Here is a 56,659-nt window from a genome sequence, read left to right on the forward strand (position 1 = left end):
CTTCAGATTTACAAGCAAAAATGAAACACCCTGAAAGGCTTCTAGTTGCCCATCCATTTAACCCAGTCTACCTTTTGCCATTAGTTGAAATTGTTGGCGGCTCTAAAACATCCAAAAATGTCATCGAGGAAACTAGTAAAAAATTTACCAATATTGGTATGTTCCCACTTCATATCAAAAAAGAAATTCCTGCTTTTATTGCAGATAGACTTCTTGAGTCAGTATGGCGAGAAGCCTTATGGCTAGTAAATGATGACATAGCAACAACTGAAGAAATTGATGATGCAATTCGCTATGGCTTTGGCCTTCGATGGGCACAAATGGGACTATTTGAAACCTATAGATTAGCAGGTGGTGAAGCTGGCATGCGTCACTTCATATCACAGTTTGGGCCTTGCCTTGAATGGCCCTGGACGCACCTAATGGATGTTCCTGAATTTACAGATGAATTAATAGAAAAGGTATCCAGTCAATCTGACCACCAATCGGGGCAATTTAGTATTGACGAGCTAACGGAAAAACGTGATGATAACTTGGTCGATTTCTTAAAAGTTTTAAAAGACAATCAGTGGGGTGCTGGAAACTCTCTCAAAGAATTTGATGAAAGTTTGTCAGGGTCAATTAATAAAATAGAATTTTCAGAGCTAAATTTATCAAGCCCCATACTCACCTATGTTTCCAAAGTACCAAAAGAGTGGGCTGACTATAATGGTCATATGACAGAAGCGCGTTATCTTGAATGCTTTTCAGAAGCAACCACAGAGATGATGTCTATTATCGGCGCAGACGAAGAATACATTTTAAACATAGGATCTTATTTTACAGTTGAAACTCATATTCGCCACTTGGATGAGGTTCAAATTGGAGAAAGTATAAAAGCCAAAACCCAGGTTATCTTTGGAGAAAATAAAAAACTTCACTTATTTCATTGGCTCAATCATGAGGACGGCAGACTATTAGCAACTGCTGAGCATATGCTCATTCATGTCGATCTTAAAACACGGGGTGCAAGCATGCCAAATGATTTGGTCTTGAAGCGAATGGGATTAGTTTATGAAGCACACAAAAAACTACCAAAACCAGAAGGCATAAACCGCGCGGTTGGAGATAAATTTTAATACTGCTTTTCAGGTGAACCTAAAGCGCTCTGGTTAAGCTCATTACTCGGCCAGTAATTGGTGCTGAGATAGTTCGGCGATACGCATGAATAATGCTTTCATTCGAAGTTGGCTCAAAGCCATCAAAAAGCATTCCATAGTGGTCAACTGAGTTTTCAATAATAGATGGTGAGACTACATTTATTCTTAATTTTCCAGCATACTCGGCTGCCAATGTTGAAACGCACATATTAAGGGCGCCATTAGCTGCAGCGGCGCATGAACCGGCAATAATTGGCTCATCGCCAATAATTCCACTTGTTAGGGTGATGGATCCATTTTCACTGAGAAAAGGTATGGCTGCTTTTGCTAAATTTAATTGACTAAAGCATTTAGTAGAAAGGCCAGCTGCAAAGTCATCCATTGTAAGCTCTTCAAAAGTCTTAAAAGGAGTGCCTCCGATACAAGATACCAACCCGTCAAATGGACCAACAGAAGCTAAAACATCACTAACACTTTCAAAATCAAAAGCGTCGATCTTTAAATCTGGTCCAGACCTTCCAGCTCTTATAACTTCATAGTCTTTCCGTAAACCTTCAACTACTACTCTACCAAGTTTTCCAGTTGCGCCAACTACTATAATTTTTTTCATTTAAAGCCTTTTAATATTTAGTTGAAATAATAAATAGAATCTTATCACTAAAAAAGCAACTTGCCAATAGATGACTTTACTGCATTTCTGTTTGTTTCAGAAGTGAGAGGCTTTCCAATATTGACATTGACACTCCTTCGTAGGTTAAATTTCTTTTTATTTTTAATTAATTTTGGAGCTTTTGAAAAGAAACTACCCCACATATTATTTATTGCAAAAGGAACCACAACTACATTATCTTTGCATTCAGCTAATATTTTTTCGAAACCCCTTTTCAAGTCACTCAATTCCCCTGTGGTGGAAATATGACCTTCAGGAAATATTCCAACAACGCAATCATCATTTAGCAAGTTGATAATATTTTGCATTGCATTACGACTATTTTCAGGCCTTATTGATACCGCACCAACACCCCTTAGAATCCAATTAAATATTGGCTTACGATAGTAATCATCGTGAACAACAAATCGAATCGTCCTTGGTGTTGCCCACTGAATTAAAGCAAAATCTATCCAACTAATGTGGTTACCTAAAAGAAGAACAGGTCCAGTTTTAGGTAAATTATCTAAACCAGTTACCTTTAGTCGATATCGCCACCCAAACAATAAGAGGCCTACAATTTGCCTCATGACTAAAGAATAATTTTCAGTTTTTTAAGAACAACACTAAACCCTGCTACCGCAATAAATGCGTTAAAGTAAAGTATAAACTCACTTCCAAAATTTAGGTTTGCAAGAATCATTGTAAAAATCAAAAGGGTAATCATAGCAATATTTTGAAGCCAGTTTTTACCCGCTAGCATGCTTCCAAGACCGTCTTCAGGAGAGTTCGCTTGCATAAGTGCATTGAGAGGGATAATCATCATTCCTGCACCAACACCAAACATAAGAATGACGGCAGTTACTAAAATTAAGGCAGTAGAATCTGGAATAAAACTTAGGCTCGAAATTACAGGGATTAGAATTGAACAAACTGTAATCATTATTGAGCCGGTATAGATATTATTAATACGTATGAAATTGAGACTTTTTCTGCCAGATAAAAAAGCGCCAATCATAATTCCAAATACAGAAGAAGCTAACATCGCATTCACAATAAGGGGACTTTCGACGCCAAAATTAGCTTTTGCATGAGCTGGTATAACTGCCACTAAGTTTTGTGACATGCCCCAAAAGATTGCTGTCCCTAAAATAGAATACCAAACAATTTCATTACTCCTCATAGCTTTAAAGTTAGTCATTAAGTAATGAAAAGAAACAAATTTCTTTATGGAAAATTTAGCCTGGCTTAACTTTGTTGGATAGAGGCGTGTTCCAAGTGTTGCTAAAAACTCAACCAATGAAAGTCCAACAAGAACCCAGCCTACTGGCGCTATTTTCATTAATATTTCTTCAGGGGTAGTTGCTTGCATTGTTCCCAGATAAGCTTCGAATAAGTATGAGAAAAAAACCGTACCCATCAAAATCGCTATTAGTACCACTGAAGAGTGAAAGGCATTACCCCTACTAAGGCCAGCCTTGCTAAGGCACTCTTTAATATAACCCATTTTCGCAGGAGAATATATTGCACTCTGAGTTGCAAGAAGCAAGGTAAAGCCAAATGCAACCTGGTATAAACCGTTGTAATAACAATAGGTAATTGCTAAGGTAATTAAGACAGCAGAAAATGCGCTATAGCGCATGATACTTGTCTTTGCAAATTTATCAGAAAGGTAGCCTGATAATGTAAATAACATGATAAATGGTACTAAAATCATTGCATTTACAACAGCAGTTAAAATAATTTGCTGCTGCTCACCATATATCATAAAGATTGTGTTTTGAATTATGATCTTATGGCCTAGGTCGACAAATGCATTGAGAAAAACTGCAACTAGGTAAACGGAAAATATGACTGAACGCCCTTTATCAATCTGTTGATTTTCTTGCATGACCTACCAAACTATAATTTATATAATCAATAGTATAAGAGATTTTTATAGGATTAGGGCTTAATACTTTAACTCGCTCTTAGAGCTCACGCCCCTCAACCTCAGCAATAGTCTGCATGTCTTTATCACCTCTACCTGAGAGGTTAATAATAATAGTTTTATCACTAGACCATTGTTTGGCAAGTTTAACTGCATACGCTATTGCATGAGATGGCTCAAGCGCTGGAATAATACCTTCAACCTCTGTAAGAAGATGGAATGCTTCTAAAGCTTCTTTGTCTGTTATTGCAACATACTCTGCTCTTCCAATATCTTTCAGATAGGCATGCTCTGGACCAACACCTGGATAATCAAGTCCAGCTGAAATGGAGTGACCCTCTATAATTTGGCCATCTTCATTTTCCATCAAATATGTTCTATTACCATGCAGCACACCTACACTTCCAGCAGTAAGCGGAGCTGCATGAGCATCTGGACCTAGGTCAATTCCACGTCCGCCCGCCTCAACACCAATAATTTTTACTGATGTATCTTCAATAAATGGATAAAAAAGCCCAATTGCATTTGAGCCCCCTCCAACACATGCAATTATTGCATCTGGTAAACCACCCACTTGCTCATTAAATTGCTCTTTCGCCTCTTTACCAATAACACTTTGAAAGTCTCTCACCATCATAGGGTAGGGATGAGGGCCAGCGACTGTTCCAATAATATAATAAGTATTATCAATATTAGTTACCCAATCACGCATTGCTTCATTCAGGGCATCTTTCAGTGTTTTAGAGCCTGAAGAAACTGGCACAACCGTTGCCCCAAGTAACTTCATACGGTAAACATTCTGCGCCTGCCTAACAACATCAACTTCGCCCATATACACAACACATTCAAGGCCAAGTCTTGCAGCAATAGTTGCCGATGCAACGCCATGCTGTCCAGCTCCTGTTTCAGCAATAATTCTTGTTTTGCCCATTCTCTGAGCAAGTAAAGCTTGCCCTATAGTATTGTTGATCTTATGAGCACCAGTGTGATTTAAGTCTTCGCGTTTCAAATAAATTTGAGCACCGCCAAGCTTCTTGGATAGGTTTTTTGCATGATAAAGTGGAGTTTCACGTCCCACATAATGCTTTAGATCATCCTCAAACTCTTTTAAAAAGTCAGGATCGTCTTTATATTTATCATAAGCATCTTTTAGCTCAGTGACAGCAGTCATTAGGGTCTCTGCTACAAAGACTCCTCCATATTGATCAAAATGACCTTTATCATCTGGTAGGTTATAACTCATGAATGAACACTTCGGATAAAAGCTAATATTTTATCAATATCTTTAATCCCTGGTGCACTTTCCACTCCACTTGAGGCATCAACTGCATATGGATTTACTTGACTAATTGCATCTGAGACATTTTCTGAATTAAGACCGCCAGCAAGAATAATTGGTAAATCTATGTTGACTCGCGCCAGCATCCAGTCAAAAACCTCTCCAGTGCCTCCATAACTATTAGGGTTATGTGAATCGAGAAGAAGTGCGCTTGCTTCTGAAAAATTATCAGCTAATTGAACTACATTGGTCTTGGGCGTTACTCTCAAGGACTTTATAAAAGGCATTTGATATTGAGTACAATCTCCCACTACCTCGTCTCCATGAAATTGTAAAGTGTCCAGAGGGACCTCACATAAAACTTCATCAATGAAGCTTGGATTTGCATTAACAAAAAGTCCCACTCGATTTACAAATGGTGGCAGGGCTGAGACTATTTCTCGTGCTCTTTGAATATCAACATTACGTGGTGACTTATTATAAAAGACCAAACCAATTGCATCAACACCAGCTATAGCCGCGTCTCTTGCATTTTCAGCATTAGTGAACCCACAAATCTTAACTTTGGTCATCTGAATTACCATTAGCTTTTTCAAGTGCAAATTTTTTCATAGCGTTACCTAGTATTAAATGCAAATAGCTAAGAAAGCTTGAGATTTAGCTTGAGGCTTTTTTCTTAGCAGTAGTCTTCTTTTTAGCTTTTTTTGCCTTTGCTTTGGCTTTAATTTTTCCATCTATTGCTTTTTTACACTCTTCTAGAGTTAGGTCAATAGGAGCCTTATCACCAAACACTTTTTGAACTGTAACATTTTTTTGACCTTTGCCGCGCTTTTTACCATTCCAAACATACGGCCCAAAGCGTCCATTTAAAACTTGAATATCAGAATCTTCAAAGACCTTAATAATTCGTTCAGCATCAAGCTTTTCCTTAACAATAATTAGCTCAAGAGCTTCTTCTAAGGTTACCTCCTCTGGTGAGATTTCCTTTAAAGAAACATATTTTTTACCATATTGAATGTATGGGCCAAAACGCCCATAATTTGCCTTAATTGTTTCACCATCAATTGTCTCACCCACTGTTCTTGGCATTTTAAAAAGCTCAATGGCTTCAGCAAGTGAAATATTCTCTATATCTTGGCCAGTTCTTAATGACGAGAAAGTTGGTTTTTCTTCATCGTCTTGATGTCCAATCTGAGCAAAAGCGCCATAGCGTCCAAAACGAACACTGACAGGTTTTCCAGAGACAGGGTCCTCACCAAGATCTCTCTTACCATGAGTCTCGTCTCTCGAAATATCTTTAGCAAGCTCAATCTGTGCATGAAAAGGCTCATAAAAATCGCGAATAACGCCTGCCCAAGGCTTTGACTCTTCAGCAATTAAATCAAAATCACTTTCAAGGTTTGCAGTAAATTCATATCCAATAATGTTGCTAAAATTTTTGACTAGAAAATCAACCAAAAGATAGGCAACATTTGTTGGGAACAATTTATTTTTTTCAGCGCCAGTAGTTTCAGCTTGGATAGACTCTGAAATAACGCCATCTTCAATTTCAATCAACTGATAATCACGCTGAACTCCTTCTCTGGTTTCTTTCACAACATAGTTTCTATCTTGAACAGTTGTAATCATTGTTGCGAATGTTGAAGGCCTTCCAATACCCATTTGCTCAATTTCTTTAACCAATGAAGCTTCTGTATATCTTGGCTTTGCTCTTGAAAAAGACTCCTTTGAAGCTAAGTCGACTAGGGTTAGCAAATCACCTTTACTAACTTCAGGAAGAAGCTTATCTTCAGCCGCCATATAGTCATAAACCTCGAGGAATCCAGCAAAAGATAAAACCTCTCCATCAGCAATAAAATGCTCACTACGGTTTGAAATATTAATATTAATTTTAGTTTTTTGAAGTTGTGCATCGCTCATCTGAGAAGCCAAGGTTCTCTTATAAATTAACGAATACAGCTTAGTAGATTGATCATCTAAACCTAATATAGATGGCTTAGTAAGGTCTGTAGGCCTTATGGCTTCATGCGCCTCCTGAGCACCTGAAGAATTTGTCTTATATCTTCTTGTTTGATGAAACTCAGAACCAAACTTTGAAACAATCACATCTTGAGCAGCTGTTATAGCTAGTTCAGATAAATTGAGTGAATCTGTTCTCATGTAAGTAATAGCACCTTCTCGATATAAATTTTGAGCAATCGACATGGTCTGTTTGACAGAAAAACCTAGTTTTTGAGAGGCTTCTTGCTGCAGCGTAGAGGTAATAAATGGAGCTTTAGGTGACCTCTTAGAGGGCTTAGTCTCAACTGAATTAACTTTTAATTCTGCCAATAAAACACTTTCAGCAAAAGAAAGCGCCTCTTCTTTAGATTTAAAGTCTACGCTAAGCTTAACCTCTAGAGACTGATTTGAGCTATTTTCTAAATTAGCTTTAACTTTATGAGAGCTTGTAGGATTATGAGCAGAAATTTCTCGCTCTCTTTCAACAACTATTCTTACAACTGGTGATTGAACCCTACCAGCTGATCGAGCTCCTGAAATCTTACGCCACAATACTGGGGAAATTTCAAAACCTACTAGCCTATCAATAATACGCCTAGCTTGTTGCGCATTTACAAGGTCAGTATCAATTGTTCTTGGGTTATTAATAGCATCCGTTATAGCGCCTTTAGTTATTTCATGAAAGACTATCCTTGGTGTATCTTCTGCAAGCGATAGCGCTTGCTGTAAATGCCAAGCAATGGCTTCACCCTCACGATCTTCATCAGTAGCTAGAAAGATTTTCGTTGCGGTCTTGACTGATTTTTTAAGGTCAGCAACCACTTTCTTTTTATCCGCACTGATAGCGTATGTTGGTTGAAAGTTATTCTCAATGTCAACGCCCATATCTTTCTTGGGCATATCCCTGATGTGGCCTATACTCGACTTTACAACATAATCTGGCCCCAAAAACTTTTCAATAGTTTTTGCTTTCGCCGGAGATTCGACAATAACAAGATTCTTAGACATAAAGGTTCCTACTGCAGGGTAGGGTTATCATCATAAAACACAATAGACTCTATCCATTGCGATGGCACAGATGATTCAGTGCTATTTCCGATGACCATCATAACTACCCATTTCAAGTCATCAATACTCAATTTTGAGTCCTCTAGAGACATAACCTGATCAATTACTATTTCACGTTGACTGGCATTAAGCTGACCCATATTCTCCATAAACATTATGAAGCCTCTGGCCCTAGAATCTAATTTGGTTTTTTCATACTCACTATAAATTCGCATAGAATTATGCAAAGTATCAAAACTAGCTATCTTTCCATCTTGAAGTGCTGCAATATTTTCAAGCCAAACTAAAGCCTTCTCAATCCGGTCAGCATCAAAGCCAGCCTCTGAAAGATGCGTCTTTAAAAGATCATCATCCAACTCTTGAGAAGAGTCTTGCTCAGCAGACTCAAATAGGAAATCAAACATAAAGGTGAGTACATCAAGAATATTATTAGTCATAAAGCCTCATCAAATTAATACATGTATTTCAAGCTAACTATTACGAGATTCTTATAAACATCAAAAGAACCTATATTGCTTATTACTTGTGGGCAAAAAACACTTTTTCAACCATACATTGAGTTATATAGTGATTTGCTCGAAAAGTAAATTCTTAATTTAACCCTTATTATCCACATCTTGATCCAGATTGGGCTTTATTAAAGCAGTATTGTCATATAAACTCTCGTTTAACATGCATACCGAACTAATCCAAGTATGGTAAAATTGCAAACTTTTTTATTGGTAGATACATTATGAAAAGAACTTTTCAACCAAGCGTACTAAAACGTAAACGTAACCATGGCTTTAGAGCTAGAATGAAAACTCGTTCTGGGCGTGCTATATTAAGTGCTCGCAGGAAAAAAGGGCGTAAACGTTTAGCTGCTTAAACTCATGACCAGCTCGCTCGCTCATGGTGCGCGTATTACAGATTCCAAAGATTACGCTCACATTTTCAAAAAAGGCTTTCATACTCAAAGTAGATTCTGGAAGGTCATAGCTAGTGATTCTGGTAAATCATTTTCAAGGCTTGGTCTTGCGATTTCCAAAAAGCAATATAAAAGGGCAGTAGACCGAAACCTTTTTAAGCGCTTAGCACGCGAAACTTTTAGAAACAATCGGGACGATTTTGAGTCTATTGACTTTGTCATAATGGTAAAAAAATCAGCTTGCACTGATAATATTGAAATTACTAAAGACCTCCTTTCACTTATGAAAAATGTAAAGAGCCAAGTGCAGTCAAAATGAAATTTCTACTTCTACCTCTAATTAAATTATACCAATGGATTGTTAGTCCTCTGTTAGGAAGCAACTGCCGTCACATTCCAACCTGCTCAGAGTATACATTCGATGCTATCAAATATCACGGAGCTGTCAAAGGAGTTACTCTCGGGGCAAAAAGAATTAGTAAGTGCCACCCATGGTCAGAGGCAAGTTATGATCCTGTACCAAAAAAAATTCACTCAATTAATAATTAAAAATTTATGAACACTCAAAAATTATTTCTTTTCATTGCAATCTTTTTGACAATTTTCCTTCTTTGGGATAAATGGGAACTGACACAATCAATCGATGAAAATGGAAATATAGTAACGCAAACTGCGATAGTAGGAATTGATTCACCATCTGCAGAGAACGACGTCCCATTAGCTGCTGAGGTTCCAGTGGCAGAAAACACATTTACAGAAGTTTCAACCCCCGTTATGGAGGACTCAAACATAAGTGGCGCATACACAACGGTTGTAACAGATCTTTTAACAGTACAAATTTCAAATAAGGGTGGAACAATAATTAGTGCATTTCTGAATGACTACCCAACAGAATTATACTCAGATCAAACATTTGAACTACTTAGCAATTCTCCAGAGAGTATTTTCCACGCTCAAAGTGGTCTCATCCCTGCAGATCAAATGCCAACGCATCAATCTGAATTTACTTCGGAAAGACAAGAATACTTTCTACAAAACAATAATGAGCTAATTGTGCCACTTTCTTGGAAGGGAGATAATGGCATTGAAGTTACTAAATACTTCTACTTTAAGCCTGATAGTTATATCATCGAAGTAGATTATCAAATTCGAAATAACAGCTTGACTGATCAAAATGTTAGCAGTTATACGCAGTTAGCCCATGGTGCAATAATTGAATCTAGCGGCATGGCAATGGGTATGCAAAACTTTAGTGGCGGCGCAACCTATAATGATGAAGAAGTTTTTGAGAAAATTGATTTTGAAGATTTTGACTCTACACCAAAAACTTCATCTATTGGTGGCTGGGCCGCAATGATTCAGCACTACTTTTTTACTGCGTGGATACCAAATGATAGTCAAAAGCATACTTACTCAACTAAAACTAGTAGAGGCAACTACCTATTAACCACAGTGAATCCAACAGTAAGAGTTGCTGCTGGAACAACAGCTAGTCTCGAAAAAAACCAGCTATATGTTGGCCCTAAAGAGCATGTGCGCCTTGAAGAACTTGCCCCTGGCCTAGACAAAACTGTAGACTATGGCTTCCTTTTTATTGTTGCCAAACCATTGTCAATATTTCTTCATTGGATTTATAGTTTTGTTGGTGACTGGGCAATATCTATTGTTCTTTTAACTCTATCAATTAAGCTGGCTTTTTATAAGCTTTCTGAAAAATCATTCCGCTCAATGGCTGGAATGAAAAAATTAGCACCAAGGCTTCAGAAAATTAAAGAAACCTATGAGGGTGATAAGCAAAAAATTGGTAAGAAAACGATGGAGCTTTATAGGACTGAAAAAATAAATCCTGCTGCAGGCTGTCTTCCTATCTTAGTTCAGATTCCAGTATTTATTTCTGTTTATTGGGTTCTTATAGAAATGGTTGAACTAAGAATGACCCCATTTTTGTACTTACCTGACCTTGCGATGAAAGATCCTTATTTCATTCTGCCATTAATTATGGGTGCATCTATGTGGTTTCAGCAGCGACTTAATCCGCCTCCAGCGGACCCAATACAAGCAAAAATAATGATGATGCTGCCAGTTGTATTTACAGTTTTCTTCCTCTGGTTCCCTTCAGGCTTAGTGTTGTACTGGGTAACCAATAACGTACTTTCAATTGCTCAACAAGTGTACATCAATAAAAAAATTAATGGTTAAATAAGCCCATGCACTCAAATGAAAAAGTAAGTGAGATAGCTAAAAAAATTAAACTCTTAATTGTAGATGTTGATGGTGTTCTCACTGACGGTGGGATATATTTTGACGATAACGGCGTTGAACAGAAAAAATTTGATTCGCAAGATGGTCTTGGTATTAAATTATTGCAATTATCAGGAATTGAAGTTGCAGTAATCACAGCAAGAAGCACAAAATCTGTTGCTCATAGACTTAAAGGACTTGGAGTTGAACATTATTATCATGGCATACTTGATAAAAGTATTGCTCTGGAAAAACTAATAAAGAAACTTTCAATCGATCCTAGTGAGTCAGCTTATGTTGGTGATGACGTCATTGACTTACCTGTCATGACCAGGGTTGCTCTTCCAATTGCAGTAGCAAATGCTCAAGAATCTGTAAAAGATCACGCACTTATGGTTACTGAGAAGAGTGGTGGTAATGGAGCAGTTCGTGAGGTATGTAATTTCTTGTTAAAGTCACAAGATAAATATGATGCTTTAGTAAAATCTTTTCTAAAATGACATCCTTTCAATCAGAATGTTATGAGGCTTTAAAAAAAATTCCTGCGGGTAATGTAATTTCATATGGAGGCCTTGCGGAAATGATTGGAAGGCCCAATGCACATCGCGCAGTTGGCAGTGCAATGAATAAAAACCCATTTGCACCAACCGTGCCATGCCATCGAGTTGTTAAATCAAACGGCGAATTAGGTGGCTTTGCCGATGACATCAGCGTCAAAATAAAACGCCTTCAAAAAGAAGGCGTTCGTGTGTCAAACAATAAGATTGTTAATTTTCAGTCTGTACTCTTTAAATCAAACTAGCGCTTCTTCCCTCTCATCTTAGAGATCATTTGAAGCTGCATCATTGACTCAGCAAGTGCTGCTTGAGTAGTAGAAATATCCTGTTCTGTCTGCGAACTAGACATAGCTTCTTCAGCGCGCTTTTTCGCTTCGAGGGCTTTTGACTCATCTAAATCACCAGCACGAATAGCTGTATCAGAAAATATTGTAACTGTGTCAGGCTGCACCTCAATGATGCCACCAGAGACAAAAATAGATTCAACACCATTTTCAGTTTCAACTCTGACTTCACCAGGTTTAAGTGTACTTATTAAAGGAACATGCATAGGGTAGACACCAATCTCGCCGTTTGTAGCTGGCGCAAATACACACTTTGCCTCACCTGAGTATATCTCCTCAGTTGCGCAAACTACATCAACGTGTATTACTGCCATTTATGATGCCTCCGATGCCTTTATTTTAACTTCTTCAATAGAGCCAGTCATGTAGAAAGCTTGCTCAGGTATAGCATCATGCTCACCATCAAGAATAGCTTTAAATCCAGAAATAGTGTCCTTCAAAGATACATACTTACCAGGAGATCCGGTAAATACTTCTGCAACAAAGAAAGGCTGTGATAAGAATTTTTGAATCTTACGAGCTCGAGATACAGTCTGCTTATCTTCTTCGGATAGTTCATCCATTCCTAGAATCGCAATAATGTCTTTTAATTCTTTATAGCGCTGAAGTACGCCTTGAACTCCACGAGCCACATCATAATGCTCTTGACCAACAACTAGCGGGTCGAGCTGACGTGAAGTTGAGTCTAATGGATCTACAGCAGGATAAATACCAAGCTCTGCAACTTGACGCGAAAGTACTACTGTCGCATCTAGGTGAGCAAATGTTGTCGCTGGAGATGGATCAGTTAAGTCATCTGCAGGAACATATACCGCTTGAATTGAAGTGATAGAACCAGTTTTAGTTGACGTAATTCTTTCTTGAAGCGCTCCCATTTCAGCTGCAAGTGTTGGCTGGTAACCAACCGCTGATGGCATACGTCCCAATAAAGCAGAAACCTCAGTTCCAGCAAGCGTATATCGGTAAATATTATCAATAAATAAAAGCACATCACGTCCTTCATCACGGAAATATTCAGCCATAGTAAGTCCAGTTAAAGCAACACGAAGCCTATTTCCTGGAGGCTCATTCATCTGTCCATATACTAGTGATACTTTATCGAGTACATTTGAGTCTTTCATTTCATGATAGAAGTCATTACCTTCTCGAGTTCGCTCACCAACACCTGCAAACACTGAGTAACCTGAGTGCTCAATGGCAATGTTACGAATAAGTTCCATCATGTTTACAGTCTTTCCAACACCAGCACCGCCAAACAATCCGACCTTACCACCTTTTGCAAACGGGCAAACTAAGTCAATTACCTTAATGCCTGTTTCAAGCAACTCTGTAGCAGGTGCTAATTCTTCATATGCAGGAGCAGAGCGATGAATTTCCCATTCAGCCTCTGAACCAATTTCGCCAGCGTTATCAATAGGCTCCCCAAGTACATTCATGATTCGTCCAAGAGTTTTTGTTCCAACTGGCACAGTGATTGCCTTGCCTTTATCGGTAACTTCTAATCCTCGCTGAAGCCCTTCAGATCCACCCATAGCAATTGTTCTAACAACATTGTCTCCAAGTTGTTGCTGAACCTCTAAAGTAAGGTTTGCTTTAGTAACATGAAGTGCGTTATATATTTTAGGTATTGAGTCAGATGGAAACTCGACATCAATAACCGCACCAATAATTTGTGTAATTTTGCCTATACTCATTTGCTTTTCCTTTTTTTAAATCTTTAAACAGCAGCAGCGCCTGCTACAATCTCAGATATTTCCTGAGTAATAGCTGCCTGCCTTGCCTTGTTATAAATTAATTGTAGCTCATCAATCATATCACCTGCATTTTCTGTTGCGCTATGCATGGCTATCATTCTAGAAGATTGCTCACAAGCAATGTTTTCTACAATTCCTTGATAAACTAATGCTTCGATATACCTAACTAATAGTGCGCTTAGTGCACTCTCTGCATCTGGTTCATATAAATAGTCCCAGTGGTGATCCTTACTGGTTTCATCAGTAACCTCCATTGGCACAATTTGCTTGACAGTTGGGACTTGTGTCATTGCACTTGCAAACTTATTATAAGCAATCATGATTTGATCAATCTCACCTGAGTCATAGCGATCAAGCATTACTTTGATAGTACCTAAAAGATCATCAAATTGAGGCTTATCACCAATATCAGTAAGAACAGAGTTAATTTTAAGTCCAGTATTTTTAAAAAATGAAGTTGCTTTTTTACCAATCGTACAAAGCTCAACCTCAACTTTATCTGATTGCAAAGCAGCTATATCTTTTAAAAGGCTTCTAAATAAATTGGTGTTTAAACCACCACAAAGCCCTCTATCACTTGAAATAACTATAATTCCTACACGCTTTTTCTCTTCTGAAGAGGTCATATATGGATGTTTAAACTCAGAGTTAGCATGAGTCAGATGTCCAATAACATTAAGAATTTTTTCAGCATACGGACGTGAAGCGAGCATTCTATCTTGCGCTTTCTTCATCTTAGAAGCAGCAACCATTTCCATGGCTGAAGTAATCTTTTGAGTATTTTTAATACTCGAAATTTGTGTTCTAATTTCCTTGCCTACTGCCATATCTTTCTACCAGGTATTGTTAGCTTTAAAGTCATCAATAGCAGCTTGAAGTTTTGCTGATATATCATCATTGTAGTCACCAGACTCATTAATAGATGCCATCAATTCAGCCTGATTAGCATTCATATAAGCTAAAAGTGCGCCTTCAAATGCAACAACTTTATTCGCCTCAACATCATCTAGTGCGCCAGAATTAGCAGCAAAAAGTGACGTCGCAGTTTCAGCAACATTTAGAGGGGAGTATTGTGCTTGCTTCATTAGTTCGGTTACGCGTATTCCTCGATCAATTTGAGCTTTAGTTTCAGCATCCAAATCAGATGCAAACTGAGCAAACGCCGCTAATTCACGATACTGTGCTAAGTCAAGACGAATACTACCACCAAGCTTCTTAACAATTTTAGTTTGTGCTGCACCGCCAACTCTAGAAACTGAAAGGCCCGCATTAATTGCCGGTCGAATACCGGAGTTAAATAGGTCTGTTTCTAAGAAGATTTGACCGTCTGTAATGGAAATTACATTTGTTGGAACAAACGCCGAGACGTCTCCAGCCTGAGTTTCAATTATAGGAAGAGCTGTCAAAGAACCTGTCTTACCTTTCACCTCTCCATTTGTTACTTTTTCTACATACTCCGCATTAACTCTTGATGCTCTTTCTAATAAACGAGAGTGAAGATAGAATACATCACCTGGATATGCTTCACGTCCTGGTGGGCGCTTTAAAAGAAGCGATACTTGGCGGTATGCCCACGCTTGCTTTGTCAAATCATCATAAACAATTAGTGCATCTTCGCCACGATCTCTGAAATATTCGCCCATTGCACATCCAGCGTAAGGAGCAATATATTGAAGAGCTGCAGAGTCAGAAGCGGCTGCAGCAACAATAATAGTATGCTCTAATGCTCCATGCTCTTCTAGCTTGCGAACTACAGTAGCAATTGAAGACGCCTTTTGTCCAATTGCAACATAGATACATTTAACACCTGTACCTTTTTGATTAATAATAGCATCAATTGCAACGGCAGTTTTTCCAGTTTGGCGATCACCAATAATAAGTTCACGCTGACCACGTCCAATCGGCACCATTGCATCAATTGCCTTAATACCAGTTTGAATTGGTTGATCAACTGATTGTCTTTCAATAACGCCAGGAGCAACAACCTCAATTGGGCGAGTGATAGATGTTTTTATTTCTCCCTTACCTTCTAGGTCTACTCCAAGAGGATTAACAACGCGTCCAAGCAGCTCGTTACCAACTGGCACTTCCATAATTCGATTTGTACACTTAACAGTGTCACCTTCTGAAATGTGAAGATAATCACCTAATACAACTGCACCAACAGAATCCTGTTCGAGGTTAAGCGCTAAACCAAAAGTATTTCCTGGAAATTCTAGCATCTCACCAAACTGAGCATCTGCTAGACCATGAATACGAACGATTCCATCACTTACACTAATTACTGTGCCTTCTGTGCGAGCTTCAGCTGAAAAGTCAAATCCCTCTATTTCTTTTTTAATTAAATCACTGATTTCAGAAGCATTTAATTGCATAACTAACCTCTCTTTATAAAATTAATTTACAGACAAGGAGACGCCTAGAGCATCTACTTTTGCCTTAATTGATGTATCAATTACCTTATCACCTTCTTTAATAATGACACCGCCTTTAAGGGTCACATCAATTTCAGTTTCAACAGATACAGTTGTTTTATGTTTACTTGTTAAATCTTTAACGATTGCTTGTTGTTCGTCTTCACTAAGCTCATAAGCGCTAATAACTTTAAAGTTCTTGCTCTTGTTAGCATTAGAAACTGTCGATTCAAACGCATTAGCTATACTGCTAATTGCACTCGAACGATCGTTGTTTAAAACAAGATTAATAAAAGCCGACTCTTGTTTACTTAAATCTTTTGAAGTCATTCTTGCAATTAAAGCAGAAATTAAATCAAATTTTTGATTTTTACTTTTGCTTGGAGATGCAATAAAAGTCTTTGTATTTTTATCAGCCATAATTACAGTAGCAGCGGCTAAAAAGTCACTCCATCCTAAAACAGAGTTACTTTGTTCAGCAATTTCAAAAATCGCTTGAGCGTATGGCTTGGCAATTGTTGATAATTCCATCCTACCGTCCTAGAGTGATTTAGACAACTTAGAAAGCATATCTTTATGTGCCTTAGCATCAACTTCTTTCTCTAAAACTGAGTTGACTCCCTGCATAACCAAAGTTGAGACTTGATTTTTAAGCTCATTACGTGCCTTCACAACCTCTTGGTCTAGTTCAGACTTAGCGTGTGCTTTAATCTTATCAGCCTCTTCAGAAGCTGTGCCTTTAGCTTTATCAATCATTCCATTAGCTTGTTTATCAGCATTTGCAATAATTTCAGCCGCTTGGGTTTTAGTACTTTCTATGAGATCTTCAGCATTTTTCTGGGCTAAAGCATGCTCTTCTTTTCCAAGTTCTGCTGCTTTTAATCCATCTTCGATTGCCTTTTTGCGAGCAGCCATTGCCTCAACGAGTGGAGGCCAAACAAACTTCATGCAGAACAAGACAAACATCGCAAACATGATTGTTTGCCCAATGAGTGTAAGGTTAATGTTCATAACTTAATACCCTTAATTATTAAAAGAATACAATTTATCCAGCAACCGCAAACAATATATACATTGATATACCAACTGCAATCATAGGTACCGCATCAACAAGTCCCATTACAATAAACATTTGTGTTCTTAGCATTGGAATAAGTTCCGGCTGACGCGCAGCACCTTCAATGAATTTAGCGCCAAGAATACCGATACCTACAGCAGCGCCTAATGCACCTAAACCCATTAAGATAGATCCTGCTAAAAATAATATACTTTGTTCCATTTTTTACTCCTACTTATAAAAACTGTTTAAAAAAAATTAATGCTCTTTTTGGTGTGCCATATCCATATATACAATCACTAAAGTCATAAAGATAAATGCCTGAAGTAATACAATTAAGATATGAAAAATAGCCCACGGTAAAGACAGGCTCCACTGAATCCAGAATGGCAACAGTGCGATTAGAATGAAGATCATTTCACCTGCATACATGTTTCCAAATAAACGTAATGCAAGAGAAACTGGCTTTGCCAGTAAGTTCACCCCTTCTAAAAAGAAGTTAAAAGGCAACATCCATTTACCAAAAGGATGGAGCGTTAGTTCGCCTACAAATCCACCAAGGCCTTTTTCTTTAATACTGTAATAAAGAATTAATATGAAAATACCGATAGACATGCCGAATGTAGCATTAGGGTCGGTTGTTGGAACCACCTTAAGAAAATCAATACCTAGAACAACAGCTAGAGATGGAAGCCAATCAACAGGCACTAAATCCATCGTATTCATTAAGATTATCCAAATAAATGTCGTTAAAGCAAGAGGGGCAACCATAGGGTTTTTACCACTGAAAGAACCACGTACATTTTCATCAATAAATTCAATAATGCTTTCTACAAAATTTTGAAACCCACTTGGAGCGTCAATAGAAGCACGTTTTGCTGCTCTAGCAAAAAAGAATAAAAATAGCGCGCCTAAAACAAAAGAAAATCCAAGTGTATCAACATGGAAAGCCATGAAACCCATTTCTTTTGCTTCTAAAGCACTTTCAGCAAACCCCCAATGACCATCTGGAAATTTTCCGTAAGTTAAATTTTGTAAATGGTGCTTAATATAAGCGCCAGATGTTAGTTCACCACTTGCCATTATTTTTGCCTTAACCTATCTAATATAAATCCTACCTGACCAACAACTAAACTCAAACAGAGAGCTGCGGGCTCAAGTTCTAAAAAACCAAGTCCAATTAAAGCTAGTAGGATTAGAGAGAGCATCCTACTGATACTGCTGCTGATCGCCATCCTAAAGCTTTTTTGTGCATCAGCGTCAACCAATGCTTTTTGTTTTTTTGTATACCAATTAAATATCCAGGTATTGCTTAAACTTACTAAGGCACCATAAAAGGCAGCAACTGCAAAACCATCAGTGGCATAAAAAAAAACAATTAAAGCTAGGAGAAAGTATTGAATAAGTGAGCTTATTGATTTCACTTTTTCGATATTCACCCTGACTATGCACAAACGAAATATTATACAATTTAATGTTTAATAGTCAAGTCCTACAAAGACAATTTATTTACTGTGAAGCAAAATAAATTTACGCAATTTATTAAGGCTTATTTTCAAAAAAAATTTAGTTGATTAAGAGCTAGAATTTATCATCTCTTCAGCAGCTATTCGAGTTTTATCACTGATTGTAATCCCACCTAAGATTCTTGCCACTTCGTCCGTCCTTTCTTTCGGACTTAGGCTTGCAACTTGGGTAAAAGTTGAGCCATTTTTTTGCGTTTTTACAACCTTCATATGATCTTGTCCCTGCGCTGCAACCTGAGCAAGGTGCGTTACACAAATAATTTGATATCGATTTGATAATTTTTTTAACATTTGGCCAATAATTTCAGCAACTGATCCACTGATACCTACGTCGACTTCATCAAATACAACTGATGGGGTGAGCTCAGTTTTACTTGTGACAACTGAAAGTGCTAGAGATATTCTTGATAACTCTCCACCCGAGGCTACTTTACCTAGTGGCTTAAAATCTTGCCCAGCGTTAGTTTTTGTAAGAATGATAATTTCCTCCATACCATTAAGCCTTACAGATCCTTCAGAAGAGTTAATGCTAAAAGTAATTTCACTCCCAGGCATTCCAAGTTTTTGCATTAAGCTTGTAACCTCTTTTGAAAGAGACTTGCCAGCAATTACTCTTTCAGCACTCAACAACTTTGACTTAGCATAATATTCTTTCTCAAATTTACTTTGCGCGAGTAATAACTCATCTATCTTATCGCTCGATGAGCCCAACATATTAAGATTTTCTTGCAAAGCTGATTGTGCCTCAAGTAGTCCTTGAATTTGACAATTATGTTTACGACCAAGGCCATGAAGCTCATTAATTCTAGAGCTAAGTTGTACTGAATTATCTTCTTGGCTGCTAATCTTACCAAGGTAATCTGTCAAGTCATAAATTCCTTCTTGGACCTGAAGCTGGGCACTAGCCAGCAATGAATGTATTGTGTCTAACCGCGAATCAAGCTCTTTCGACTGATTAATAATATTTTCACTTTCAATTAACACATTATTAACGCCTGATTCGTTGTCAAGAGAGTCTATTATCTTAGAAATTTTTTCAACAAGCTCGCTTGCATTTGTTGAGACTTTATAGTCATCCTCAATATTATCAAGCTCATCCTGGGTCATTTCAGCTTGAATAAGCTCATTCAGTTGATGGGTTATTAACTCTTTTTGGGCTGCAAGGAGAGAGTTATTATTTTGTAAGTCTTCAACCTCATTCTTGACCGCTTGATAATTGTTGACAATATTATTTACTTCTTCACACTGCTTTTGAGTGCCGGCATAATCATCAAGTAGCAAGCGATGATGGTTCGCTCGAAGTAACAGCTGATGCTCATTTTGGCCATGCATATCAATCAAAAAACTGCCAATATCCTTTAGTGTTGATAAAGGTACATTAGAACCATTGACATATGAACGTGACTTACCATCTGAAGCAATAACCCTTCTCAAGATGCACTCACTCTTATTTTCTAAATCCAGGCCTTCCAAAAAAGTTTGAAGCTCAGTTCCTAAATTCAAACTAAATGTAGCCACAATTTCAGCCTTACTTGCACCTTTCCTAACGAGAGACGAATCAGAACGACCTCCAGCAACTAAACTTAATGCCTGAATTAAGATTGATTTACCTGCACCCGTCTCCCCAGTCACAACAGTCATACCAGACTTAAACTCAATACTTAAGTCTTCGACAACAACTAAATTTTTTACATGTAAGTGCTCAAGCATATCTTTAATTTATTAAACTTTTTGGCCCCAATGAAGCTTTGATCTTATAATCTCAAAGTAGTCATAACCTTTTGGATGAATTAGATGGACAAAATTTTCATGTTGCTTCACTCTAAGAGCAACACCTTCTGATGCATGAACTGAGGACTGAGCATCAAAGCTAATTGTTGCCCTATCTTCGCAATCTAAAAGAGTAATCAATACCTCACTATCGCCATCAAGAATGAACGGTCTATGACTCATTGTATGAGGGCTGATTGATACTAGGCAAATCGCATTTGTACTCGGGTGCATAATTGGGCCTCCGCTAGAAAGTGCATAAGCAGTAGAACCAGTAGGCGTGGTAACTATAATTCCATCTGCCCTCTGATTATTCACAAAGTCTCCATCAACATTCAGCTCAAACTCTATCATTTTTGGAGTTTCATTCCTATGAATTACCACCTCATTAAATGCTAGATGTTTTGACAATACTTTGCCATTTTGTTCAATTTGACAGCTTAAAAGAGATCTTTTCTCTTTAATAAACTCACCATTTAGAACAGCGCTAACTACTGGCGTCATCGAGTCAACTGAAACGTCAGCTAGAAAACCAAGGCGTCCTAAATTAACTCCAAGTATAGGAATATTGAAGTCAACATAAGTTCTTGCGGTATTCAATATAGTACCGTCTCCACCGACAACAATAATTAGATCAGCATTTTTCTCAAAGTCTTTTTGATCCTCCAACAAAATAACACCAAGATCCTTAAGGAGAACACCAAGCTCCAGGGCAGTTTTTTGACTGGTAAAATCGTTTGGTTTACAGATAACGCCAATAGAATTAAACATAGGCCTTGAAATATACTAAAAAGTAACTACATAACATGTTAAATATACATTAGTTTGGTTAAAAAATGACAAAAAAGAAAGAACAAAAAACTCAAGATGATACCTCTAATGAGGTTCAAGAAGATGTACTTGATGATAACAAAAATGAAGATTTAGCGACTCAGCTTTTAGAGGCACAACAGTCTGCAAAAGATAATTGGGACAAGCTTTTACGCTCCCAAGCCGAGATGGAAAACCTTAAGAGGCGTACATCAAAAGATCTTGAGAATGCCCATAAATATGCCCTTGATGGTTTCGTTAAAGCCCTATTAGAGGTCAACGACTCTCTTTCAATGGGACTTAAGCTAGCAATGGATGAAAATGCAACTCTAGAAAACACAATTGAAGGAATTGAGCTTACAAATAGAGTTTTTATGTCAACTCTTGAAAAGTTTGGAGTTGAGGCCATAAACCCTGTTGATGAAAAATTTAACCCAGAACTGCATGAGGCGGTAACTATGGCGCCGATGCCAGATAAAATATCAAACACTGTTTTAGAGGTTATCCAAGTTGGATTTACTTTAAATGGTCGATTAGTCCGCCCAGCACTCGTAATAGTCGTACAGTAGTTGGACCCTCTACAACCCCTACTCTGACAACACTTTTTTTGAGTGTCTAACAAGTGTCTAACAAAAACGCACTATCTATATGTCTTGGTCGGGTGTCTAACAAGTGTGAAAATAATGCTATAACAAAACCTTAATTGCATTTTTCATTTTGTTCAGTCATTTCACTCTTTCTTATTGTCATTGTATCAATAATATTGTGAATTTCTTTTAGTAATGAGGCGTCATTTGAATATGATTTATCGCCACCATCATAACCAATTAACCAAAGTCCATATTTATTCTTATATCTATCTGGAACAATGTATTTATTAATATCATCTCCAACAATTCTAATGTACTTCAAATTTCTTTCTTCATTTTCACAACTATTTGTTTTAAAAAAATCGTCAGTTTCATTAATGAAATGAATATCTTTTGTGATAAAGAGGACTATTCTTTTATCCCATGAAAATGAATTAATATATTCTTCTAAATTTATTTTTACACTTGAATTACTCATCATTGGAAACATTAACAAAGTTAACAATAGGCAGAATACTTTTATCCTGTTCTTCATTACTTATTGTATCTAAATGTAAATTTACTTTGAATTAAAGATTTAAATAATCTTTAAATTCATCCTTAACATCACTACCAATGTCATTAGTTAGGTACTCATAAACATTGAAGATACAAACATAATAAATATCAGATAAGAATTCATCAATCTTTTCATAATCCTCATGATCATGATCCACCCACCATCTTGAATGTGGATCTTCTTCAACTTCACTCATCATTTCAGAATCTAAAAACCTCAGATAGTGTTTTTCTACGTACATAATTCTGTGAATCAACATATGTAATGATCCTTCAAACATTCCGTCAACTCTAGTAATATTAAAGGAATCATCTGAAAAGTTTGTTCTGACCTTAGAAAAGTTATAGGTTGATGATTTAGTGTCATCAATAATCGTTGTCAGTTCTTTTGTAACAAATCTAATTATTGAGTGTTTAACAAAGTTATTCATCATAATTTTTATTTTATTATAAATATGACTTTGTAAGGTCTCTCCAACTTACAAAATCAGTCAGTCAAAAATACAACTGGATTTAACTCTTCTTACTTTGATGAACGACTACTGGATTTGTTATATTCTTCTTTATTAACTTATTAATAAATGTTTGTTTATCTTTAAGAAGTAGTTCAAGATACTCATCATTGTTGCAAAACGCCACATTACCATCTGTATCTTCAATATAAAAATAACCCCAATCAGTAATATCATCAAGACTAGTCGTTTGATCAGGTGCTAAGTGTTGAGTGTAGAAATGTTTCCACCATCTTTGAGAAATCCCTTCACTTTGTTGAAGTTGAAGTTGAAGTGACTCTAAATTTTCTGCATCAAAATCATATGTAACAAAATCCACCTCTTCATGATTTTCTACATAGTAAGTAACTGTAAAGTTTTTCATTTGCAAAATGTTACAGGACACAAAAAATATGTGGCAAAAAATCCATATACAAAAATGGCTTTATTAGTGGTGAAAAAACCCTTGATTTCACAACACAGTTTTAGACTGCCAGAATGTCCTACTTTAAGAGGGATTCAATTCAGTTATTTCTGAGATACTTTTGTTCACTCTGTGTTTATATTGAAATATAATTTAGTGATGATTTCAAATGAATAAATATAAATGGCAACAAAAATAAATATTAAGCATACTCAAAGTGGAATGGTGAAGACAGGTTTTTATGGTTATAGTTGGACATATCTCATCTTTGGCTGGTTTGTTCCATTGTTTAGAGGTGAATTAGGTGTTGGGGCGCTTCATCTTCTTTTCACGATAGTAACTGGTGGTATTTGGCAAATTATTGTAAGTTTCCTATATAACAAACAATACATGACAAGAATGCTAACAAATGGCTGGGTTCTTGATGGGTCCGATTCAGACAAAGTTCTTGCTGGAACTTCACTAGGCATATCGACACATACTAACAACTAAAAATCGTAATAGAATTAAGTGCATAATTTAAGAATTCCAATAGAGCCCTATGAGGGTGATTTATCAGGTGTTGCTGATTACCTCGATGGAATGAATTTTCAACTGTTAACTCAAATAGCGCCTTATAAAAACAATAATATTTGGACAGCATTATCTCTTCACGGGTTTGGCTCAAATGCATCAGATATATTTAAACCAGGTTTTGTAGATACAAAGGTAGAAGTTGACACTCAATTGCAGTGGACTTCGCTATTCAATGAACCTACTATGAAGCCAATAAGTGAAATGATCTCTAAGCTACCTTGTAATTTTGAGAGAATTCGATTTACAAAATTAGTTGCAGGCAAATCTCTTAAAAAGCATACAGACAATGTAGATGATGATATTAAAAATAAAAAGATTGCCAGGCTTCATATTCCAATTAGGACCAATAATGATGTTATTTTTACTTTTTATGAAAATGAAAATGATCTAAAAGGCAAGTTATTTAATCTCAAAACAGGGCACTATTACTACCTTGACGTTACGAAACATCATTCCGTAAGCAATAATAGTAATATTGATAGGTATCACCTAGTTATAGATTGCTTCGTAAATGATGAGTTAAAAACACTATTTAAGGGTATTTTTTGATATAAATATATTAATTTTAATAAAAATGAGCTATTTTTAGCTATTTTTTAACTAATAACAATGTTTTTATATACAAAAATAGTCAAATTACCATTTTTTAATCATTTTTTTAGATATTAAGTAAGTTTTTTTAGATAATAAGCCATATTCTTAAAAAAATTGCATATTTTTGTCCCTTGACACATAACATTTAATACTCTATATTTCTTATTACTCAAGTCGGCAGGCAGTGAGAGAAAAAGGTGTGTGCCCTGTAAGTATATTTTACAAACATTTATAAATGGACTGGCTTGTGAAAGACCTTGAATTAAGCAATTATTCAGATACCCCCTCTCTTTTTGATAAAGATGGTACAGCCTACAAAATCTTTGGAGACGAACCTGCTACATTGATCTTTATACATGGTGTTGGAATGTGTGGAGAAATATGGCAGCCTCAAGTTGAACATTTTTCAAAAGATTATCGCGTAATAACTTATGACTTTTTAGGTCATGGAAAAAGCGTGCTCAAAAAGGACAAACTCACCCTAGAAGACTATGTAACTCAACTATACAATCTTGTTAATGAGATTGGAGTTACAAACTTTTCATTAATTGGACACTCAATGGGGGCAATTATTGCGGTTGCATTCGCATTAAAATATCCTAGAAAAGTTGACACACTCATTCCCATAAATATTGTCTTTAAGAGAACTAAAAAAGCCCAAGATGATGTAATTATGAGGGCTAAAGATGTCTTTAAATCTCAACAAATAACTAATATTAGTCAAACACTTGAAAGGTGGTTTAAAAACAAAACCAGCCCTGATGATTTACTGAAGATTAATAATGTTCGAAGCTGGCTTAACAATACCTCGCCAAAAGCTTACGCAGAAGCTTACTATTTATTTGCTACATCTGATCGAGTTTTTGTAAATAATCTTTCAAACTTACAACCACCTGTTTTATACTTAACCGGGAGTGAAGACCCTAACTCTACTTCGCTAATGTCTGAACAAATGGCTCAAGAAACTCCAAATAGCTGGAGTGAGTCCATTGAAAGTGAGGCGCATATGATGGCATATATATCGGCAAAAAAAGTTAACTCAATAATAGAACATTTTCTTAATAACACTACCAATACTACTACATGAAAACAGAAGAAACACGGGATCTAAGACAAGCACTTGGCTCTTTTCCAACAGGGGTAACTGTGGTTACAGCCAAAGATAAAGATGGAAGTCCAGTAGGATTTACTGCGAACTCTTTCACTTCAGTGTCGTTAGAGCCTCAATTAATATTGATATGTATTGACAAGGAGTCTTTCAACATAGAGTCGTTTTCTAAAGGTGGAAGTTTTGCAGTTAGTGTTCTCTCTGAAAGTCAGCAACATATATCAACCACTTTTGCAAGCCCTGAAACTGATCGCTTTAAAAATATTTCTTGGAAATCAAAAACTACAGGAAGCCCTATCATATCTGACTCAGTTGCCTGGTTTGATTGTGATACGGATAATATTATAGAGGGTGGTGATCACCTTATTCTTATTGGTAAGGTAAGGGAGTTTGGATACAATCCACAAACCCCACTGGTTTATTTACGAGGAAATTATGTTAATCTCGGACTTGAACAAAAAATGCTCCTTGCAATGGAAAATAAAAACACAAAAATAATTGTTGGGGCGTTAATTGAATGGCGAAAAAAAATATTTCTTCTTACAGACCAAACAACTGGAATGCTTTATTTCCCAAATGCTTCAAGACTGGGTTCAACTTCTGACGAAGAAAGTCTTCTTGGAAGTCTCCAAAAGCAAAAAATACATATCAATGAACACTATCTATTTTCAGTATTTGAAAATAATGATGATAAAACTAGTCTTATATATTACCGCACAAAAGTCGAAGATGGCTCATCTATAACTACTGGACAATTCTATGAATTTGATTCAATACCGTTTGAACTTCTAGCTGATGATGCAAGTAGAATAATGCTTAAACGCTATATTGCAGAAAGAGATTTAAATGCTTTTGGAGTATTTGTGGGTAAGGAAAGTGAAGGCAATGTAGAGGCTATAAGTAAAACTAATCAAAATGTGTAGGAGCTATTAATATGAATTTTTCTTTATTTGCTCAAATGGAAAGGATAGATGAAGAGCAGTCACAAAAACGCTTGTATGAGGAGTATGTCGAGCTATATCAAATAGCTGATAGGTCAGGTTTTAAAACAATATGGACTGGTGAACATCACGGCATGAACTTTACTATTGCTCCAAACCCATTTATTAATCTAGCTGATTTAGCCAACAAAACAAAGAATGTTAGGCTCGGAACTGGAACAATTATTGCCCCCTTTTGGCACCCAATTAAGCTTGCTGAAGAAGCAGCAATGACCGATATTATTTCAGGAGGTCGACTTGAAATTGGTATAGCTCGAGGAGCTTACTCTTTTGAGTATGACCGCCTTGCAGATGGTATAGTATCTTTTTCAGCTGGAAGCGCTATGAGAGAAATTGTCCCAGCAATTAAGGGCTTGTGGAGAGGTGACTACACAGGTGAAGGAGAACACTGGTCCTTCCCAAAAACTACTAGCTCACCAAAACCCCTTCAATCCCCTCACCCGCCCATTTGGATTGCTGCTAGAGATCAAAACTCTCATGACTTTGCAGTTCAGCAGGGCTGCAATGTTCAAGTAACCCCTCTATGGCTTGGAGATGATGAGGTTGTCTCATTGATGGAAAAATTCAATAATTCCTGTGAGAAATTTAAAGATATAGAGCGTCCAAAAATAATGGTATTACGCCATACATTTGTGGGTGAGAGTGAAGAAGAAGTTGTTCAAGGCTCTAAAGATATATCTAGATTCTACTGTTATTTTGGTGCATGGTTTAAAAATGAAAGGCCTATTAGTCAAGGGCTTATTGAGAAACTTACGGATGAAGAAATGTCTAAGATTGAAATGTACTCACCTGAAAAAATGCGTCAAAATAGTATTATAGGAACTCCTGATGAAGTTATTGAGCGTATTAAGTTTTGCGAGAATCTTGGTTTTGACGAATATAGTTACTGGATTGATAGTAGCATGAGCTTTGAAAAGAAAAAGAAATCTTTAGAGCTTTTTATTGACAAAGTGATGCCTGAATTTACTTAAAGAGGAAGGGACATGGAGCACTTTAAACACTACATTAATGGTAAGTTTAGTTCTGGATCAGAGCGCTTTGAGACTCTTAATCCTGCAAATGGTATGCCATGGGCAACCTTTCCATCTGCAACAGAAGATGAGTCTAACTTTGCTATAGAGTCTGCACATAAAGCACTCTATGATAATGCCTGGTCAAATCTTACCCCCACTCAAAGAGGGAAGTTAATTCATAGGCTTGGTGATTTAATCTCTGAACATGCTAGCGAATTAGGTGATCTCGAGACTAGGGATAGTGGAAAATTAGCGGTTGAAACTCGCGCTCAATCCAGCTATGTTTCTGACTATTACTATTACTATGCGGGCCTAGCAGACAAAATACAGGGAGAAGTTCTTCCTATTGACAAACCTGATATGCGTGTTTTTACAACCCGTGAACCTATTGGGGTTGTTGTTGCTATTGTTCCTTGGAATGCTCAACTTTTCCTTTCAGCAACGAAAATAGCTCCTGCTTTAGCTGCTGGAAATACACTAGTAGTAAAAGCGTCGGAGCAGGCCCCAGCTGCATTATTTAAATTTGCTGAATTGGTTGAAAAAAGTGGCTTTCCTCCTGGAGTTATAAATATCATAACTGGCTTTGCAGAGCCCTGTGGGCGTGTATTAACTACGCATCCAAAAGTTGCGAGAATTGCTTTTACTGGAGGCACTGAAGTTGCGAGACATATTGTTAGGAATAGTGCTGAAAACTTTGCTCATGTAAGTCTTGAACTTGGTGGTAAATCACCCATGCTAATATTTGAAGACTGCAATATTGATGGGGCAGTAAATGGCATTATTGCAGGAAACTTTGGAGCTTCTGGGCAAAGCTGTGTTGCTGGCTCGCGCGTTTTTATTCAAAGATCAATACACTCTAAAATAGTTGACAAGATTAAAGAGCGCGCAAAAAATATTATAGTTGGTGACCCCTTAGATAGTGATACACAGGTTGGTCCTCTTGCCACAAAACATCAGGTCGAAAGAGCGCTAAGCGTTGTTAAACAGTCTATTAAGCAAGGAGCTAGCCTTATTTTTGGAGGGAACAAGCCAAGTCATAAAAAAGAAGGATGGTACTTTGAGCCTACTCTACTTGATTGTCCTAATCAGGAATTTGATTGCGTTAAAACAGAACTATTTGCACCAGTAATAAGTGTCATTGCATTTGACACTGAGGAAGAAGCCATAAGGATGGCAAATGACTCTGCTTATGGTCTTGGTGCAGGAGTATTTACTGAAAACCTAGCAAGAGCTCATCGCGTTAGTGAAAAAATACAGTCTGGGATTGTTTGGATTAATACTTATCGAGCAATATCACCTATTGCTCCTTTTGGTGGAGTGAAGCAAAGTGGTGGTAGCAGAGAGGCTGGTATAGATGCTATTCATGAATACACTAGAACTAAAACAACCTGGATTAATACCTCTTCTGAACCAATGAGCAATCCTTTTATAATGAGATAAATAATCTTTAAAAAATTAACGGAGTAAATAATGGACAAAGAATTATTCGAACTAGGCTTATCAAAGAGAAAAGCAACCCTTGGAAGTGACTATGTAGAAAAAAACCTAGAGGCCGCTGATGATTTTAACGAAGACTTTCAAAAACAAATGACTGAGTGGTGCTGGGGCTTTGGATGGGGTGATGACACCATTAATGAAAAAACTAGGTCTATGATGAATCTAACAATGATTGCTGCCCTTGGAAAAATGGATGAATGGGAAATCCACCTCAAAGGAGCTTTAACGAATGGAGTAAGTAAGGATGAGATTAAATCAATACTCCATGTTATTGCAATCTATTGCGGAGTTCCTCAAGGAGTTGAGTGTTTTAAAATTGCAAGAAAAGTTTTAGAGGATGCTGGTGAGCTTTAAATAAACTTATTAATGTATTACTTTAGAATCTTTATTTTTTTGAGCTAGCTATTGCGACTGCAAATACTATTAATAAAAACCCAATTATTGAGATAAAGTTCATAGTTTCATCAAATAAATACCAAGCTTGGATAGCAACAAGAGCTGGAACTAGATAAAAATAACTACCAACTCTTGCTAAAGCATCTTGCTTTATCATTGTCATTAATAATAGAACTGCACCGATTGATAGGCCAAAGACCTGCCAAGCTAGGGTAATCATGAATGCATTAGTCCAATGAATATCACCAGTCTCAAAACAAAGGGACATAATAATGCATAGTATAAAAGCTCCAAGGTATTGAATCAAAGTTCCACTAATTAAATCCATATCACTACAAAATCGCTTTTGATAAATAGTCCCTAGAGAGATGCCAACTAGCGACCCAAAGACAGCTAAAACTGCCAGAAAAGAAAAACCAGTAAAAAATCCCTCAATAGCTAAATCAAACTTTTCAAATAAAACCAAATATAGCCCTAAAAACCCTATTATTAAACCTATCCATTGTTTTCTTATAATCCTCTCATGGAGAATTATTCCTGCAATAAAGGCCATTCCTAGTGGCTGAAGTCCAATAATCATAGCCGTAAGTCCAATAGGTATTTCCCACTTAATAGCTTGAAAAACACCACCAAGATAAACTCCATGAATTAATAAACCTGTTACCATCAAGTGAATAAATGCCATGCCAGAACTTGGCCAAATGCTTTTCTTAACTTGCATAATTATAAATAGCACTATTAATGTAAGGCCATTACGGTAAGACAACAAAGTAAAAGGTTCTGCATATGGAAGGCCATATTTTGCAGCCACAAAGCCTGTACTCCATATCAAAACAAATAGCCATGGAATCAAACGGGGACTTAAAGTAAGATTTTTCATAAAAAACACCAAAAATTCATTTACTTAATAAATCACTAATTAAAATAACTTAAATAATTAATCAAGAATCGATTTTAAACAAAATAGCTCTATGGCAAACAAGAAACGTCACTCGAGCAAAACTTTGATTAGACTATAATATATACTGTAATTCTTTCAGAAACCCGTCAGATTTTGACTATTTCTTTTGAATAAAGTTACCCAATTTTAAATAATTTTATGAAGCAATTTTTTTCTATCATTCTGCTTTTGATCCTTGTCCCTCTCTCAACAAGCTGGGCTGAAATCCTTTCAGTTGATAAAGAACCTACTCTAAGTGAAAGCAATCAATCATCAATTTTATTGCAGTCTGAAAATAATCTCGGTTTTGAAAAAAGCCCAGTAAAAGTTAACGAGGCTTTCAAGTTAAGCGCTATTTCGGTTGATGAAAATACAATCGCTGTGAGATGGATTGTTAAAGAAAACTATTATCTCTATAAAGATAAAATTTCTTTTTCAGTCAAAGGGGCAACAATTGAAGATGCCCTGTTTCCAAAGGCAAAGTTAAAAGTTGATGAGTTTTTTGGTGAGGTCAATATTTACAATTCATCCGTGGAGGTTATTCTTTCACTTACCGACATTGTTAGCAACAAAGTTATATTAACAGTAGAACACCAAGGCTGCTGGGAGGGTGGAGTTTGTTATCCCCCTCAGAGCGATACCATTCAAGTTGATTTTAATGGAACTCAAGCATTTTCTTCTCAAGATAATAGTCAAATAACAAAGTCAGAAAAAAGTGCCAATGAAAAGTTTCAACAAGGCGGTTTAACTTTATTAATTGCAGCGTTTTTGGCTGGGTTGGCTCTTTCTTGGACGCCTTGTGTATACCCAATGGTCCCAATACTGTCTGGAATTATTATTGGACAAAAGAAAGCTCCAAGCACTCCAAGAGCTATCTTGATGTCGGTTGTCTTCGTTTTTTCAATGTCTCTCGCTTATGCTTTGATTGGAGCGACAGCAGGCTACTTTGGAGCTGGCATAAATATTCAGGCGATAATGCAAACTCCCTGGGTCTTAATTGTTTTCAGTTTAATCTTTCTATTCTTAGCATTTTCAATGTTTGGATACTATGACATTCAACTACCCTCTAAATTGCAGGTCAAGATTACAAACCTAAGTAACAGGCAAACGAGTGGGGATTTCATTGGTGTTAGCATCATGGGGTTCCTTTCTGCCCTAATTGTTGGTCCATGTGTTACGCCATTCCTTGCAACTGCTTTAAGTTATGTTATTGCTGGAGGAAGTGCTGCTAAAGGCGCTGCTAGTCTTTTTGCAATGGGACTGGGAATGGGCATCCCTTTAATAATAATTTGTGGCTGGGGTGTCAATGCACTGCCAAAAGCTGGACTATGGATGGAAAACGTCAAGAAAATTTTTGGTCTTTCAATGATTGCTGTTTCTCTGTATTTACTGGATCGAATTCTGAGTCCACTTTTATCTCTAATTCTATGGTCACTCCTATTCACTCTAGGGCCAATTATGCTTGGTGTTTTTAACAAAATCACTAAACCTATTAGCTTCTGGAGTTTACTATTTAAAGCAACATGTTTGATTTTCTTAGCTTATGGCGTCTTGCTATGGCTATTGGTGGCAAAAGGTGGTGGTGATATTCAGCAACCTCTTGACTCAATCATTTATGGGGACAGCATAGATTCATCAAATAGTGTCGACTTTCAGGTAATTACAGATGAAGATGAATTTAATAAATTATTAGCTATAACTACAAAGAATAACAGCCTACTGGTCATTAAGTTTTATGCAGAATGGTGTATTTCTTGCAACAAGCTAGAGAGGGTTGTATTCTCAAACAGACAAGTCAATGAGGCTCTTGCAGATTCTCTTAAACACACATTAGACGTTACTGAGAATAATCGCTTTAACCAGTCGATACTTGCAAGATTCTCACTTGTTGGACCACCCGCCATATTATTTTTTAAAAATGGCATCGAGCTTAGAGACCAAAGAATTATTGGTGAATTTAGCGCTAAAGAGTTTGTAGCCCACATAAATAATCTGCAATAAATATTTATTAATTTCCTCTAAAAGCTTCGAATTGTAGCTATATTTGATTAAATAGATGTTAAAATACTTCTTAGTTACTTACAGTTAAAATCTAGTCTTAAAGGCTTATTTATTATTATTTTTAAGCCAAAACATGAACTTGCAATCATTGCCTGCCTTAATGGCCGCAATGTGAATTTGTATTTAGATTCAAAAAACTAGTTGCAAAGAATAATAAAGGGGAACGTAAATGGATATTCGAAAAGTTAAAAAGCTAATGGAGCTTCTAGAGGAATCTGGAATGTCAGAAATTGAAATTAAAGAAGGTGAAGAGTCAGTAAAAATTTCTAGATATGGAAATTCGCCTGCACCAAGTCACTCTTTTGTTCAACAACAAGCGCCTACTTCATTGCCTCCAGTGGTTGCGGCTCCAGCAATTGCAGATGAGCCCTCAACTGTTGGTCAGTCTTTAACATCTCCCATGGTAGGAACTTACTATTCAGCCCCATCTCCAACTGCAAAGCCTTTTGTTACAATTGGTCAGCACGTAAAACAGGGCGACACCATTGGTATTGTTGAGGCCATGAAGATAATGAACCAAATTGAAGCTGAGAAGTCTGGAACAGTCCTTCAAATTCTTGTTAAAGATGGTGAAGCTGTAGAATTTGGACAACCGCTAATCATAGTCGAATGAGCTCAATAAAAAAAGTTTTAATTGCTAACCGGGGTGAAATTGCACTTCGAATTCTTAGGGCTTGCAAAGAACTTGGAATCCAAACTGTAGCAGTATATTCAACAGCAGATAAAGACTTAAAGCACGTTCGTTTAGCTGATGAAGCCGTTTGTATTGGGCCACATCCATCTATCAAAAGCTATTTAAATATTCCAGCTATTATAAGTGCGGCTGAGGTCACACACTCTGATGCAATACATCCAGGATATGGATTTCTTTCTGAAAGCGCCGATTTTGCCGATCAAGTTGAGCAAAGTGGCTTTATCTTTATTGGTCCACACGCAGAAAATATAAGGGTTATGGGGGACAAGGTAGCTGCCATTGAGGCAATGCAAAGCTCTGGCGTACCTTGTGTTCCAGGATCAAATGGAGCATTAGATGACAACGAACAAAGAAGCATTAAAATTGCCAGAGAAATTGGCTTACCAATAATTATTAAAGCTTCTGGTGGTGGTGGTGGCCGAGGAATGCGAGTTGTTGACTCTGAAGATGACTTAGCTGACTCAATAAGGCTCACTCAATCTGAGGCGTTAAGCTTTTTTGGTAATGGTGAAGTTTATATGGAAAAATTCTTAACGACCCCTCGCCATGTTGAGATTCAAATTCTAGCGGACCAGCATGGAAACGCAGTACATCTTGGTGAAAGAGACTGCTCAATGCAAAGGCGTCATCAAAAAGTTGTAGAAGAGGCTCCTGCACCAGGAATCTCTCCAAAATTACGAAATAAAATTGGCAATATTTGTGCTGAAGCTTGTAAAAAAATTAACTATCGTGGAGCTGGGACCTTTGAATTTCTTTTCGATAATGATGAGTTTTACTTTATTGAAATGAACACTAGAGTTCAGGTTGAGCATCCAGTAACTGAAATGATCACTGGTGTTGATATTGTCCGTGAACAAATCTTAATTGCGGGTGGTGATAAGTTATCAATAACTCAAGATCAAGTTGAAATTAAAGGTCATGCTATTGAATGTAGAATTAATGCTGAAGATCCTGAAACTTTTATGCCTTCACCAGGAAAAATTACACAGTACCATGCTGCTGGCGGTCTTGGAGTTAGAATAGACTCTCACATTTATAATGGCTATAATGTCCCGCCATACTATGACTCTATGATTGGAAAAGTGATTACTTTTGGCGACAATCGAAATAATGCAATTATTAAGATGCAAAATGCTCTTGATGAAATGGTTATTGATGGAATAAAAACAAATATTCCACTTCAAAGAAAAATTATGACCGATAAAGTGTTTAGGAAAGGTGGTATGAATATTCACTATCTAGAAAAGATGCTTGGGGATGAAGAATAATGAAAATTAAAGTTGGAATAATTGGTGGTTCAGGATATACCGGTATTGAACTATTGCGTATCATCCATCAACATCCACTTGCAGAAGTTACCTCGATTACATCAAGGGCTCTTCAAGGTAAAAAAATATCAGACGTTTTCCCCAACATGCATGGTCTCTCAGAGTTGGTATATTCACTTCCCGATGATAAAGCTTTATTTGAATGTGATATTGTTTTCTTTGCAACGCCTCATGGGGTTGCCATGGATAATGCTGAATCTTTTCTTGAAAAAGGCGTCAAAGTTGTTGATTTGGGTGCTGACTTTAGGATTAATGATGCTGACTTATGGTCAGATTGGTACAAAATGGAACACTCACAGCCTTCACTTCTTGAGGAGGCAGTATATGGTCAGCCTGAAATTAGACGAGATGCTATAAAAAATGCACGACTAGTTGCAAATCCTGGATGTTACCCAACAGCCGTTCTTCTGGCCTTAAAGCCTCTTCTTGAGAGTGGCTTAATTGATATCTCAAACATAATTGCAGACTGCAAATCTGGAGCTAGCGGAGCAGGAAGAATTGCCAACCAAGCAACTCTTCTTTGTGAGATAACTGAAAGCTTTAAGCCATATGCAGTAGGTGGCCACAGACACTTTCCTGAAATAAAGCAAGAGCTAGAACTTATTGCTGGGAAACCAATTGGATTAACTTTTGTTCCCCACTTGCTTCCTATGATTCGAGGCATTGAGGCTACGATTTATGTTGACCTTGTTGATTCATCTGTCAATGTTAGGCCTTATTTCGAAAATGCCTACAAAAACGAAGAATTTGTTAAAATACTCCCTGAAGGTACTTATCCTGAAACGCGTTCAGTTAAATCATCGAACTATTGCCAGATTTCAATTCAGTATATTGAACACAGCAATAAACTAGTAATTATGTCGGTTATTGACAACTTAGTTAAGGGTGCTGCGGGACAAGCAATCCAAAATATGAACTTAATGTTTGGGCTTGCAGAAAAGGAAGGCCTTACACAGATTGGTTTACTACCTTAAAAGTAGTCTATATATAATAATTTGGAGATGCCCTATGGTTGCCGCTGAAATTCAAGATGAAGCTGATATAGTTTTTAGCGATAGTGCTGCAAGCAGGGTGGCGCAACTCATCAAGGAAGAAAAAAACCCAGCTTTAAGGCTTAGAGTTTATATTACTGGTGGAGGATGTTCAGGCTTCTCCTACGGCTTTGCTTTTGATGAAAACCTTAAAGAAGGTGATAGTGGTGTTAATAAGCAGGGCGTTGAGTTAGTTATCGACCCAATGAGTTATCAGTATCTAATGGGTTCAACAGTAGACTATCTTGAGGATCTCCAAGGAGCAAGATTTATTGTAAGTAACCCTAATGCCAAAACCACGTGTGGTTGTGGCTCTTCTTTTTCAATTTAATAACAATATTATGACCGAATATATTCCAGGCCTAGCAGGCGTTCCAGCAACTAAATCAGCAATTTCTTCAATCGATGGAGAAAAAGGAATACTCGCTTATAGAGGCTACTCCATTCAAGATCTCGTCGAGCACTCCTCATTTGAAGAAACTGCTTTGTTGTTAATGAATGGTGAATTGCCTTCACCTAAAGAGCTGTCAACCTTTAAAAATATTTTACAAAAAAGAAATGAAGTAAAACGAAAAATCCGCCATTTACTTTGGTCGCTTCCACCAACTGGCCACTCAATGGATGTGCTTCAAACTGCAATGGCTGCAATGGCTACTTTTTACCCAGATGCTGGCGCATCAGAGCCAGACTCGGCCTATACGCAAAATGCGCTTATTAAAATAATCTCAAACATGAGCACTCTGGTCGCAATGTGGACTCGCATTAGTAGAGGATATGATCCAATTCCTCCAAGCAACAAGATGTCTTATGCTGAAAATTTTATGTACATGTGTTTTGGAGAGGAATCTGACCCAGAAATTGTTAACCTTTTAGATGCCTCCTTAATTTTACATGCCGAGCATACAATCAACGCCTCCACTTTTTCTACCATGGTGACAGCATCTACTCTTGCTAATCCTTTTTCTTCAATTGCATCAGGAGTTGGAACACTTGCAGGACCTTTGCATGGCAACGCAAATGAAAATGTGCTTCTTATGCTTGATGAAATTGGTTCTGCAAAAAATGCCCGCCCTTGGATTGAAAATAGACTCAAAAACAAACAAGTTATCTGGGGAATGGGTCATCGTGAGTATAAAACCAAAGATCCTAGAGCCACAATTCTTGAAAAAATGATTAAAACTTATATTAAGAAAAATGGCCTCAACTTATCTAACCGATTCGAAACAGCGCTTGAAGTTGAAAGCATCTGTGAGGAGTTATTGTCTCAAAAAGGTGTCTATCCCAACGTTGACTTTTATTCTGGCATCCTTTACTCAGAAATATTTAGCTTTACCAAAGAACACTTTACTCCTATTTTTGCCATGGCTCGTTCAGCTGGATGGGTAGCTCATTGGCACGAGCAGGTTAGTCACAATAGAATCTTTAGGCCAACACAGATATATACTGGTGCTGACTTTAGGGACTATCCCTCTAGTTAATAATGGACAAGACTACACACTTTGGCTTTAAACAGGTCGACGTTGAAAAAAAACAAGGCCTAGTTAAGGGTGTATTTGACTCAGTTGCAGGCAAATATGACCTCATGAATGATGTCATGTCAATGGGGACCCACCGTCTGTGGAAAAACTACACAATCTCTAGTAGCAATGTATCAGAAGGAGATCATGTTCTTGATATTGCTGGAGGAACAGGTGATCTGGCTATAAAATTTAGAAAAAAAGTTGGCGAATCTGGAAAGGTTATCTTATCTGACATCAATGGCTCAATGCTGAATGAGGGCAGAAAAAATCTTTTGAATCATGGCATTATTGATGTGGACTTTGTTCAGGCCAATGCTGAATCTCTCCCATTTGAAGACAACACATTTGATTGTGTAAGTATTGCGTTTGGCTTAAGGAATGTAACAAATAAAGATGTTGCCCTTCAGCAAATGTATCGTATTTTAAAAAAAGGTGGCACATTACTGATTTTGGAGTTTTCTAAAGTTGAAAATGAGATGCTTAAAAAAATATACGATTTATACTCTTTCAACGTTATACCAAAATTTGGTGAATTTTTTGCAAATGATGAAGATAGTTATCAATACCTTGCGGAATCAATTCGCAAACATCCTGATCAAGAAACCTTGAAGTCTATGGCGCTTGATGCTGGGTTTGGTTTTTGTGAGTATCACAATCTTACGGGTGGCATAGTCGCACTTCATAAAGCAATCAAAACTTAATTACTATGTTTCGCCTCGCTATTGAAAAAGCTCTTAACCACATGGTAAATGTTAATGACATTAACATAACGCGCCTCGATAATAGTCTAGTTAGCGTGTATGTTGATGATATTGATTTAAGGCTTTTTTTTCTGTGTCTAAATTCTCGCATTTTCGTCATAGAAAATAGTGAGCAAAAAAATACTAATGTTGATATCACTCTCAATAAAAAAGCCTTTTTAGCTTTATTTAAAGGTATATCTTTTGAAGATTTAATTGAAAGCGAAGATATTGAAATTAATGGAAGCATTAAAACAGCACAGCAGTTGGCTGACTTACTTGCATTATCCTCTATTGACATTGAAGAGCTTATTTCTCAATATACTGGGGACATTATTGCGCATCAGCTTGGACAAACATTAGATAGGATTAAAGGCTCGTCATCTCAGGAAAAGGATTCATTTGTTGAAAACTTAAAAAATGAATTTACCACTCTTTTGATTGCCCCTAGTCGGTCTAAATTTTTTAAAAAAGCGCGTTCTAGATGAAAAGCTTTTTTCGCTTCCTTGGCATATCAAGGACTCTAATTCGGTATCGATTAGATCATCTTATATTATCTACTTCGCTCTTAAAAAGCCTCAAGCCACTAATTTATTTGACACCATGGCATTACTTTCCGAGCAAAAAATTTACTCGAGGTGAAAGAATTCGCCTTGCACTCGAAGAACTAGGCCCAATATTTATTAAATTTGGTCAAACGCTCTCAACTCGAAGGGACCTTCTTCCAGAAGATATAGGCAATGAATTAGCAAAACTCCAAGATACATGCCCTCCCTTTCCTGCTAAAGAATCTAAGTTGATTATTGAAAAAGCCCTTGATGAAAGCGTCTCAACCCTATTTGCATCTTTTGATGATGAACCCTTAGCCTCGGCATCTATTGCACAGGTTCATAGTGCGATTACTCATAATGAGGAAGAAATTATTATTAAGGTTGTTCGCCCAGGAATAGAAAAACAGATTAAAAAAGATATTCGCCTACTTTATGCATTTGCAGGCTTAGCTGAAAAGCATCCTGACGGCAAAAGACTGAGGCCAAGAGAAGCGGTTGCTGAATTTGAAACTATCATTTATAACGAACTTAATATGATGGTTGAAGCAGCTAATGCATCTCTACTTAGAAAGAACTTTAGTGACTCTAGCCTTCTTTATGTTCCAAAAGTACACTGGGATTATTGCCGCTCTAACATACTAGTAACTGAGCGCATTTATGGAACTCCAGTAACTAATATTGAGGCCTTAAAGAGCACTGATACAAACCTTCGAACTCTTGCTGAAAATGGTGTGGTGATTTTCTTCACCCAAGTGTTTGATCATAATTTTTTCCATGCTGATATGCATCCAGGAAACATTTTTGTTGGTGAAAATGATCAATATATTGGTGTTGATTTTGGCATTATGGGTACCCTAACAGAGGCCGATCAATACTATCTTGCTCAAAACTTTTTAGCGTTTTTCAATCAGGATTATAAAAAAGTAGCTCAAGTCCATCTTGAGTCAGGGTGGATACCAGAAGGAACAAACGTCTTAGAGTTTGAAAACGCCATTCGAAGCGTTTGTGAACCGATATTCGAAAAACCTTTAAGTGAAATTTCTTTTGGTCAAGTTTTATTAAGCTTACTAAAAGAGGCTAAACGTTTTGATATGGAAGTTCAGCCTCAACTTCTATTACTCTATAAAACGTTACTAAACATTGAAGGGTTAGGTCGAACTCTATACCCTGAACTTGACCTTTGGGCAACTGCAAAGCCTTACCTTGAAAAGCTTGCCAAAGACAAATACAGCTTAAAAAACACTGTTAAAAAAATCTCTGCTCAACTCCCTGAACTTATTTTAGAATTACCCGAAATCCCTATGTTGGTTATTAACGCTTTAAAACAAATTGAAAAAGGCTCGCTTAAACAAGAAAATTCAAAAAAACAAACAGAAGCGATTCTCTCTCAACTTCGAGAAAATTCTCTAAAGGAGCGTGCAACTATTATTGCAATATCGCTTCTTGCACTCACAGGGTTCCTTGTTACTCAATCAATCTGGACTTATGCAGCAGTAAGTGCATTTTCCAGCCTTATATTCTGGTTTAAATCTCGCTAAAGAAACTCAACAAGACGTAAAAATTGGAAGTTTTACGGGTTTAGTCATCTAGTAAAAAAGTTGGCATCTTGTAGTACATATCAACTGAGTTATCTATTATTTTTACTTTTTTTTCAGGGCCTTGTTCCCAACATTTAACTGATGTAATCATTGCGTTTTGAGATAAAACCAAAACCTTACTAAGCGGAGGAGTGGCTATGCCGTCTGAAGCCTTTATTGGCTTATCATTTTTATCATAAATGGCACACTTAATACTTGTAACTTCATTAGTACTGATGAAAATTGAAGTGCTATCAGCTAGCTCTTTTCTCTCAAAAGAAAAGCTCTCAACTATAATTCCATCGGGATCTCCATCAATTGTAGCCATTTTATTAATTTCATCAGCAGAAATTGAATGGGACGTTAAAAAAAGTACAATTAGGAATAATTTTGTCATAATAAGTGAGTCTAAGTCTTAGGAAAAAAGTTAAACATTGATTAGGAGCCTTTATACTAAGACTATATTAAGCTGATCAGCCGTTAGTATTTCCTGATATCTCTCCATTTTCCAAAATGTACTCTGCCGCTCTTACACCATCTTCATAGAAAATAGATTTACCATTAAGAATACCATTTTTATATTCTTGCTCGGACTCTAAAAGACCATCTTCATTCCAAGCAGTTAGAACTCCTTCAAGTTTATTATCTTCATAAAAACCTGCTGAAGCTTTTTTCCCATTCTCATACCAATAAGTCAGCGTTCCTGCAAGCTCATTATTTTCATAGAATCCCTCTGAAGCTTTTTTGCCACTTTCATACCAGTAAGTTTCCCTTCCATATTTAATGCCATCTTTATAAGTTGTCTCTAGCCTCATGCCATTATCTAAATTCTCAGTATGTAGTCCATTTGTATTTTTATTCATAGTAAGATTATATTTGATTTTGCCTTAAAGTCCAAATTTCGTTTGATGCCTTAGTGCACCCCAATGATGACTATAGCAAAAGAAATTCGGGTAAAATAATGCTCCAGCCTATCTGGTCGCAAGACGGGCAATATTGGTTACACCACTAAACGTGGTTTTTTTATTTATTGGAGAACTCAAAATGAGTATTACTGTAAACGCATTAGAGCGTAAAGATCAAGGGAAAGGTGCGAGCCGCCGCTTGAGAAAAGAAGAAAGAGTACCAGGTATCGTTTATGGCGGAACTAAAGCGCCACAGATGGTAACACTAAACATTCATGAAATCACCCACTTACTAGAAAATGAAAATACATTCACTTCTGTATTAGATTTGATGGTTGATAAATCAAAAGAATCTGTTGTTTTAAAAGACATTCAGCGTCATCCTGCAAAAAATACTGTTCAACATATGGATTTTTTACGAGTAGACGCAAAACACGCTCTTGTTACAATGACTCCATTACACTTTATTGGAATGGATGAAAATGAGGCATTAAGGCTAGGAAATATGCTGAATCAATTCGTTGTTTCGGTTGAAATCTCATGCTTACCGCAAGACCTTCCAAATGGTATTGATGTAGATGTTACCAATCTAGAGATTGGTGATCATCTAACACTAACTAATCTTGTCTTGCCTAAAGGCGTTGTAATTACTTCACTTCAGCATGAAGATGTTGAGGCGCATGATCAAACTGTATGTTCTGTCACGGAACCTAAAGTTATCGTAGAGGAAGAGGAAGAAATAATAGAATCTACTGATTCTGAAACAGAAGGCGAAGAGGGTGAATCTAATGAGGGCTCTGAAGGTTCAAAAGATGGTGACGAAAAAGAATAAAACGTTGCCAGCCCTTATTGGCTCAATAAATACTTAAACGAAGCGTTGTAATGATTAAATTAATTGTTGGACTGGGGAACCCGGGAAAAGAATATCAAGGACATCGTCACAACGCCGGCTTTTGGTTTGTTGATTCATTAGCTAGCGTTTTAGGCTCCAAATTTAATGGTCAGTCTAAGTTTCTAGGAGAAACTTCAACCATTAGCTTTGGCTCTAAAAAAGTTCACCTTCTCAAGCCTCAGACCTTTATGAATAATTCTGGCGGCTCTATCAAAAGCTTATTGAGTTATTACAACATCAAACCTGAAGAGACTCTTGTAATTCATGATGAGTTAGATTTGCCTGTTGGCTTAATCAAGCTAAAACTAGGTGGTGGACATGGTGGTCATAACGGCTTAAGAGACGCAATTAAAGCACTTGATACGAATAATTTTTATCGTCTAAGAATGGGAATAGGCCATCCAGGAACAAAAAATGATGTTGTAGATTTTGTTTTAAGCTCCCCAACTAGCTCTGAATTAAAACTAATTGAACAAGGAATGATAGAAGCATCAGGCGTTATTGAAATGCTAGTTGATGGAGATTTTGAAGCCGCTATGAAGGCCCTTCATTCCTTATAATGGAGCAAAAATATGGGATTTAAATGTGGCATAGTTGGACTTCCAAATGTAGGTAAATCAACACTATTCAATGCGCTAACAATGGCGGGCATAGATTCAGAAAACTACCCCTTTTGTACGATTGAGCCAAACGTTGGCATCGTGCCTGTTAATGATCCTCGATTACAAGGATTAGCAAACATCGTTACTCCAGAAAAAATTTTACCAACCACAATGGAGTTTGTAGATATTGCTGGATTGGTTGAGGGCGCTTCAAAAGGTGAAGGACTAGGAAATCAATTTCTTTCAAATATTCGTGAAACAGATGCAATCCTGCACGTTGTTCGATGCTTTGAAAATGATGACATCATTCATGTTTCAAACAAAGTTGATCCACTTGATGACATAGATACAATTAATACGGAGCTTGCCTTATCCGATCTTTTTAGCGCAGAAAAGGCCTACCAAAAAGCTATAAAAAACTCCAAATCAGGGCAAAAAGAAGGTCTGCCTTTAAAAAACTTGCTTGAAAAAATCCTACCAACTCTTGAAGAAGGCCATGCAGTTAGATCTCTTGTCTTTACTGAAGAAGAGGAAAAGCTAGTTAAGGGTCTGCAATTGCTTACTTCAAAGCCAGTTCTTTATGTTGCCAATGTAAGTGAAAATGGCTTTACAAACAATCCTCACTTATCTGCATTAACGAACTATGCAGATAATGAAAATAGTCAAGTTGTTGCTGTATGTGCTGATATTGAGTCTGAAATTGCTGAGCTTGATGACGAAGACAAGCAAGGTTTTTTAGATGAGATGGGGCAATCTGAATCTGGCCTTGATCGCCTAATTAAAGCGGGATATAGCTTGCTAGGGCTTCAAACATATTTTACCGCAGGTGTTAAAGAGGTTAGAGCCTGGACAATAAACATTGGAGATTCAGCTCCAATGGCCGCGGGTAAAATACATGGTGACTTTGAAAAAGGCTTTATTAGAGCTGAAACGATTTCATATGAAGACTTTATTCAATATAAAGGCGAAAAAGGGTCAAAAGACGCCGGCAAGTTGCGCTCTGAAGGAAAGGAATATGTTGTTAAAGATGGTGATGTAGTTCACTTTTTATTTAATGTATAACTGTTAATTTTTCAATGAAAAATACAAAACTACTTTTAATTTTAGATGGCTGGGGCTATTCTCAAAACACTGAGAATAACGCAATAGCAATGGCCAATACCCCTAACTGGAATCATCTTATTGATACCTACCCTAATACGTTAATTGGTACCTCTGGAAAAAGTGTTGGACTGCCGGAAGGCCAAATGGGCAATTCAGAAGTAGGCCACTTAACAATTGGTGCGGGAAGAATTGTTGAGCAAGATTTCACCAGAATAGGTAATGACATTAAAAGTGGTGCTTTCTTCAGCAATAAAAATTTGTGCAAAGCACTTGACTCTGCTAAGGCTAATAATAAAGCAGTGCATATTCTTGGACTCTTATCTGATGGAGGAGTTCACTCTCACCAAGACCACATTTATGCGGCTCTTGAGCTGGCAAAACAAAAAGGCTGCAAAGAGGTTTATTTTCATGTCTTTACAGATGGGCGTGATACGCCGCCAAACAGTGCCTCAAAATTTATTGAACTGCTGGAGTTAAAAATCTCTGAGCTAAATTTAGGTAAAATTGTTTCAGTAGTAGGAAGGTTCTATGCAATGGATCGAGACAATCGCTGGGAGAGGGTTTCAAAAGCTTATGAATTAATATCTTCTGGAAAAGGAGATCGTAAAGCAGATTCTGCAAAAAATGCAATCCAAATGGCCTATGAAGAAGGCGAAAATGATGAGTTTATTGCTCCTACAATTATTGGTGAACCTGTAAAAATTAATAATGGTGATACAGTAATCTTTATGAATTATCGTGCAGATCGTGCAAGAGAAATAACTCAAGCTCTAACTTCAGAAATATTTGATGGATTTGATAGGCATGCGTTCAAAAAATGCAATTTTATTTGCCTCACAGAGTTCAAGAAAGACTTTAATCTTGAGTGCGCTTATCCTCCAATATCTGTCTTTAACACTCTGGGTTACTATATTTCAAGCCTTGGTTTTAGTCAGCTTAGAATTGCTGAAACTGAAAAATACGCACACGTTACCTTTTTCTTTAATGGGGGCGTTGAGACAATACTTGCTGGAGAAGAAAGAAAGCTTATTCAATCGCCTAATGTAAAAACTTATGATTTAAAGCCGGAAATGAGTGCATACGAATTAACTGAAAATCTTATTTCAGAACTTAAATCTCGAAAACATAAACTGGTTGTTTGTAATTTTGCCAACACAGACATGGTTGGGCACACTGGAAACCTTGAGGCGGCCATTAAAGCCGTTGAAGCAGTCGATAGCTGCTTAGGAAAAATTCACCAGGCATGTCTAGAGTCTGAAACCGAAGTTCTCATTACTGCAGACCATGGAAATGTAGAACAAATGTTAGACCCTGAAACGCAAAAAAACCATACTGCACATACAACTAATCCAGTCCCTTTAATATATGTTGGGAAAAGGAAAAGCTCACTATTGGGCCCACATATTGGTACACTTGCAGACCTAGCGCCTTCGCTTTTGGAGCTTATGGAAATTGATCAGCCAAAAGAAATGACAGGCCAAAGCCTTTTTATAGAATAAACGGAGACTAAAATGAAGCAACCAAACTTTATCGCCCCCTCAATACTTTCAGCAGATTTTGCTAAGCTTGGAGAAGAGGTTGATAATGTTTTAGTTGCTGGTGCCGACATTGTTCATTTTGATGTCATGGATAATCACTATGTGCCAAACCTTACAATTGGGCCTTTAGTTTGCGAAGCACTGAGAAATCATGGTGTTACTGCACCAATCGATGTTCACTTAATGGTCAAGCCAGTCGATAGAATTATTCCTGACTTTGCAAAAGCGGGGGCTTCTTACATCACATTTCACCCCGAAGCCTCTGATCATATAGACCGCACAATAGGGCTTATAAAAGAAAATGGCTGCAAAGCAGGTTTAGTTTTTAACCCAGCAACCTCACTTCACTATTTAGAGCATGTAATCGATCAACTTGACATGATACTGCTGATGTCAGTAAATCCAGGATTTGGAGGTCAGTCTTTCATAGCCTCGTCTTTAGAAAAATTGAAAATTGTAAGAAAATTAATTGATGAAAAAGGCCTTAGCACAAGACTTGAGGTTGATGGTGGCGTTAAAGTTGACAATATTCAAGAAATTGCGGCAGCTGGTGCTGATACATTTGTCGCCGGGTCAGCAATTTTTAATACTGAAAATTACAAGTTAACGATTGACAAAATGCGCAAAGAGCTGGCTTTAGCTAAATAACCTTTAAGACAAAATTTAAACCACCTCAATAGCCAGTTGTGAGAAAATATTCTCTTTGTTTTTTAAACTGAGCATTTATGGGAAAGTCATCCTTTTTTGGTCCTGAAACAATATCTTTGCATTCTGGTTATCAGCCAGAATCGTCTTTTGGAAGCAGAGCAGTTCCTATATACCAAACCACCTCTTATGTTTTCGAAACAGTTGACGATGCTGCAGCTCTTTTTAATATTGAAAAAGGTGGTCACATATATAGCCGAATGACCAATCCAACAGTTGCGGTTTTAGAGCAGCGAATTGCTGCACTTGAAGGTGGTGTTGGAGCTATTTGTACTGCTTCAGGCATGAGCGCACTTTTTGTTACTTTTATTAGCCTGTGTTCTGCAGGAGATCATATTGTAAGTGCGTCACAAATTTATGGTTCGACAGCAACACTTCTAAAACACACTCTTAAAAGGTTTAATATAGAATGTACCTTTGTTTCTATAAATGATGAAAAAGCCCTAAAAGACGCAATACAAGAAAATACTAAGCTTGTGTTTTGTGAGTCAATAGGAAATCCAGGGCTCGAGGTTTCTGACCTTCCTAAAATTGCTGAAATCGCCCATCAAAATAACTTGCCGCTTGTTGTGGATGCTACTTTTGCTACGCCTGTATTATGCAAGCCTTTAGAGCACGGCGTTGATGTAGTTGTTCACTCAGTCACAAAATGGATTGGTGGGCATGGAGTTGCTGTTGGAGGGGTAATTGTTGATGGCGGTTCTTTTGACTGGGGTTCTAGCAACAAACACCCAACCCTAACAACACCTTATGAGCCATTTCATGGTATAAATTTTTGGGAAGAATTTGGTCCCTCTGCCCTATCAATGAAAATTAGAGCAGAATCAATGCGTGATTTTGGTCCAGCAATGAGCCCTCATAGTGCATTTTTGATTCTTCAAGGAATAGAAACTCTCACCCTTAGAATGAATCAACATGTAAAAAATGCGGTTAAACTTGCAAAGTGGCTCCTAGAACAATCCGCTGTTATGTGGGTTAACCATCCAGATTTACCCGAAAACCCAACTTATGAAATTGCTCAAAAGCTATTTCCAAATGGTGCTGGCTCTATGCTTTGCTTTGGGGTCAAAGGGGGCAGAGAAGGTGGTGCGGCATTTATCAATGCACTAAAATTATCATCTAATTTAGCAAATGTTGGTGACTCAAGAACCTTAGTTCTTCATCCAGCTAGTACTACTCACTCGCGCCTTGATGAAGAAGCAATGAAAGCAGCTGGAAGTAGTGTTGACTTAATACGCGTATCTGTTGGAATAGAATCTGTAACAGATATTATTAGTGACTTCAAATCTGGGCTTAAAGCAGTAGAAAAGGCAATTTCATAATGAATATTGTTGTTGATGGAGAAAATATTTTTGTAGCCACCGGTGGCTGTGCATTTGATCCCAAAAAACCTACTGTGGTGTTTATTCATGGAAGTGGTCTAGACCATAGGTCTTGGGCCCTTCAGGCTAGATGGTTTGCTTTTCATGGTTTTTCAGTATTTGCACCTGACCTGCCAGGTCATAGCCTTTCAGAAGGTAAGCCTTTAAAAACAATTGAAGAGATGGGCAAATGGCTTGGAAAAACTCTTAAACTAGCAGGCTGTGAATCAATACATCTTGTTGGCCACTCTCAAGGATTTCTTGTTGCTTTGGAGACAGCCAGCTCTTTAGGGGCAAAACTAAAAACACTAACTGCTGTTGCAACTGCTGCCTCAATACCTGTTAACGAAGCTCTGGTTGACGCAGCCAAAAAGACACCTATTGATGCAGCTGATATGTTGCTCAAGTGGGGGTTTGGCTCTCAGTCACAATCAGGTAGTAGTGCTGTTCCAGGAATGCAGCCTATAGGAATTGGTCGACAAATAATGGCTAATAATCCCCTAGCAGAAGATCTTATTGCTTGCACTGAATATAAAAATGGCATAAATTGTGCTAAAAATATCAACATTCCATCTAATGTTATTCTCGCAACAGAAGACAAAAATACGCCTCTTCGATTCGGCTTAGAATTAGCTGAGCTGCTGAATGCTGAGACTACGACTATTTCTAATGCAGGCCATATGCTTCCAATAGAGTCTCCAAAAGATACTCTTGACGCTATTAAATCATTCATTCTAAAAAACTCTTCATGACAAATCAAATTAAAAAAGTTGGCGTTATTGGCGCCGGAACAATGGGGGCTGGAATTGCTGGTCAAGTTGCAAATGCTGGGGTAGAAGTCTGGCTTCTTGACCTTCCTAGTGAGGGTGAGAACGTAAACAGCCTAGCGGCTAAAGGCCTTGAAAGGCTTAAAGACCCAGACATGCCTGGCCTTATGAGTAAAGAGGCGGAAAGCCTTATAAGAATTGGAAACACGCGTGATCACTTCCATGAGCTTGAGGATTGCGATTGGATTGCTGAAGCTGTTGTAGAGAGGCTTGATATTAAGCAAGCCCTTTATCAAAAGTTAAATGAAGGTTGTAAAGAGTCAACCATTATTACCTCTAATACCTCAACGATTCCCATTAGTCTTCTGACAAAAGGAATGCCAAAAAAGTTTTGTGAGCGCTTTGCAATAACTCATTTTTTCAACCCAGTTAGATTCATGAGATTACTTGAATTGGTGCGTGGTGAATTTACTAGAGATGAAGTAATTGATACTCTTGATTTATTTAGTGAGAAAATACTTGGAAAAGGTGTTGTCTCATGCTCAGATACGCCTGGCTTTCTTGCTAATAGAGTAGGTGTTTTTGCTATCCAGTGTGCCCTTCATAAAGCCTTTGAATATAAGCTATCACCAACAGAAGCGGATGCTTTTTTTGGCAGACCTCTAGGTCTTCCAAAGACAGGGGTTTTTGGACTATATGATTTAATAGGCATTGATCTTATGGCTGATGTTGTCAAAAGCCTCGTAAGTATACTTCCAGAAAATGATGCTTTTCATAAGTACTCGTCTCAAATTAAGTTTATGAGCAAAATGATTGCAAATGGCCAAACTGGAAATAAAAATGAAAAAGGTTTTTATAAACAAATTGGTGATGAAAGACAAGTAATTGATTTATCGAATGGAAGTTATGGTCCTCATGAGCGCTTAAAGACCCCTCTTCTTAAAGAGGCAGAAAAAATTGGGGTCTCTTTTATTATTAAAGACACAAGCCCGTATGGTCTTTATATATGGGATGTTATTTCAGAAACGCTCTGCTATGCTGCTTCTCTGGTACCAGAGGTCACTGATGATTTAACGCAGATAGATGATGCTATGAAGCTTGGCTATAACTGGGTTCAGGGGCCATTTGAGCTGTTAGATGAAATTGGAATTGAGTACTTTGTTGACAGACTACAAGCTGATGGTAGAGACGTTCCAGAGTTTCTTCTTAAGGCTATTAACAATAAATTTTATATCAATTCAAAATCTGGATTAAGCTCCCTTTCACCTAGTGGAAATCTAAAACCAATTATCAGGCCAGATGGTGTGCTTAGATTTTCTGAAGTGCGACAAACCCTCAAAGCAATCAATTCAAATGAGTCTGCTAGCTGGTTTGAATACGAAGGCGCGGCAATTGTTGAGTTTCACTCAAAAGCTAATGCTCTTGATAGTGGGTCTTTAGATATGATTTCTGATGCAATATCTGAGTCTGAAAAAAAGGGCTTACGAGGCGTGGTAATTCACAATGACTTCCAGCATTTCTCATGTGGGGTTAGTCTTTGGAGTGTTAGAAATTGCTTTGAAAAAAATGACTTTGATGCTCTTGATGCATTTCTTATTTACTTTCAAAACACAATGCTACAAATGAGAAATTCAAAACTACCTGTAATTGCTGCCCCTGTTGGCATGTCAATTGGTGGTGGCTTTGAAGTTGTCCTTCATGCGGATCATGTTGTTGGTCATGCTAACTCTGTCATGGGCCTTGTTGAGTCATTTATGGGGGTTGTTCCAGCTGGTGGTGGATGTAAAGAAACACTATATAGGTGGTCTGAAAGTTTAGGAGACGGTCGGAAAGGTGCCTGGAAATCATTTATGAATATTGGACTTGGTAGAAAAGCCAACTCTCCACAAGAAGCTGATGCTCTATCAATGAGAAGAGCTAATGATGTCTTTCATATGAATAGAGACCGCATACTGACTGATGCGCTTTCATCGATTGAGACAACCTCAAAAGCAAAAGCCCGAAATCCCCTCGCACTTTCTGGCGTAGACCACTTTGAAGAAATGCTGCAATGGCTTACAACAAATCATAAAAATGGCATGCTTACGCCACATGATGTGACTGTTGGAACTGAGATTGGAAGAATTATGACTGGTGGAAATTGTGCTTCTGGTACTATTTTTACTGAACAAGATATTTTAGATGCTGAGCGCTCTTCATTCCTCACTCTTGCTCAAACGCAAGAAACGCAAGCAAGAATTGTATCTATGTTAGATAATGGAATTACGCTTAGAAATTAACCGTTAATGCTATGAAAAAAAATCCTGCAAATTTTATACCTCTTTCACCGCTTTCGTTCTTCCATAGAACAGCGGATGTTTATGGTCAGCACACTTCTGTAATTTATGAAAATAGAGCTTACACTTGGAGTGAGTCAAGAGAAAGATGCGTTCGAATTGCCTCAAGTCTAAAAAGTTATGGCATAAAGCCAGGTGATACTGTCTCGGTACTGGCATTTAACACCCCAGAAATGTTTGAATCACATTTTTCAATTCCAATGGCTGGCGCAATCCTAAACACTATAAATATTAGACTTGATGCCGCAACAATTGCATACATTTTTGACGACAGTAATGCAAAGATGCTCTTTGTTGACAGAGAGCTTTTTGCAGTTGCATCTGAGGCCCTCTCTATGACTTCAGTTAGTCCAAAAATAGTAGTAATAAACGATTCTTTTGCTGAATCACAGCCTGATATTTCTTCAGATATAACTGATTATGAATCACTAGTTGTAAATGGAGATCCTCTATATAACTGGCAAATGCCTGATGATGAGTGGAGCCCACTTTCACTCAGCTACACCTCTGGAACAACTGGAAAACCTAAAGGTGTCGTCTATCATCATCGTGGCTCTTATTTAATGAGTATGGGTACTGTGATTGGCTGGAGCCTTCCCAACCACCCGGTTTATCTGTACTCAGTTCCATTATTTCACTGCAATGGCTGGGGCCATGCTTGGACAATGGCTGCGATCGCTGGAACTATAGTTTGCCTTAGGACTTTTGCCCCTGAAAAAGTATTTAACCTCCTTGAACAGCATAATGTAACTCACTTTGGTGGAGCTCCTATAATGCTCAATATGCTTGCCAACGCGCCTAAAGAAACGCAAAAATATTTTGAGAGAGAAATTAAAGTAATGACTGCTGGCGCACCTCCTCCTGCAAAAGTTTTAGAGAGCATGATGAAACTAGGATTTAATGTTATGCATGTATATGGATTGACTGAAACGTATGGACATATCCTTCAAGCCGCACCTCAAGCATCTTGGCTTAATGAGAGTCCAGCCGAGCTTGCTAAATTAAGCTCAAGGCAGGGAGTAAGATTCCCAATGACCGAGGATGTTAGCGTCATTGATCAAGAGACTGGGCAGCGAGTTCCGCATGACGGAGAGGCGATTGGTGAAATTGTAATTCGCTGTAACACTTGTATGATGGGCTATTGGAACAGCCCCAAGGCAACAGAAGAGGCATTTGCAGGTGGCTGGTTTCATAGTGGCGACCTAGCAGTAATTCATAGTGATGGCTATATTCAAATTAAAGACAGATCAAAAGACATCATCATATCGGGTGGTGAGAATATTTCTTCCGTGGAGGTTGAAAATGTACTTTATCAACATCCTGCAGTCGGAGAAGCAGCAGTTGTAGCAATGCCAAATGAGACTTGGGGAGAAGTGCCGTGTGCATTTGTAGAACTCAAGTCTAACCAAGAGGCTTCTGAAGATGAGCTTATAGCCTTTTGCAAAAACAATATGGCTAAATTTAAAAGGCCAAAAAAAGTTGTCTTTGGGCCGCTGCCAAAAACCGCAACTGGGAAAATACAAAAACACGAGCTTAGAGCGTCAGTTAAAAACCTAGGAGAAGAATAATGTCATACTATACTGCGCCTGTAGAAGATATGAGTTTTGTATTAAAAGAAGTTGTTGAAATTGAAAAACTTTGTAATGAGATAGGCCTTGATGCTTCAACAGTTGACATAATTGATACTGTTTTAGATGCTGCAGGAAAGCTTGCAAAAGAAGAGATAGAACCAATTAACAAAACTGGTGACTCAGAGGGTTTAAAAATTGACAGCTCTGGCAAAATCACTACTGCAACTGGTTTTAAAGAGGCGTACCAGCACTTTGTTGAAGGAGGATGGGGCTCGTTACAATTCTCGCCTAATTATGGAGGACAAGGCGTCCCTTTTGTCGTTGCTGCAAGCGTTCAAGAAATGTGGCATTCGGCAAACATGTCATGGGGTCTGTGCCCTCTCCTTACCCAGGGAGCAGTGGAAGCAATAACTTTAAATGCAAATGAGGAACTCAAACAGCGCTACCTTCCAAAGCTTATATCTGGTGAGTGGAGCGGCACGATGAATCTTACTGAAGGTGATGCAGGGACAGATGTTGGTTCGCTTAAAACGCGAGCAACTCCAAACGGTGATCATTATTTAATCCGTGGTCAAAAAATTTATATTACTTGGGGCGAGCACGATATGTCTGAGAATATCATTCATTTAGTGTTGGCCCGACTGCCAAACTCTCCTCAGGGTGTTAAAGGCATATCTTTGTTTTTAGTGCCAAAGATTCTTGTCAATGATGATGGCTCCCTTGGAGAGTCAAATGACTTAAAAGCATTATCAATTGAGCACAAAATTGGAATTCATGCTTGCCCAACGTGCGTCATGAGCTATGGGGAAGAAGATGGGGCAATTGGCTACTTAGTTGGCGAGGAAAATAGAGGTATTCAGTGTATGTTTACAATGATGAATAATGCAAGACTCACAGTTGGACTCCAGGGAGTATCAGTTTCAGAACGTGCGTACCAACAAGCGCTTAGTTTTTGTAATGAACGTGTTCAAGGAATTGCTCCAGGATTTCAAGAGCCTGGTCCAATCGCTAGGCATCCTGATGTGCAAAGAATGTTAGCAAACATGAAGTCCATTACCGAAGCATCGAGAGCTTTAGCCTATTCCGCTTGTGCAGAAGTTGACTATTCTGGAAGCGACTTGCCAACAGAATTATTAGAAAAACATAAAAGGAAACTTGGAGTCTTAACACCAGTTGTAAAGGGCTGGTGCACTGAAACCGCACAAGAGGTTGCCTCTGTCAGCCTTCAGTGTCACGGAGGAATGGGCTATGTTGAAGAGACTGGAATTGCTCAGATTTTAAGGGATGCACGCATACTTCCAATCTATGAAGGGACCAATGGAATTCAAGCAATGGACCTCGTTGGTAGAAAAATCATTAGCGATGATGGGCTTGGAGTTAGGGAGCTTATTCTAGAAATGCAAGAATGTGTCGAAGCCCCATCATTAACAAAGCTGATTTCCACGTCACAGATTGATCGGTTTAAAAAGTCTCTTGATGATCTTGAAGAAACTGTTTCGATTATTACTAAAAATTCTGATGACAAAGAATTTACTGGAAAAATTGCCTTTGATACACTCATGATGATAGGAACTATTTCAGCAGCTTGGCAAATGCTTTTAAGTGTTGAGAGGGCATCAGTTGCTTTTAAAAACAACACATCATCTTCTGAATTTTTAAAAGAAAAAATTGAAACTGCAAAACACTATCTAGACTTTATCATGCCAAGATATCTATCAAATTTTTCAACAATATCTGCGTGTACGAATTAATTACATTTACCCTATTGCAATAATATTGCATTTAGGATATATTATCCTGTTTTAATTAAACAGGACTCAAAAATGTTAAAACTTAGCTTTCTTTCGTTGCTATTAATTTCTTCTTTTGCAAGCGCAGAGGAAGAAAGGCGTGCAGATGCACATGCCCACGGACTAAACAATTTTTCAATGGTAATCAGTCAAAATCAAGTTGCTATTACTTATGAAATGCCAATAGTTCAACTACTTGATGAACATGACGAGCATGATGAGCATGATGAACATGATGAGCATGATGAACATGATGAGAATGATGAACATGATGAACATGACGAGCATGATGAACATGATGAGAATGATGAACATGACGAGCATGATGAGAATGATGAACATGACGAGCATGATGAACATGACGAGCATGATGAACATGACGAGCATGATGAACATGACGAGCATGATGAACATGACGAGCATGATGAACATGATGAGAATGATGAACATGACGAGCATGATGAGAATGATGAACATGACGAGCATGATGAACATGACGAGCATGATGAACATGACGAGCATGATGAACATGACGAGCATGATAAGTTAACCGTATCAGATGAATCATTAGCTGAATTTCAAAATTATTCACAATTATTTGCATTTCCTAAAGGTGCTAATTGTGACTTAGTTTCATTTAAATCTGAACTTCACAGTGTCTCAACAGAAGGAGATCACAAAGATGTCGAATTATCATATGAGTTTTCTTGCAATGAGCCAAGCCAATTAAAGAGCATTACCATTAATGCATTCAATCACTTCAGTGAACTAGAAAATTTATACTTCGAGGCAGTAATAAATAATAAAGCGCTAACAAAAAGCCTAAAATCTGACGTCGATAAAGTAATATTTTAAATGAGAATCTGATGTTAGAAACACTAGGACTGGAATACCATTATCAGCACGGTAAAAAAATTGTGTTTCCAGAAATAGAGGTTAAAAGGGGGCAGCGATTATTGATTAGTGGCTTTTCAGGCTGTGGTAAAACTACTCTACTCAGCCTGATTGCTGGCGCCTTAAAACTTCAGGCTGGTGATATTAAGTTTGATGGCATTAATTACTCTTCAATGTCCTCCCTGCTTTTGGATAAATTTAGAGCAGATCACATCGGCTATATTTTTCAAACACTTAACCTTATTCCATTTTTAAGTGTTTCAGAAAATATAGCATTGGGTATTAGATTCTCTCAATCTAGAAAATCTAAAGTCAATGATCTAAATCAAGAAATCACTAGACTGGTCAAATCACTAGGGCTAGGAAAAGAGGTTTTAACAACTCCAGTAAACCGCCTAAGTGTTGGTCAGCAACAAAGAGTTGCAGTTGCTAGAGCTCTGCTTGGTAAGCCAGATTTAATTTTAGCTGATGAGCCAACCTCTGCTCTTGATGCTGAAACGACTAAAAAATTTTTAAATGAGGTGATGGACGCCTTTGACTCAACCAAACAGGCAATAATTATGGTGAGTCATGACGCCTCTATTACACATTACTTTGACACTGTCATAGATTTGAATAAACAGCATGCTTAGTCTTTTGCTTAAATCAATGCGCTCAAGGATTATTCCGACATCGCTTGTGACGATATCTTTGATGGCTTCAATGGTTCTGCTATTAAGTATAGAGAGAATTCAACAAGGCACAGAGGAAGGCTTTAATCAAAGTATTTCAGGTGTTGATGCAATTATTGGACCAAGGTCGAGCTCTCTTGAATTGGTTTTATACACAGTTTTTCATCTTGGTAGGCCCACAAACAACATCACAACGAAGACTGTCAATGATATTAAGCAGAGAAGTGATATAAGTTGGCTGGTTCCAATTGCACTAGGTGATAGTCATAGAGGGTTTAGGGTTGTAGCGACTCAATCAAATTACTTTGAGCACATTAAATACGGCAACAATCAATCATTGATTTTTTTGAATGGAGTAGCATTTTCTGAACTATCGGAGGCAGTCTTGGGGTCTGATGTTGCTGAAAGACTTAATTACAATGTTGGTTCAGAAATTCAAATCACCCATGGCTCAGTTGAGTCAATAGGTAGCAAGCATGATGACTTTTCATTTAAGGTTACAGGAATTCTTAAGAAAACAGGAACCCCAATTGATCAAGCTATTTTTTTGGACCTAAAGGGCTATGAGCTGCTTCACCTTGGATGGATGAGTGGGAAAAAAGTATTCAGCCTTGATGATATTGACTTGTCGTCTCTGCCAGCTGGAGCTTTAGACCCAAAAACAGTTACAGCTGCTTTTGTGGGCCTTAAATCAAAGATAACTTTATTTAAATTTACCAAGAGTATTAGAGAATACTCGAAGGAGGCTATATCTGCTGTAATACCGGGCATAGCATTGTCAGAGCTTTGGTCAATTGTTGGGTTAGTTGATAAAGGATTTCAGCTTCTAAGCTGGATTATTATTGCAATCAGCCTCATAGCAATGGTAACTTTAATTATTGCCAGTTTGGATAACCGTAAACAGGAAATGACAATTTACAGAGCCAATGGGGCCTCGCCAAAATTTTTAGCCATAATGGTAATATGTGAGTCTCTTGTAATTGGATTGGTTGCAATTATTGGTGCAATTATTCTGGTGACAATTGTGACTTACTTTGCAACCAATCAGTTAAACTTGGCTTTAGGCATTTCACCTTCGTTTAAGTGGATCAGCTTGGAGGAAATTAAGGTTTTTGGCTTGATCTTATTTGCTGGAGTATTAAGTAGTTTGGTTCCAGCAGTCATGGTTTTTAGAAAAAATTTACATCAAACATTAAGCTAGTCTGCATGTTAAAAAAAATATCCCTCTCCATTTTAATTTTTTTCACGTTAAGCTCTTTTGCCATTGTAGTTACTGATGAGTATTTATCCACAATAGAAGAAAACTGGCTAAGCCTTGAGCCAGCTGATGCATATGATTTTATTCCAGAAGATCTGACCTATGAAATCTATAATAGCCCAGAGTTTC

The 56,659-nt window shown here is 37.5% G+C and carries 62 protein-coding genes (2 of these 62 only partly in view); 38 read left to right on the forward strand and 24 right to left on the reverse strand.

All coding sequences use genetic code 11. From position 1 onward, the window contains the following. Window positions 1-1,118 carry the 3' portion of a carnitine 3-dehydrogenase gene (locus ABXT44_RS08495; RefSeq protein WP_416686921.1) on the forward strand. 361 nt of this gene lie to the left of the window's left edge, so 1,118 of the gene's 1,479 nt are visible here — the last part of the coding sequence; the start codon falls outside the window, past its left edge; it ends in the stop codon at window positions 1,116-1,118. Window positions 1,119-1,137: 19 nt separating this feature from the next. On the opposite strand, the gene ABXT44_RS08500 is transcribed toward ABXT44_RS08495, so the two are convergent. The 7 genes from ABXT44_RS08500 to ABXT44_RS08530 all read right to left on the reverse strand — a co-directional run bounded on the left by ABXT44_RS08500 (window position 1,138) and on the right by ABXT44_RS08530 (window position 8,503). Next, a complete protein-coding gene (locus tag ABXT44_RS08500) occupies window positions 1,138-1,749 on the reverse strand; it encodes a short chain dehydrogenase (protein ID WP_416677954.1) in 612 nt (203 codons plus the stop codon). Window positions 1,750-1,796: 47 nt separating this feature from the next. Further along, window positions 1,797-2,378 carry a 1-acyl-sn-glycerol-3-phosphate acyltransferase gene (locus tag ABXT44_RS08505; RefSeq protein WP_416677956.1) on the reverse strand — a complete coding sequence of 194 codons (582 nt, stop codon included), beginning with the start codon at window positions 2,376-2,378 and terminating at the stop codon, window positions 1,797-1,799. Window positions 2,379-2,380: 2 nt separating this feature from the next. Continuing rightward, window positions 2,381-3,679 (reverse strand): MFS transporter, encoded by a 1,299-nt coding sequence (locus ABXT44_RS08510; protein WP_416686923.1) that lies wholly within the window; start codon window positions 3,677-3,679, stop codon window positions 2,381-2,383. Window positions 3,680-3,758: 79 nt separating this feature from the next. Continuing rightward, complete coding sequence (trpB, locus tag ABXT44_RS08515; RefSeq protein ID WP_416686925.1) at window positions 3,759-4,961, reverse strand: tryptophan synthase subunit beta; 1,203 nt, start codon at window positions 4,959-4,961, stop codon at window positions 3,759-3,761. Continuing rightward, window positions 4,958-5,581: a phosphoribosylanthranilate isomerase gene (locus ABXT44_RS08520; protein ID WP_416688476.1), complete on the reverse strand. Its 624-nt coding sequence runs from the start codon at window positions 5,579-5,581 to the stop codon at window positions 4,958-4,960. Before ABXT44_RS08520 ends, trpB begins: the two co-directional genes overlap by 4 nt. A 73-nt stretch (window positions 5,582-5,654) precedes the next feature. Then, a complete protein-coding gene (gene topA / locus ABXT44_RS08525) occupies window positions 5,655-8,006 on the reverse strand; it encodes a type I DNA topoisomerase (RefSeq protein WP_416686927.1) in 2,352 nt (783 codons plus the stop codon). Between the two features lie 8 nt (window positions 8,007-8,014). Further along, entirely contained in the window at window positions 8,015-8,503 is a 489-nt protein-coding gene (locus ABXT44_RS08530) for a DUF494 family protein (RefSeq protein ID WP_416651941.1), read from the reverse strand. Window positions 8,504-8,799: 296 nt separating this feature from the next. Between ABXT44_RS08530 and rpmH the strand changes: the two genes are divergently transcribed. The 6 genes from rpmH to ABXT44_RS08560 are packed head-to-tail and all read left to right on the forward strand — an operon-like array spanning window position 8,800 to window position 12,016. Further along, on the forward strand, window positions 8,800-8,934 hold the full coding sequence (gene rpmH / locus ABXT44_RS08535; protein ID WP_082344989.1) for a 50S ribosomal protein L34: 135 nt from the start codon (window positions 8,800-8,802) through the stop codon (window positions 8,932-8,934). A gap of 4 nt (window positions 8,935-8,938) precedes the next feature. Beyond that, on the forward strand, window positions 8,939-9,292 hold the full coding sequence (rnpA, locus tag ABXT44_RS08540; RefSeq protein ID WP_416677967.1) for a ribonuclease P protein component: 354 nt from the start codon (window positions 8,939-8,941) through the stop codon (window positions 9,290-9,292). After that, window positions 9,289-9,522, forward strand: a complete 234-nt coding sequence (yidD, locus tag ABXT44_RS08545) for a membrane protein insertion efficiency factor YidD (RefSeq protein ID WP_416651945.1) — start codon at window positions 9,289-9,291, stop codon at window positions 9,520-9,522. The genes rnpA and yidD overlap by 4 nt, the downstream gene beginning before the upstream one ends. A 6-nt stretch (window positions 9,523-9,528) precedes the next feature. Next, window positions 9,529-11,172 (forward strand): membrane protein insertase YidC, encoded by a 1,644-nt coding sequence (yidC, locus tag ABXT44_RS08550; RefSeq protein ID WP_416686929.1) that lies wholly within the window; start codon window positions 9,529-9,531, stop codon window positions 11,170-11,172. Window positions 11,173-11,180: 8 nt separating this feature from the next. Then, complete coding sequence (locus ABXT44_RS08555) at window positions 11,181-11,714, forward strand: KdsC family phosphatase (protein ID WP_416677971.1); 534 nt, start codon at window positions 11,181-11,183, stop codon at window positions 11,712-11,714. Next, a complete protein-coding gene (locus tag ABXT44_RS08560) occupies window positions 11,711-12,016 on the forward strand; it encodes an MGMT family protein (RefSeq protein ID WP_416651951.1) in 306 nt (101 codons plus the stop codon). Before ABXT44_RS08555 ends, ABXT44_RS08560 begins: the two co-directional genes overlap by 4 nt. On the opposite strand, the gene ABXT44_RS08565 is transcribed toward ABXT44_RS08560, so the two are convergent. The 11 genes from ABXT44_RS08565 to ABXT44_RS08615 all read right to left on the reverse strand — a co-directional run bounded on the left by ABXT44_RS08565 (window position 12,013) and on the right by ABXT44_RS08615 (window position 21,407). Further along, the gene (locus ABXT44_RS08565; RefSeq protein WP_416651953.1) at window positions 12,013-12,429 is read right to left on the reverse strand and encodes a F0F1 ATP synthase subunit epsilon; all 417 of its coding nucleotides are present in this window, start codon (window positions 12,427-12,429) and stop codon (window positions 12,013-12,015) included. The two genes, ABXT44_RS08560 and ABXT44_RS08565, sit on opposite strands and share 4 nt — an antisense overlap. Further along, complete coding sequence (gene atpD, locus ABXT44_RS08570) at window positions 12,430-13,809, reverse strand: F0F1 ATP synthase subunit beta (protein WP_416651954.1); 1,380 nt, start codon at window positions 13,807-13,809, stop codon at window positions 12,430-12,432. Between the two features lie 23 nt (window positions 13,810-13,832). Next, window positions 13,833-14,696 (reverse strand): F0F1 ATP synthase subunit gamma, encoded by an 864-nt coding sequence (gene atpG, locus ABXT44_RS08575; protein WP_416677977.1) that lies wholly within the window; start codon window positions 14,694-14,696, stop codon window positions 13,833-13,835. A gap of 6 nt (window positions 14,697-14,702) precedes the next feature. Next, window positions 14,703-16,244 carry a F0F1 ATP synthase subunit alpha gene (atpA, locus tag ABXT44_RS08580; RefSeq protein ID WP_416677978.1) on the reverse strand — a complete coding sequence of 514 codons (1,542 nt, stop codon included), beginning with the start codon at window positions 16,242-16,244 and terminating at the stop codon, window positions 14,703-14,705. Between the two features lie 21 nt (window positions 16,245-16,265). Beyond that, a complete protein-coding gene (locus tag ABXT44_RS08585; protein WP_416686932.1) occupies window positions 16,266-16,814 on the reverse strand; it encodes a F0F1 ATP synthase subunit delta in 549 nt (182 codons plus the stop codon). A 9-nt stretch (window positions 16,815-16,823) separates the two neighbouring features. Next, the gene (locus ABXT44_RS08590; RefSeq protein WP_416686934.1) at window positions 16,824-17,294 is read right to left on the reverse strand and encodes a F0F1 ATP synthase subunit B; all 471 of its coding nucleotides are present in this window, start codon (window positions 17,292-17,294) and stop codon (window positions 16,824-16,826) included. 34 nt (window positions 17,295-17,328) lie between these two features. Continuing rightward, entirely contained in the window at window positions 17,329-17,562 is a 234-nt protein-coding gene (atpE, locus tag ABXT44_RS08595; protein ID WP_416651967.1) for a F0F1 ATP synthase subunit C, read from the reverse strand. A 36-nt stretch (window positions 17,563-17,598) separates the two neighbouring features. Continuing rightward, window positions 17,599-18,423 carry a F0F1 ATP synthase subunit A gene (gene atpB, locus ABXT44_RS08600; protein WP_416651969.1) on the reverse strand — a complete coding sequence of 275 codons (825 nt, stop codon included), beginning with the start codon at window positions 18,421-18,423 and terminating at the stop codon, window positions 17,599-17,601. After that, on the reverse strand, window positions 18,423-18,764 hold the full coding sequence (locus ABXT44_RS08605) for an ATP synthase subunit I (protein ID WP_416686936.1): 342 nt from the start codon (window positions 18,762-18,764) through the stop codon (window positions 18,423-18,425). Before ABXT44_RS08605 ends, atpB begins: the two co-directional genes overlap by 1 nt. A gap of 150 nt (window positions 18,765-18,914) precedes the next feature. Next, window positions 18,915-20,576: a DNA repair protein RecN gene (gene recN, locus ABXT44_RS08610; RefSeq protein ID WP_416686937.1), complete on the reverse strand. Its 1,662-nt coding sequence runs from the start codon at window positions 20,574-20,576 to the stop codon at window positions 18,915-18,917. 12 nt (window positions 20,577-20,588) lie between these two features. After that, window positions 20,589-21,407: an NAD(+)/NADH kinase gene (locus tag ABXT44_RS08615; protein WP_416686939.1), complete on the reverse strand. Its 819-nt coding sequence runs from the start codon at window positions 21,405-21,407 to the stop codon at window positions 20,589-20,591. Between the two features lie 65 nt (window positions 21,408-21,472). On the opposite strand from ABXT44_RS08615, the gene grpE reads away from it, so the two are divergent. Next, window positions 21,473-22,015, forward strand: a complete 543-nt coding sequence (gene grpE / locus ABXT44_RS08620) for a nucleotide exchange factor GrpE (protein ID WP_416686940.1) — start codon at window positions 21,473-21,475, stop codon at window positions 22,013-22,015. Window positions 22,016-22,145: 130 nt separating this feature from the next. Here grpE and ABXT44_RS08625 read toward each other — a convergent pair whose 3' ends face one another. From ABXT44_RS08625 to ABXT44_RS08635, 3 genes are all read right to left on the reverse strand, one after another. Then, window positions 22,146-22,571, reverse strand: a complete 426-nt coding sequence (locus ABXT44_RS08625) for a DUF4174 domain-containing protein (RefSeq protein ID WP_416686942.1) — start codon at window positions 22,569-22,571, stop codon at window positions 22,146-22,148. Between the two features lie 34 nt (window positions 22,572-22,605). Beyond that, entirely contained in the window at window positions 22,606-23,028 is a 423-nt protein-coding gene (locus ABXT44_RS08630; RefSeq protein ID WP_416686944.1) for a hypothetical protein, read from the reverse strand. A 79-nt stretch (window positions 23,029-23,107) separates the two neighbouring features. After that, entirely contained in the window at window positions 23,108-23,470 is a 363-nt protein-coding gene (locus tag ABXT44_RS08635) for a hypothetical protein (protein ID WP_416651983.1), read from the reverse strand. Between the two features lie 222 nt (window positions 23,471-23,692). Between ABXT44_RS08635 and ABXT44_RS08640 the strand changes: the two genes are divergently transcribed. From ABXT44_RS08640 to ABXT44_RS08670, 7 genes are all read left to right on the forward strand, one after another. Beyond that, window positions 23,693-24,001, forward strand: a complete 309-nt coding sequence (locus ABXT44_RS08640) for a hypothetical protein (RefSeq protein WP_416651985.1) — start codon at window positions 23,693-23,695, stop codon at window positions 23,999-24,001. An 18-nt stretch (window positions 24,002-24,019) separates the two neighbouring features. Then, window positions 24,020-24,634 (forward strand): aspartyl/asparaginyl beta-hydroxylase domain-containing protein, encoded by a 615-nt coding sequence (locus ABXT44_RS08645; protein ID WP_416686946.1) that lies wholly within the window; start codon window positions 24,020-24,022, stop codon window positions 24,632-24,634. A gap of 292 nt (window positions 24,635-24,926) precedes the next feature. Continuing rightward, the gene (locus ABXT44_RS08650) at window positions 24,927-25,766 is read left to right on the forward strand and encodes an alpha/beta fold hydrolase (RefSeq protein ID WP_416686949.1); all 840 of its coding nucleotides are present in this window, start codon (window positions 24,927-24,929) and stop codon (window positions 25,764-25,766) included. Continuing rightward, window positions 25,763-26,710 carry a flavin reductase family protein gene (locus ABXT44_RS08655; RefSeq protein ID WP_416677989.1) on the forward strand — a complete coding sequence of 316 codons (948 nt, stop codon included), beginning with the start codon at window positions 25,763-25,765 and terminating at the stop codon, window positions 26,708-26,710. Before ABXT44_RS08650 ends, ABXT44_RS08655 begins: the two co-directional genes overlap by 4 nt. 11 nt (window positions 26,711-26,721) lie before the next feature. Continuing rightward, window positions 26,722-27,759 carry an LLM class flavin-dependent oxidoreductase gene (locus tag ABXT44_RS08660; protein WP_416686950.1) on the forward strand — a complete coding sequence of 346 codons (1,038 nt, stop codon included), beginning with the start codon at window positions 26,722-26,724 and terminating at the stop codon, window positions 27,757-27,759. Between the two features lie 12 nt (window positions 27,760-27,771). Continuing rightward, a complete protein-coding gene (locus ABXT44_RS08665; protein WP_416686953.1) occupies window positions 27,772-29,241 on the forward strand; it encodes an aldehyde dehydrogenase in 1,470 nt (489 codons plus the stop codon). A gap of 30 nt (window positions 29,242-29,271) precedes the next feature. Beyond that, window positions 29,272-29,652, forward strand: coding sequence for a carboxymuconolactone decarboxylase family protein (locus ABXT44_RS08670; RefSeq protein WP_416686954.1), 381 nt, complete (start codon window positions 29,272-29,274; stop codon window positions 29,650-29,652). A 31-nt stretch (window positions 29,653-29,683) separates the two neighbouring features. On the opposite strand, the gene ABXT44_RS08675 is transcribed toward ABXT44_RS08670, so the two are convergent. Beyond that, window positions 29,684-30,574, reverse strand: coding sequence for a DMT family transporter (locus tag ABXT44_RS08675; RefSeq protein WP_416686955.1), 891 nt, complete (start codon window positions 30,572-30,574; stop codon window positions 29,684-29,686). A gap of 219 nt (window positions 30,575-30,793) precedes the next feature. Here ABXT44_RS08675 and dsbD point away from each other — a divergent pair, with 219 nt between their 5' ends. The 9 genes from dsbD (at window position 30,794) to ubiB (ending at window position 40,097) form a co-directional block, all read left to right on the forward strand. After that, window positions 30,794-32,635, forward strand: coding sequence for a protein-disulfide reductase DsbD (gene dsbD, locus ABXT44_RS08680; RefSeq protein ID WP_416686958.1), 1,842 nt, complete (start codon window positions 30,794-30,796; stop codon window positions 32,633-32,635). Window positions 32,636-32,864: 229 nt separating this feature from the next. Beyond that, a complete protein-coding gene (gene accB, locus ABXT44_RS08685; protein ID WP_416686960.1) occupies window positions 32,865-33,308 on the forward strand; it encodes an acetyl-CoA carboxylase biotin carboxyl carrier protein in 444 nt (147 codons plus the stop codon). Then, window positions 33,305-34,657 carry an acetyl-CoA carboxylase biotin carboxylase subunit gene (gene accC / locus ABXT44_RS08690; protein ID WP_416686962.1) on the forward strand — a complete coding sequence of 451 codons (1,353 nt, stop codon included), beginning with the start codon at window positions 33,305-33,307 and terminating at the stop codon, window positions 34,655-34,657. Before accB ends, accC begins: the two co-directional genes overlap by 4 nt. Continuing rightward, a complete protein-coding gene (argC, locus tag ABXT44_RS08695) occupies window positions 34,657-35,691 on the forward strand; it encodes an N-acetyl-gamma-glutamyl-phosphate reductase (RefSeq protein WP_416686965.1) in 1,035 nt (344 codons plus the stop codon). Before accC ends, argC begins: the two co-directional genes overlap by 1 nt. A gap of 34 nt (window positions 35,692-35,725) precedes the next feature. Then, window positions 35,726-36,079 (forward strand): iron-sulfur cluster insertion protein ErpA, encoded by a 354-nt coding sequence (gene erpA, locus ABXT44_RS08700; RefSeq protein ID WP_416678005.1) that lies wholly within the window; start codon window positions 35,726-35,728, stop codon window positions 36,077-36,079. A gap of 10 nt (window positions 36,080-36,089) precedes the next feature. After that, window positions 36,090-37,226: a citrate synthase gene (locus ABXT44_RS08705; protein WP_416688479.1), complete on the forward strand. Its 1,137-nt coding sequence runs from the start codon at window positions 36,090-36,092 to the stop codon at window positions 37,224-37,226. 2 nt (window positions 37,227-37,228) lie between these two features. Continuing rightward, window positions 37,229-37,969: a bifunctional demethylmenaquinone methyltransferase/2-methoxy-6-polyprenyl-1,4-benzoquinol methylase UbiE gene (ubiE, locus tag ABXT44_RS08710; RefSeq protein WP_416686967.1), complete on the forward strand. Its 741-nt coding sequence runs from the start codon at window positions 37,229-37,231 to the stop codon at window positions 37,967-37,969. Window positions 37,970-37,974: 5 nt separating this feature from the next. Then, a complete protein-coding gene (locus tag ABXT44_RS08715; RefSeq protein ID WP_416686969.1) occupies window positions 37,975-38,496 on the forward strand; it encodes an SCP2 sterol-binding domain-containing protein in 522 nt (173 codons plus the stop codon). Further along, the gene (gene ubiB, locus ABXT44_RS08720; RefSeq protein WP_416686971.1) at window positions 38,493-40,097 is read left to right on the forward strand and encodes a ubiquinone biosynthesis regulatory protein kinase UbiB; all 1,605 of its coding nucleotides are present in this window, start codon (window positions 38,493-38,495) and stop codon (window positions 40,095-40,097) included. The genes ABXT44_RS08715 and ubiB overlap by 4 nt, the downstream gene beginning before the upstream one ends. 40 nt (window positions 40,098-40,137) lie before the next feature. On the opposite strand, the gene ABXT44_RS08725 is transcribed toward ubiB, so the two are convergent. Both ABXT44_RS08725 and ABXT44_RS08730 read right to left on the reverse strand, forming a co-directional pair. Further along, entirely contained in the window at window positions 40,138-40,533 is a 396-nt protein-coding gene (locus ABXT44_RS08725; protein ID WP_416686974.1) for a hypothetical protein, read from the reverse strand. Window positions 40,534-40,609: 76 nt separating this feature from the next. Continuing rightward, window positions 40,610-40,999: a toxin-antitoxin system YwqK family antitoxin gene (locus tag ABXT44_RS08730; RefSeq protein WP_416686976.1), complete on the reverse strand. Its 390-nt coding sequence runs from the start codon at window positions 40,997-40,999 to the stop codon at window positions 40,610-40,612. Between the two features lie 181 nt (window positions 41,000-41,180). Between ABXT44_RS08730 and ABXT44_RS08735 the strand changes: the two genes are divergently transcribed. The 14 genes from ABXT44_RS08735 to ABXT44_RS08800 form a co-directional block, all read left to right on the forward strand. After that, entirely contained in the window at window positions 41,181-41,873 is a 693-nt protein-coding gene (locus tag ABXT44_RS08735; RefSeq protein ID WP_416678019.1) for a 50S ribosomal protein L25/general stress protein Ctc, read from the forward strand. Between the two features lie 50 nt (window positions 41,874-41,923). Then, window positions 41,924-42,493 (forward strand): aminoacyl-tRNA hydrolase, encoded by a 570-nt coding sequence (gene pth, locus ABXT44_RS08740; RefSeq protein ID WP_416686977.1) that lies wholly within the window; start codon window positions 41,924-41,926, stop codon window positions 42,491-42,493. A 12-nt stretch (window positions 42,494-42,505) separates the two neighbouring features. Next, on the forward strand, window positions 42,506-43,597 hold the full coding sequence (ychF, locus tag ABXT44_RS08745; protein WP_416678023.1) for a redox-regulated ATPase YchF: 1,092 nt from the start codon (window positions 42,506-42,508) through the stop codon (window positions 43,595-43,597). 14 nt (window positions 43,598-43,611) lie between these two features. Continuing rightward, the gene (gene gpmI, locus ABXT44_RS08750) at window positions 43,612-45,138 is read left to right on the forward strand and encodes a 2,3-bisphosphoglycerate-independent phosphoglycerate mutase (RefSeq protein WP_416686980.1); all 1,527 of its coding nucleotides are present in this window, start codon (window positions 43,612-43,614) and stop codon (window positions 45,136-45,138) included. 12 nt (window positions 45,139-45,150) lie between these two features. Continuing rightward, a complete protein-coding gene (rpe, locus tag ABXT44_RS08755; RefSeq protein ID WP_416686981.1) occupies window positions 45,151-45,825 on the forward strand; it encodes a ribulose-phosphate 3-epimerase in 675 nt (224 codons plus the stop codon). A gap of 77 nt (window positions 45,826-45,902) precedes the next feature. Further along, on the forward strand, window positions 45,903-47,204 hold the full coding sequence (locus tag ABXT44_RS08760) for an O-acetylhomoserine aminocarboxypropyltransferase/cysteine synthase family protein (RefSeq protein WP_416686982.1): 1,302 nt from the start codon (window positions 45,903-45,905) through the stop codon (window positions 47,202-47,204). After that, window positions 47,204-47,995 carry an alpha/beta fold hydrolase gene (locus ABXT44_RS08765; RefSeq protein WP_416686984.1) on the forward strand — a complete coding sequence of 264 codons (792 nt, stop codon included), beginning with the start codon at window positions 47,204-47,206 and terminating at the stop codon, window positions 47,993-47,995. The genes ABXT44_RS08760 and ABXT44_RS08765 overlap by 1 nt, the downstream gene beginning before the upstream one ends. After that, window positions 47,992-50,289: a 3-hydroxyacyl-CoA dehydrogenase NAD-binding domain-containing protein gene (locus ABXT44_RS08770; protein ID WP_416686986.1), complete on the forward strand. Its 2,298-nt coding sequence runs from the start codon at window positions 47,992-47,994 to the stop codon at window positions 50,287-50,289. Before ABXT44_RS08765 ends, ABXT44_RS08770 begins: the two co-directional genes overlap by 4 nt. An 11-nt stretch (window positions 50,290-50,300) precedes the next feature. Further along, window positions 50,301-51,914: a long-chain-fatty-acid--CoA ligase gene (locus ABXT44_RS08775; RefSeq protein ID WP_416686988.1), complete on the forward strand. Its 1,614-nt coding sequence runs from the start codon at window positions 50,301-50,303 to the stop codon at window positions 51,912-51,914. Beyond that, on the forward strand, window positions 51,914-53,668 hold the full coding sequence (locus ABXT44_RS08780; RefSeq protein ID WP_416686990.1) for an acyl-CoA dehydrogenase family protein: 1,755 nt from the start codon (window positions 51,914-51,916) through the stop codon (window positions 53,666-53,668). Before ABXT44_RS08775 ends, ABXT44_RS08780 begins: the two co-directional genes overlap by 1 nt. A gap of 72 nt (window positions 53,669-53,740) precedes the next feature. Continuing rightward, entirely contained in the window at window positions 53,741-54,562 is an 822-nt protein-coding gene (locus tag ABXT44_RS08785; protein ID WP_416686992.1) for a ZrgA family zinc uptake protein, read from the forward strand. A gap of 11 nt (window positions 54,563-54,573) precedes the next feature. Continuing rightward, window positions 54,574-55,233, forward strand: coding sequence for an ABC transporter ATP-binding protein (locus ABXT44_RS08790; RefSeq protein ID WP_416686994.1), 660 nt, complete (start codon window positions 54,574-54,576; stop codon window positions 55,231-55,233). 16 nt (window positions 55,234-55,249) lie between these two features. Continuing rightward, window positions 55,250-56,473 (forward strand): ABC transporter permease, encoded by a 1,224-nt coding sequence (locus tag ABXT44_RS08795; protein WP_416686996.1) that lies wholly within the window; start codon window positions 55,250-55,252, stop codon window positions 56,471-56,473. A 5-nt stretch (window positions 56,474-56,478) separates the two neighbouring features. Continuing rightward, window positions 56,479-56,659, forward strand: partial view of a DUF3299 domain-containing protein gene (locus ABXT44_RS08800; protein WP_416686998.1) — the 5' portion only. It continues 374 nt past the right edge of the window; only the first 181 of its 555 coding nucleotides appear in the window; it begins with the start codon at window positions 56,479-56,481; the stop codon falls past the right edge of the window.

This window comes from Candidatus Pseudothioglobus sp. Uisw_041, assembly GCF_048087625.1.
GTDB lineage: Bacteria > Pseudomonadota > Gammaproteobacteria > PS1 > Pseudothioglobaceae > Pseudothioglobus.

Excerpts from the sequence above, each read along its gene's own strand:
- ABXT44_RS08500 (WP_416677954.1), bottom strand. The coding sequence starts at position 1,749 with ATGAAAAAAATTATAGTAGTTGGCGCAACTGGAAAACTTGGTAGAGTA.
- ABXT44_RS08505 (WP_416677956.1), bottom strand. The coding sequence starts at position 2,378 with ATGAGGCAAATTGTAGGCCTCTTATTGTTTGGGTGGCGATATCGACTA.
- ABXT44_RS08510 (WP_416686923.1), bottom strand. The coding sequence starts at position 3,679 with ATGCAAGAAAATCAACAGATTGATAAAGGGCGTTCAGTCATATTTTCC.
- trpB (WP_416686925.1), bottom strand. The coding sequence starts at position 4,961 with ATGAGTTATAACCTACCAGATGATAAAGGTCATTTTGATCAATATGGA.
- ABXT44_RS08520 (WP_416688476.1), bottom strand. The coding sequence starts at position 5,581 with ATGGTAATTCAGATGACCAAAGTTAAGATTTGTGGGTTCACTAATGCT.
- topA (WP_416686927.1), bottom strand. The coding sequence starts at position 8,006 with ATGTCTAAGAATCTTGTTATTGTCGAATCTCCGGCGAAAGCAAAAACT.
- ABXT44_RS08530 (WP_416651941.1), bottom strand. The coding sequence starts at position 8,503 with ATGACTAATAATATTCTTGATGTACTCACCTTTATGTTTGATTTCCTA.
- rpmH (WP_082344989.1), top strand. The coding sequence starts at position 8,800 with ATGAAAAGAACTTTTCAACCAAGCGTACTAAAACGTAAACGTAACCAT.
- rnpA (WP_416677967.1), top strand. The coding sequence starts at position 8,939 with ATGACCAGCTCGCTCGCTCATGGTGCGCGTATTACAGATTCCAAAGAT.
- yidD (WP_416651945.1), top strand. The coding sequence starts at position 9,289 with ATGAAATTTCTACTTCTACCTCTAATTAAATTATACCAATGGATTGTT.
- yidC (WP_416686929.1), top strand. The coding sequence starts at position 9,529 with ATGAACACTCAAAAATTATTTCTTTTCATTGCAATCTTTTTGACAATT.
- ABXT44_RS08555 (WP_416677971.1), top strand. The coding sequence starts at position 11,181 with ATGCACTCAAATGAAAAAGTAAGTGAGATAGCTAAAAAAATTAAACTC.
- ABXT44_RS08560 (WP_416651951.1), top strand. The coding sequence starts at position 11,711 with ATGACATCCTTTCAATCAGAATGTTATGAGGCTTTAAAAAAAATTCCT.
- ABXT44_RS08565 (WP_416651953.1), bottom strand. The coding sequence starts at position 12,429 with ATGGCAGTAATACACGTTGATGTAGTTTGCGCAACTGAGGAGATATAC.
- atpD (WP_416651954.1), bottom strand. The coding sequence starts at position 13,809 with ATGAGTATAGGCAAAATTACACAAATTATTGGTGCGGTTATTGATGTC.
- atpG (WP_416677977.1), bottom strand. The coding sequence starts at position 14,696 with ATGGCAGTAGGCAAGGAAATTAGAACACAAATTTCGAGTATTAAAAAT.
- atpA (WP_416677978.1), bottom strand. The coding sequence starts at position 16,244 with ATGCAATTAAATGCTTCTGAAATCAGTGATTTAATTAAAAAAGAAATA.
- ABXT44_RS08585 (WP_416686932.1), bottom strand. The coding sequence starts at position 16,814 with ATGGAATTATCAACAATTGCCAAGCCATACGCTCAAGCGATTTTTGAA.
- ABXT44_RS08590 (WP_416686934.1), bottom strand. The coding sequence starts at position 17,294 with ATGAACATTAACCTTACACTCATTGGGCAAACAATCATGTTTGCGATG.
- atpE (WP_416651967.1), bottom strand. The coding sequence starts at position 17,562 with ATGGAACAAAGTATATTATTTTTAGCAGGATCTATCTTAATGGGTTTA.
- atpB (WP_416651969.1), bottom strand. The coding sequence starts at position 18,423 with ATGGCAAGTGGTGAACTAACATCTGGCGCTTATATTAAGCACCATTTA.
- recN (WP_416686937.1), bottom strand. The coding sequence starts at position 20,576 with ATGCTTGAGCACTTACATGTAAAAAATTTAGTTGTTGTCGAAGACTTA.
- ABXT44_RS08615 (WP_416686939.1), bottom strand. The coding sequence starts at position 21,407 with ATGTTTAATTCTATTGGCGTTATCTGTAAACCAAACGATTTTACCAGT.
- grpE (WP_416686940.1), top strand. The coding sequence starts at position 21,473 with ATGACAAAAAAGAAAGAACAAAAAACTCAAGATGATACCTCTAATGAG.
- ABXT44_RS08625 (WP_416686942.1), bottom strand. The coding sequence starts at position 22,571 with ATGAAGAACAGGATAAAAGTATTCTGCCTATTGTTAACTTTGTTAATG.
- ABXT44_RS08630 (WP_416686944.1), bottom strand. The coding sequence starts at position 23,028 with ATGATGAATAACTTTGTTAAACACTCAATAATTAGATTTGTTACAAAA.
- ABXT44_RS08635 (WP_416651983.1), bottom strand. The coding sequence starts at position 23,470 with ATGAAAAACTTTACAGTTACTTACTATGTAGAAAATCATGAAGAGGTG.
- ABXT44_RS08640 (WP_416651985.1), top strand. The coding sequence starts at position 23,693 with ATGGCAACAAAAATAAATATTAAGCATACTCAAAGTGGAATGGTGAAG.
- ABXT44_RS08655 (WP_416677989.1), top strand. The coding sequence starts at position 25,763 with ATGAAAACAGAAGAAACACGGGATCTAAGACAAGCACTTGGCTCTTTT.
- ABXT44_RS08660 (WP_416686950.1), top strand. The coding sequence starts at position 26,722 with ATGAATTTTTCTTTATTTGCTCAAATGGAAAGGATAGATGAAGAGCAG.
- ABXT44_RS08665 (WP_416686953.1), top strand. The coding sequence starts at position 27,772 with ATGGAGCACTTTAAACACTACATTAATGGTAAGTTTAGTTCTGGATCA.
- ABXT44_RS08670 (WP_416686954.1), top strand. The coding sequence starts at position 29,272 with ATGGACAAAGAATTATTCGAACTAGGCTTATCAAAGAGAAAAGCAACC.
- ABXT44_RS08675 (WP_416686955.1), bottom strand. The coding sequence starts at position 30,574 with ATGAAAAATCTTACTTTAAGTCCCCGTTTGATTCCATGGCTATTTGTT.
- dsbD (WP_416686958.1), top strand. The coding sequence starts at position 30,794 with ATGAAGCAATTTTTTTCTATCATTCTGCTTTTGATCCTTGTCCCTCTC.
- accB (WP_416686960.1), top strand. The coding sequence starts at position 32,865 with ATGGATATTCGAAAAGTTAAAAAGCTAATGGAGCTTCTAGAGGAATCT.
- accC (WP_416686962.1), top strand. The coding sequence starts at position 33,305 with ATGAGCTCAATAAAAAAAGTTTTAATTGCTAACCGGGGTGAAATTGCA.
- argC (WP_416686965.1), top strand. The coding sequence starts at position 34,657 with ATGAAAATTAAAGTTGGAATAATTGGTGGTTCAGGATATACCGGTATT.
- erpA (WP_416678005.1), top strand. The coding sequence starts at position 35,726 with ATGGTTGCCGCTGAAATTCAAGATGAAGCTGATATAGTTTTTAGCGAT.
- ABXT44_RS08705 (WP_416688479.1), top strand. The coding sequence starts at position 36,090 with ATGACCGAATATATTCCAGGCCTAGCAGGCGTTCCAGCAACTAAATCA.
- ubiE (WP_416686967.1), top strand. The coding sequence starts at position 37,229 with ATGGACAAGACTACACACTTTGGCTTTAAACAGGTCGACGTTGAAAAA.
- ABXT44_RS08715 (WP_416686969.1), top strand. The coding sequence starts at position 37,975 with ATGTTTCGCCTCGCTATTGAAAAAGCTCTTAACCACATGGTAAATGTT.
- ubiB (WP_416686971.1), top strand. The coding sequence starts at position 38,493 with ATGAAAAGCTTTTTTCGCTTCCTTGGCATATCAAGGACTCTAATTCGG.
- ABXT44_RS08725 (WP_416686974.1), bottom strand. The coding sequence starts at position 40,533 with ATGACAAAATTATTCCTAATTGTACTTTTTTTAACGTCCCATTCAATT.
- ABXT44_RS08730 (WP_416686976.1), bottom strand. The coding sequence starts at position 40,999 with ATGAATAAAAATACAAATGGACTACATACTGAGAATTTAGATAATGGC.
- ABXT44_RS08735 (WP_416678019.1), top strand. The coding sequence starts at position 41,181 with ATGAGTATTACTGTAAACGCATTAGAGCGTAAAGATCAAGGGAAAGGT.
- pth (WP_416686977.1), top strand. The coding sequence starts at position 41,924 with ATGATTAAATTAATTGTTGGACTGGGGAACCCGGGAAAAGAATATCAA.
- ychF (WP_416678023.1), top strand. The coding sequence starts at position 42,506 with ATGGGATTTAAATGTGGCATAGTTGGACTTCCAAATGTAGGTAAATCA.
- gpmI (WP_416686980.1), top strand. The coding sequence starts at position 43,612 with ATGAAAAATACAAAACTACTTTTAATTTTAGATGGCTGGGGCTATTCT.
- rpe (WP_416686981.1), top strand. The coding sequence starts at position 45,151 with ATGAAGCAACCAAACTTTATCGCCCCCTCAATACTTTCAGCAGATTTT.
- ABXT44_RS08760 (WP_416686982.1), top strand. The coding sequence starts at position 45,903 with ATGGGAAAGTCATCCTTTTTTGGTCCTGAAACAATATCTTTGCATTCT.
- ABXT44_RS08765 (WP_416686984.1), top strand. The coding sequence starts at position 47,204 with ATGAATATTGTTGTTGATGGAGAAAATATTTTTGTAGCCACCGGTGGC.
- ABXT44_RS08770 (WP_416686986.1), top strand. The coding sequence starts at position 47,992 with ATGACAAATCAAATTAAAAAAGTTGGCGTTATTGGCGCCGGAACAATG.
- ABXT44_RS08775 (WP_416686988.1), top strand. The coding sequence starts at position 50,301 with ATGAAAAAAAATCCTGCAAATTTTATACCTCTTTCACCGCTTTCGTTC.
- ABXT44_RS08780 (WP_416686990.1), top strand. The coding sequence starts at position 51,914 with ATGTCATACTATACTGCGCCTGTAGAAGATATGAGTTTTGTATTAAAA.
- ABXT44_RS08785 (WP_416686992.1), top strand. The coding sequence starts at position 53,741 with ATGTTAAAACTTAGCTTTCTTTCGTTGCTATTAATTTCTTCTTTTGCA.
- ABXT44_RS08790 (WP_416686994.1), top strand. The coding sequence starts at position 54,574 with ATGTTAGAAACACTAGGACTGGAATACCATTATCAGCACGGTAAAAAA.
- ABXT44_RS08795 (WP_416686996.1), top strand. The coding sequence starts at position 55,250 with ATGCGCTCAAGGATTATTCCGACATCGCTTGTGACGATATCTTTGATG.